Annotated in this window: 48 protein-coding genes (2 of these 48 only partly in view); 21 read left to right on the top strand and 27 right to left on the bottom strand. The window is 66.9% G+C overall.

Annotation, left to right across the window (positions count from 1 at the left end; genetic code table 11):
• The 9 genes from ACXAGF_RS12825 to ACXAGF_RS12785 form a co-directional block, all read right to left on the bottom strand.
• A protein-coding gene (locus tag ACXAGF_RS12825) for an ABC transporter ATP-binding protein (protein WP_475017591.1) crosses the window boundary here: on the bottom strand, positions 1-438 show its 5' portion. 396 nt of this gene lie to the left of the window's left edge; the window shows 438 of its 834 coding nt (coding positions 1-438); its start codon is at positions 436-438; its stop codon lies beyond the left edge, outside the window.
• A complete protein-coding gene (gene nikC / locus ACXAGF_RS12820; protein WP_475017589.1) occupies positions 435-1,364 on the bottom strand; it encodes a nickel transporter permease in 930 nt (309 codons plus the stop codon). The genes ACXAGF_RS12825 and nikC overlap by 4 nt, the downstream gene beginning before the upstream one ends.
• Entirely contained in the window at positions 1,361-2,374 is a 1,014-nt protein-coding gene (locus ACXAGF_RS12815; protein ID WP_475019281.1) for an ABC transporter permease, read from the bottom strand. The genes nikC and ACXAGF_RS12815 overlap by 4 nt, the downstream gene beginning before the upstream one ends.
• A 69-nt stretch (positions 2,375-2,443) precedes the next feature.
• On the bottom strand, positions 2,444-4,084 hold the full coding sequence (locus ACXAGF_RS12810) for an ABC transporter substrate-binding protein (protein ID WP_475017587.1): 1,641 nt from the start codon (positions 4,082-4,084) through the stop codon (positions 2,444-2,446).
• Positions 4,085-4,130: 46 nt separating this feature from the next.
• Positions 4,131-5,183, bottom strand: coding sequence for a dipeptidase (locus ACXAGF_RS12805; RefSeq protein ID WP_475017585.1), 1,053 nt, complete (start codon positions 5,181-5,183; stop codon positions 4,131-4,133).
• Between the two features lie 175 nt (positions 5,184-5,358).
• Positions 5,359-6,531, bottom strand: coding sequence for an N-acetylglucosamine-6-phosphate deacetylase (gene nagA / locus ACXAGF_RS12800; protein WP_475017584.1), 1,173 nt, complete (start codon positions 6,529-6,531; stop codon positions 5,359-5,361).
• Positions 6,528-7,550, bottom strand: a complete 1,023-nt coding sequence (locus ACXAGF_RS12795; RefSeq protein WP_475017582.1) for an SIS domain-containing protein — start codon at positions 7,548-7,550, stop codon at positions 6,528-6,530. Before ACXAGF_RS12795 ends, nagA begins: the two co-directional genes overlap by 4 nt.
• Positions 7,551-7,579: 29 nt before the next feature.
• The gene (locus ACXAGF_RS12790; RefSeq protein ID WP_475017580.1) at positions 7,580-8,344 is read right to left on the bottom strand and encodes a GntR family transcriptional regulator; all 765 of its coding nucleotides are present in this window, start codon (positions 8,342-8,344) and stop codon (positions 7,580-7,582) included.
• Positions 8,341-9,228 (bottom strand): glucosamine kinase nucleotide-binding domain-containing protein, encoded by an 888-nt coding sequence (locus ACXAGF_RS12785; protein WP_475017578.1) that lies wholly within the window; start codon positions 9,226-9,228, stop codon positions 8,341-8,343. Before ACXAGF_RS12785 ends, ACXAGF_RS12790 begins: the two co-directional genes overlap by 4 nt.
• Before the next feature lie 198 nt (positions 9,229-9,426).
• On the opposite strand from ACXAGF_RS12785, the gene ACXAGF_RS12780 reads away from it, so the two are divergent.
• From ACXAGF_RS12780 to ACXAGF_RS12740, 9 genes are all read left to right on the top strand, one after another.
• Positions 9,427-10,320 (top strand): N-acetylmuramic acid 6-phosphate etherase, encoded by an 894-nt coding sequence (locus ACXAGF_RS12780; protein ID WP_475017576.1) that lies wholly within the window; start codon positions 9,427-9,429, stop codon positions 10,318-10,320.
• 42 nt (positions 10,321-10,362) lie between these two features.
• Positions 10,363-11,622, top strand: coding sequence for an ABC transporter substrate-binding protein (locus tag ACXAGF_RS12775; RefSeq protein WP_475017574.1), 1,260 nt, complete (start codon positions 10,363-10,365; stop codon positions 11,620-11,622).
• A 341-nt stretch (positions 11,623-11,963) separates the two neighbouring features.
• On the top strand, positions 11,964-12,914 hold the full coding sequence (locus ACXAGF_RS12770; RefSeq protein ID WP_475017572.1) for a carbohydrate ABC transporter permease: 951 nt from the start codon (positions 11,964-11,966) through the stop codon (positions 12,912-12,914).
• Positions 12,915-12,926: 12 nt separating this feature from the next.
• Positions 12,927-13,766, top strand: a complete 840-nt coding sequence (locus ACXAGF_RS12765; protein ID WP_475017570.1) for a carbohydrate ABC transporter permease — start codon at positions 12,927-12,929, stop codon at positions 13,764-13,766.
• On the top strand, positions 13,763-14,827 hold the full coding sequence (locus ACXAGF_RS12760; protein ID WP_475017567.1) for a Gfo/Idh/MocA family protein: 1,065 nt from the start codon (positions 13,763-13,765) through the stop codon (positions 14,825-14,827). The genes ACXAGF_RS12765 and ACXAGF_RS12760 overlap by 4 nt, the downstream gene beginning before the upstream one ends.
• A 13-nt stretch (positions 14,828-14,840) precedes the next feature.
• A complete protein-coding gene (locus ACXAGF_RS12755) occupies positions 14,841-15,842 on the top strand; it encodes an ABC transporter ATP-binding protein (RefSeq protein ID WP_475017565.1) in 1,002 nt (333 codons plus the stop codon).
• A gap of 190 nt (positions 15,843-16,032) precedes the next feature.
• Positions 16,033-17,304, top strand: coding sequence for an efflux RND transporter periplasmic adaptor subunit (locus tag ACXAGF_RS12750; protein ID WP_475017563.1), 1,272 nt, complete (start codon positions 16,033-16,035; stop codon positions 17,302-17,304).
• Positions 17,305-17,315: 11 nt separating this feature from the next.
• Entirely contained in the window at positions 17,316-20,456 is a 3,141-nt protein-coding gene (locus tag ACXAGF_RS12745; protein ID WP_475017562.1) for a multidrug efflux RND transporter permease subunit, read from the top strand.
• A gap of 48 nt (positions 20,457-20,504) precedes the next feature.
• Positions 20,505-21,143 (top strand): TetR family transcriptional regulator, encoded by a 639-nt coding sequence (locus ACXAGF_RS12740; protein WP_475017560.1) that lies wholly within the window; start codon positions 20,505-20,507, stop codon positions 21,141-21,143.
• A 124-nt stretch (positions 21,144-21,267) separates the two neighbouring features.
• On the opposite strand, the gene ACXAGF_RS12735 is transcribed toward ACXAGF_RS12740, so the two are convergent.
• The 4 genes from ACXAGF_RS12735 to ACXAGF_RS12720 are packed head-to-tail and all read right to left on the bottom strand — an operon-like array spanning position 21,268 to position 25,990.
• Positions 21,268-21,528, bottom strand: a complete 261-nt coding sequence (locus tag ACXAGF_RS12735) for a hypothetical protein (RefSeq protein ID WP_475017558.1) — start codon at positions 21,526-21,528, stop codon at positions 21,268-21,270.
• A gap of 10 nt (positions 21,529-21,538) precedes the next feature.
• Positions 21,539-22,777 (bottom strand): aminomethyl transferase family protein, encoded by a 1,239-nt coding sequence (locus ACXAGF_RS12730; protein ID WP_475017556.1) that lies wholly within the window; start codon positions 22,775-22,777, stop codon positions 21,539-21,541.
• The gene (locus ACXAGF_RS12725) at positions 22,774-24,384 is read right to left on the bottom strand and encodes a phytoene desaturase family protein (protein ID WP_475017554.1); all 1,611 of its coding nucleotides are present in this window, start codon (positions 24,382-24,384) and stop codon (positions 22,774-22,776) included. The genes ACXAGF_RS12730 and ACXAGF_RS12725 overlap by 4 nt, the downstream gene beginning before the upstream one ends.
• Positions 24,371-25,990 carry a phytoene desaturase family protein gene (locus tag ACXAGF_RS12720; protein WP_475017553.1) on the bottom strand — a complete coding sequence of 540 codons (1,620 nt, stop codon included), beginning with the start codon at positions 25,988-25,990 and terminating at the stop codon, positions 24,371-24,373. The genes ACXAGF_RS12725 and ACXAGF_RS12720 overlap by 14 nt, the downstream gene beginning before the upstream one ends.
• 159 nt (positions 25,991-26,149) lie before the next feature.
• On the opposite strand from ACXAGF_RS12720, the gene ACXAGF_RS12715 reads away from it, so the two are divergent.
• From ACXAGF_RS12715 to ACXAGF_RS12700, 4 genes are read left to right on the top strand one after another with little or no spacing between them, the layout of a single operon-like run.
• The gene (locus ACXAGF_RS12715; protein ID WP_475017551.1) at positions 26,150-26,965 is read left to right on the top strand and encodes a class I SAM-dependent methyltransferase; all 816 of its coding nucleotides are present in this window, start codon (positions 26,150-26,152) and stop codon (positions 26,963-26,965) included.
• Between the two features lie 29 nt (positions 26,966-26,994).
• Positions 26,995-27,666: a TetR family transcriptional regulator C-terminal domain-containing protein gene (locus tag ACXAGF_RS12710; protein WP_475019280.1), complete on the top strand. Its 672-nt coding sequence runs from the start codon at positions 26,995-26,997 to the stop codon at positions 27,664-27,666.
• 22 nt (positions 27,667-27,688) lie between these two features.
• Positions 27,689-28,774 carry an extracellular solute-binding protein gene (locus tag ACXAGF_RS12705; protein ID WP_475017549.1) on the top strand — a complete coding sequence of 362 codons (1,086 nt, stop codon included), beginning with the start codon at positions 27,689-27,691 and terminating at the stop codon, positions 28,772-28,774.
• Complete coding sequence (locus tag ACXAGF_RS12700) at positions 28,774-30,036, top strand: flavin monoamine oxidase family protein (RefSeq protein ID WP_475017547.1); 1,263 nt, start codon at positions 28,774-28,776, stop codon at positions 30,034-30,036. The genes ACXAGF_RS12705 and ACXAGF_RS12700 overlap by 1 nt, the downstream gene beginning before the upstream one ends.
• Positions 30,037-30,269: 233 nt before the next feature.
• Here the strand turns inward: ACXAGF_RS12700 and ACXAGF_RS12695 are convergent, their stop codons facing one another.
• From ACXAGF_RS12695 to ACXAGF_RS12685, 3 genes are read right to left on the bottom strand one after another with little or no spacing between them, the layout of a single operon-like run.
• Complete coding sequence (locus ACXAGF_RS12695) at positions 30,270-31,364, bottom strand: ABC transporter ATP-binding protein (RefSeq protein WP_475019279.1); 1,095 nt, start codon at positions 31,362-31,364, stop codon at positions 30,270-30,272.
• Between the two features lie 26 nt (positions 31,365-31,390).
• On the bottom strand, positions 31,391-32,203 hold the full coding sequence (locus ACXAGF_RS12690) for an ABC transporter permease (protein ID WP_475017544.1): 813 nt from the start codon (positions 32,201-32,203) through the stop codon (positions 31,391-31,393).
• Entirely contained in the window at positions 32,203-33,120 is a 918-nt protein-coding gene (locus ACXAGF_RS12685) for an ABC transporter permease (RefSeq protein ID WP_475017542.1), read from the bottom strand. Before ACXAGF_RS12685 ends, ACXAGF_RS12690 begins: the two co-directional genes overlap by 1 nt.
• 228 nt (positions 33,121-33,348) lie before the next feature.
• Here ACXAGF_RS12685 and ACXAGF_RS12680 point away from each other — a divergent pair, with 228 nt between their 5' ends.
• Positions 33,349-34,773, top strand: a complete 1,425-nt coding sequence (locus ACXAGF_RS12680; protein ID WP_475017539.1) for an aminotransferase — start codon at positions 33,349-33,351, stop codon at positions 34,771-34,773.
• Positions 34,774-34,995: 222 nt separating this feature from the next.
• Here ACXAGF_RS12680 and ACXAGF_RS12675 read toward each other — a convergent pair whose 3' ends face one another.
• Positions 34,996-36,186, bottom strand: coding sequence for an aromatic ring-hydroxylating oxygenase subunit alpha (locus tag ACXAGF_RS12675; RefSeq protein WP_475017537.1), 1,191 nt, complete (start codon positions 36,184-36,186; stop codon positions 34,996-34,998).
• 191 nt (positions 36,187-36,377) lie between these two features.
• The gene (locus tag ACXAGF_RS12670; RefSeq protein ID WP_475017535.1) at positions 36,378-37,175 is read right to left on the bottom strand and encodes a DUF1194 domain-containing protein; all 798 of its coding nucleotides are present in this window, start codon (positions 37,173-37,175) and stop codon (positions 36,378-36,380) included.
• A 338-nt stretch (positions 37,176-37,513) separates the two neighbouring features.
• Here ACXAGF_RS12670 and ACXAGF_RS12665 point away from each other — a divergent pair, with 338 nt between their 5' ends.
• Positions 37,514-38,005: an anthrone oxygenase family protein gene (locus tag ACXAGF_RS12665; RefSeq protein WP_475017533.1), complete on the top strand. Its 492-nt coding sequence runs from the start codon at positions 37,514-37,516 to the stop codon at positions 38,003-38,005.
• 50 nt (positions 38,006-38,055) lie between these two features.
• Here ACXAGF_RS12665 and ACXAGF_RS12660 read toward each other — a convergent pair whose 3' ends face one another.
• From ACXAGF_RS12660 to ACXAGF_RS12650, 3 genes are all read right to left on the bottom strand, one after another.
• On the bottom strand, positions 38,056-38,736 hold the full coding sequence (locus ACXAGF_RS12660; protein WP_475017531.1) for a redoxin family protein: 681 nt from the start codon (positions 38,734-38,736) through the stop codon (positions 38,056-38,058).
• A 15-nt stretch (positions 38,737-38,751) separates the two neighbouring features.
• Positions 38,752-42,021, bottom strand: a complete 3,270-nt coding sequence (locus ACXAGF_RS12655) for an adenylate/guanylate cyclase domain-containing protein (protein WP_475017529.1) — start codon at positions 42,019-42,021, stop codon at positions 38,752-38,754.
• Between the two features lie 94 nt (positions 42,022-42,115).
• The gene (locus tag ACXAGF_RS12650; RefSeq protein WP_475019278.1) at positions 42,116-42,964 is read right to left on the bottom strand and encodes a LysR family transcriptional regulator; all 849 of its coding nucleotides are present in this window, start codon (positions 42,962-42,964) and stop codon (positions 42,116-42,118) included.
• 215 nt (positions 42,965-43,179) lie between these two features.
• Between ACXAGF_RS12650 and ACXAGF_RS12645 the strand changes: the two genes are divergently transcribed.
• The 4 genes from ACXAGF_RS12645 to ACXAGF_RS12630 are packed head-to-tail and all read left to right on the top strand — an operon-like array spanning position 43,180 to position 50,447.
• Positions 43,180-45,630: a GcvT family protein gene (locus ACXAGF_RS12645; protein WP_475017526.1), complete on the top strand. Its 2,451-nt coding sequence runs from the start codon at positions 43,180-43,182 to the stop codon at positions 45,628-45,630.
• On the top strand, positions 45,627-48,074 hold the full coding sequence (locus tag ACXAGF_RS12640; RefSeq protein WP_475017524.1) for a GcvT family protein: 2,448 nt from the start codon (positions 45,627-45,629) through the stop codon (positions 48,072-48,074). The genes ACXAGF_RS12645 and ACXAGF_RS12640 overlap by 4 nt, the downstream gene beginning before the upstream one ends.
• Positions 48,071-48,916, top strand: a complete 846-nt coding sequence (locus ACXAGF_RS12635) for an isocitrate lyase/PEP mutase family protein (RefSeq protein WP_475017522.1) — start codon at positions 48,071-48,073, stop codon at positions 48,914-48,916. The genes ACXAGF_RS12640 and ACXAGF_RS12635 overlap by 4 nt, the downstream gene beginning before the upstream one ends.
• A complete protein-coding gene (locus ACXAGF_RS12630) occupies positions 48,909-50,447 on the top strand; it encodes a trimethylamine methyltransferase family protein (RefSeq protein ID WP_475017520.1) in 1,539 nt (512 codons plus the stop codon). Before ACXAGF_RS12635 ends, ACXAGF_RS12630 begins: the two co-directional genes overlap by 8 nt.
• Positions 50,448-50,450: 3 nt before the next feature.
• Here ACXAGF_RS12630 and ACXAGF_RS12625 read toward each other — a convergent pair whose 3' ends face one another.
• Positions 50,451-50,897 (bottom strand): Lrp/AsnC family transcriptional regulator, encoded by a 447-nt coding sequence (locus tag ACXAGF_RS12625; RefSeq protein WP_475017519.1) that lies wholly within the window; start codon positions 50,895-50,897, stop codon positions 50,451-50,453.
• Between the two features lie 111 nt (positions 50,898-51,008).
• On the opposite strand from ACXAGF_RS12625, the gene ACXAGF_RS12620 reads away from it, so the two are divergent.
• Positions 51,009-51,587, top strand: coding sequence for a cysteine hydrolase family protein (locus ACXAGF_RS12620; protein ID WP_475019277.1), 579 nt, complete (start codon positions 51,009-51,011; stop codon positions 51,585-51,587).
• Positions 51,588-51,619: 32 nt separating this feature from the next.
• Here ACXAGF_RS12620 and ACXAGF_RS12615 read toward each other — a convergent pair whose 3' ends face one another.
• The 4 genes from ACXAGF_RS12615 to ACXAGF_RS12600 all read right to left on the bottom strand — a co-directional run bounded on the left by ACXAGF_RS12615 (position 51,620) and on the right by ACXAGF_RS12600 (position 56,276).
• Positions 51,620-52,126: a hypothetical protein gene (locus ACXAGF_RS12615; RefSeq protein WP_475017517.1), complete on the bottom strand. Its 507-nt coding sequence runs from the start codon at positions 52,124-52,126 to the stop codon at positions 51,620-51,622.
• Between the two features lie 104 nt (positions 52,127-52,230).
• Entirely contained in the window at positions 52,231-53,334 is a 1,104-nt protein-coding gene (locus ACXAGF_RS12610; RefSeq protein WP_475017516.1) for an ABC transporter substrate-binding protein, read from the bottom strand.
• A gap of 1 nt (position 53,335) precedes the next feature.
• A complete protein-coding gene (gene fhuF / locus ACXAGF_RS12605; protein ID WP_475019276.1) occupies positions 53,336-53,998 on the bottom strand; it encodes a siderophore-iron reductase FhuF in 663 nt (220 codons plus the stop codon).
• 100 nt (positions 53,999-54,098) lie between these two features.
• On the bottom strand, positions 54,099-56,276 hold the full coding sequence (locus ACXAGF_RS12600) for a TonB-dependent siderophore receptor (RefSeq protein ID WP_475017514.1): 2,178 nt from the start codon (positions 56,274-56,276) through the stop codon (positions 54,099-54,101).
• 38 nt (positions 56,277-56,314) lie between these two features.
• On the opposite strand from ACXAGF_RS12600, the gene ACXAGF_RS12595 reads away from it, so the two are divergent.
• Positions 56,315-56,455, top strand: a complete 141-nt coding sequence (locus ACXAGF_RS12595) for a hypothetical protein (RefSeq protein WP_475017512.1) — start codon at positions 56,315-56,317, stop codon at positions 56,453-56,455.
• A gap of 166 nt (positions 56,456-56,621) precedes the next feature.
• Here the strand turns inward: ACXAGF_RS12595 and ACXAGF_RS12590 are convergent, their stop codons facing one another.
• On the bottom strand, positions 56,622-56,789 hold the final stretch of the coding sequence (locus tag ACXAGF_RS12590) for a gamma-aminobutyraldehyde dehydrogenase (protein WP_475017511.1). 1,260 nt of this gene lie beyond the right edge of the window; 168 of the gene's 1,428 nt are visible here — the last part of the coding sequence; its start codon lies beyond the right edge, outside the window — the gene reads right to left on this strand; it ends in the stop codon at positions 56,622-56,624.

Below are 56,789 nucleotides of genomic sequence, written 5' to 3'. Positions count from 1 at the left end.
CACGCGCTCCGGGTCGCGGATCTGCACCGCCTCCAGCATTTCGAGCGCCCGCTCGCGGGCCTCGGCGCGCGAGACGTTGTCGTGCGCCTTCAGCGTCTCCATGATCTGGCGGCCGATCGTCATCACCGGGTTCAGCGAATATTTCGGATCCTGCAGGATCATCGCCATCTGCTTGCCGCGCAGCGATCGGCGCTGCCTCGGGCTGGCGGCGAGGAGGTCGATGTCCTTGAACCTCATCGTCCGGGCGGCGACGGTCGCCTGCGGCGGCGTCAGCCCCATGATCGCGCGGCCGGTCTGCGACTTGCCCGAGCCGGACTCGCCGACGATGCCGAGCCGTTCGCGGCCCAGCTTCATCGTGATGCCGCGCACGGCCTTGATCGGGCCGGTGCGGCCCGGGAAGGTGACGTGGAGGTCTTCGATGTCGAGAAGCGGGGTCACCGGCCTTCCTCCTTCGGATCGAGCGCGTCGCGCAGGCCGTCGCCGAGCAGGTTGAAGCCGAGGCTGACGATCAGGATGGCGGCGCCCGGGGCGGCGGCCACCCACCACTGGTCGAGGATGAAACGGCGGCCGGAGGCGATCATCGCGCCCCATTCGGGCAACGGCGGCTGCGCGCCAAGGCCGAGAAAGCCGAGGCCGGCCGCGGTCAGGATGATGCCGGCCATGTCGAGCGTGACGCGCACGATCAGCGAGGGCATGCACAGCGGCATGATGTGGCGCAGCACGATGCGCATCGGCGAGGCGCCCATCAATTTCACCGCCGCAATGTAGTCGGCGTTGCGGAAGGTCATGGTTTCCGCCCGGGCAATGCGGGCATAGGGCGGCCACGACGTGATCGCGATCGCGAGCACCGCATTTTCGATACCCGGCCCGAGCGCGGCGACGAAGGCGAGCGCCAGCACCAGCTTCGGGAAGGCCAGGAAGATGTCGGTGATGCGCATCAGCACCGCGTCGATCCAGCCGCCGGCGTAGCCGGACACGGTGCCGATCAACAGGCCGACGGGCGCGGCGATGACGGCGACGAGGACGACCACGAACAGGGTCAGCCGCGATCCGTAGATCACGCGCGAGAGGATGTCGCGGCCCTGGTCGTCGGTGCCGAACCAGTGTAGCGCGCTCGGCGCCAGCAGCCGCTCGTCCTTCAGGTTGCCGACATAGGGCGAATAGGGCGCCAGCAGGTCGGCAAAGGCCGCGGTCAGCAGCAGCAGGACCAGGATCAGGAGGCCGATGACGGCGAGCTTGTTCTCGCAGAAGCGGTGCCAGGTGGCATAGGCGCGGCCAAGGCGGGCCTGCAGGCGCGAAGCCGGCCGCTCGGTCATCAGCCATTCTCGCCAGGTCTGCGGCATAGGGGAGGAGATGTCGCTCATTGCGTGCGCGTCCTCGGGTCGAGTGTCCGGTAGAGCAGATCCGACAGCAGGTTGATGGCGATGAAGACGGAGCCGATGACGATGGTTCCGCCGAGCACCGCGTTCATGTCGGCGTTCTGGAGCGAATTGGTGATATAGAGGCCCAGGCCCGGCCAGGCGAAGACGGTCTCGGTCAGCACCGAGCCCTCGAGCAGGCCGGCATAGGACAACGCGATCACCGTGATCAGCGGCACGGCGGCGTTGCGCAGCGCGTGGCCCCAGATGATGCGCGTTTCCGAAAGGCCCTTGGCGCGGGCGGCGATGATGTATTCCTGGCCCAGCTCGTTCAGCATGAAGCTGCGCGTCATCCGGCTGATATAGGCGAGCGAGAAATAGCCGAGCAGGGAAGCCGGCAGGGCGATGTGGCGGATCAGGTCCCACAGCACGTCCCAAGCGCCCTGCATCGTCGCGTCGAGGAGGTAGAAGCCGGTCACCGGCGTGAACGAATACTCGTAGATGACGTCGATGCGGCCGGGAAATGCCGCCCATTTCAGCTTGGCGTAGAACAGCACGAGCGACAGCAGCGCCAGCCAGAAGATGGGTACCGAATAGCCGATCAGGCCGATGACGCGGACGACCTGGTCGGCGAGGCTGCCGCGCTTGACGGCGGCGAGCACGCCGAGCGGAATTCCGAACAGTGCGCCGATGACCGTGCCGAGGGTGGCAAGCTCAATCGTTGCCGGGAAGACGCGGCGGATATCCTCCATCACCGGGTTGGTGGTCAGCACCGAATTGCCGAAACTGCCCTGCATCGCGCCCTTCACATAGAGGAAGAACTGCTGGTAGAGCGGCAGGTTGAGGCCCATTTCCTCGCGCGTTCGGTCAACGACGTGCTGCGGCGCCCGGTCGCCGAGAACGGCGAGCACCGGGTCGACCGGAATGACGCGGCCGATGAAGAAGGTGACGGCGAGGAGGCCGAGATAGGTGGTCGCCACGATCACCAGGAAACGGAGCGCAGCGAGAAACAGCATGCGGGCGCGGGCGCTTGCGCGCCCGGCCCCAGCCTGTGTCGAAATGGGGGACAACGGTCTCTTTCCCGATCAGTCCTTGGAAACGCCGGAGACGAAGTTGGTGTCGAAGCTCGGTCCGAGCTTGAATCCCTTCACATTCGCGCGGATGCCGGCTACTTCGGTCTGCTGGAAGATGATGACGAAGGGGCTGGTCTCCAGCGCCGTCTTCTGCAGTTCCCGATACATCTGGGCGCGCTTGTCGCTGTCCTTCTCAAGCAGCGCGGCCTGCGTCTTTTCCGTCAGCTCCGGCACGTCCCAGGCATTGCGCCAGGCGAGCGTCTTGTTCTTGCCCTCGTCGGAATTGTCGGGGTTCGAGGTGAAGGTCTCGGCATTGGAGTTCGGGTCGAAGTAGTCCATGCCCCACTGGCCGATATACATGTCGTGGTTGCGGGCGCGGTACTTCGTCAGCGTCTGCTTGCCGTCGCCCGGGATGATCTCGAGCTTCACGCCGGCCTCGCCGAGCGTCTGCTGGAAGGATTCGGCAATGCCCGACACCGGCTGGGTGTTGCGCACGTCCATGGTGACGGTGAAGCCGTCCGCCAGCCCGGCCTTGGCCAGGAGGTCCTTCGCCTTGGCGACGTCCTTCTGGTAGGGGTTCTCGTCGAGTTCGCCGAGCACGCCCTTGGGCAGGAAGGTCTGGTGGATCTCGCCGATGCCCTTGATCAGGGTCGCGCCGATCGCGTCGTAGTCGACCAGGTACTTGAAGGCCTCGCGCACCTCGGGCTTGGCCAGGTTCTCGTTCTTCTGGTTGAGGCTGATGTAGTAGACCGTGCCCTTCGGCGCGCTGGTCGAGGCAAGGCCGGCGTTCTTGGCGATCGCGTCGAGGTCGCCCGGATCGAGGTTGCGGGCGACGTCGACGTCGCCGGCCTCGAGCGCCAGACGCTGGCCCGAGCTTTCCTTCATGTGGCGGTAGATGACGCGGGCAAGCTTGGCCGGCTCGCCGTGGTAGTTGTCGTTTCTCTCCATCACGACGAGTTCGTTGGCGCGCCAGTCGCGCAACTTGAAGGCGCCGGATCCGGCATAGCCGGTCTTCAGCCACTCGTTGCCGAAGTCTGTGTCGTACTTGTACTCGTCGGTCGGCGTGACCGGCTTGGCGTGCTCCATCACCAGCGTCTTGTCGACGACGGAGGCGACTGTCGCCGTCAGGCAGTTGAGCACGAAGGAGGGCGCGTAGGCCTTGTCGACGGTGAAGACGAAGGTGAGTTCGTCGGCGGCCTTCGCCTTCTCGGTGACGTTGTCGCCGGTCAGGCCGAACTGGGTGAGGATGAAGGCCGGGCTCTTGTCGAGCTTGACGGCGCGCTCGAACGAGTAGGCGACGTCCTCGGCGGTGATCGGATTGCCGGAGGCGAACTTCATGCCGGACTTGAGCTTGAAGGTGTAGGTCAGACCGTCGTCGGAGACGGTCCAGCTCTCCGCCAGGTCGCCCTTGACCTTGGAGGTGTCGTTCTGGTCGAGGCGGACCAGCAGGTCATAGGTGTTGCTGGTCACTTCTGCGGTCGACAGCTCGAACGCCTCGCCCGGGTCCATGGTGATGATGTCGTCGATGGCAAAGGCCTCGACCAGCGTGTCCTGCGGCGTGTCGGCGAATGCCGCCGGGGCCGTCATCATCAGGAGCGAAAGCGCGGCGCTCGTTGCGAGCATGCGGGCGCGGCCATTGAACATTTTCGTCATTTTGGTTTGTTCCCTCTGTTCTGGTTCGCATTGCAGGATTGGGCCGTCAGGCTTCATGCCATGCCTGCCCAAGCACTCTCAGCCAGTTCTCCCGGCATATCTTGGCGAGGTCGTCCGCGCCGTATCCCGCCGCCGCCAGCGCTGCGACGAGGTTCTGGTTGCCGGCGGCGTCGCCGACCCCGGCGGGAATCGTCGCGCCGTCGAAGTCGGATCCGAGCGCGACGCAGTCGATGCCCATGCGCCCGACCATGTGGTCGACGTGGCGGACCATGTCGGAGAGCGGCGTTGCCGCGTCCTCCTGACCGTCGGCGCGCAGCATGGTGGTCGCGTAGTTGAGCCCGACGAGGCCGCGCCGCTCGCGTATCGCGTCCATCTGCCGGCAGGTGAGGTTGCGCGCGACCGGCGTCAGCGCGTGCGCGTTCGAGTGGCTCGCGACCAGCGGCTGGTCCGAGGTCTCGGCCACGTCCCAGAAGCCCTTCTCGGTGATGTGCGACAGGTCGATCAGGATGCCGAGGCGGTTGCAGGCCCGCACCAGGTCGAAACCGGCCTCGGTCAGCCCGGGACCGGTGTCGGGCGACATCGGGTAGGCGAAGGGCACCCCGTGGCCGAAGATGTTGTGACGGCTCCAGACCGGGCCGAGCGAGCGCAGGCCCGCGGCATGGAACGTCTCGAGGGCGATCAGGTCGCGGTCGATCGCCTCGCAGCCCTCCATGTGCAGCACCGCGGCAAACGTGCCCCTGGCGAAGGCGGCGCGGATCTCGGCGGTCGTGCGGCACAGGCTCCAGGCCCCGGCCCGGTCGAGCCGGAAGGCTATCGCGGCCATGGCGAGCGCGATATCGAGCGAGGGCTGGCGTTGCAGCGGCGGCTCGAGCGGCGTTGAATAGTGGCCGTTGCCGTCGGGGCGGCGCAACTCGAAATGGCCGGAGGAGATGTAGATGGCGCAGAGGCCGCCGGCGAGGCCGCCGGCGCTGGCGCGCGGGCCGTCGATATGGCCCTGATCGGTGCCGTCCCTGAACTCGGCGACGGGATCGCTCCCGCTCTGCATGGTGGTGAGCAGCCGGAGCAGCACATCGTTGTGCCCGTCGAAAACCAGTTGCATGCCGGTCCCTGTACTTGACGGCAGCGACCCTTGCCCGGACACGCCACGGGGATGAATGCGGCCTCGTCGAGGCCGCCTTGCCGCCGCGGAGAAATCCTGGAAGTTTCCCTGCCGGGATGCGAAGGCCGGATCCTAGATCCGAAAAGCGGCCCGCGGCAAGAGGTGAAATCGATTTCTACCAGCTTGACTCGGCAAGGTAGGCCGGCCGGCCACCGATAAAGGTGGCGCGGACGCCAAGACCTGCGTCCAGCGCCACGAAATCGGCGTCGTGGCCATGCGTCAGCCGCCCCTTGCGCCCCGTCATGCCGATCGCCTCGGCCGGGTAGAGCGAGGCCATTCGCAGCGCCTCCTCGAGTTCCAGCCCGACCTGTTCGTGCATGAAGCGAACGCAGGCGATCATGTCGATGTCGGCGCCGGCGAGCGTGCCGTCGGCGAGCGTCAACCGACCGTCCTTGCGGAAGATCTGCCGGCCGTTGAGCGTGAAGCTCGTCATGTCGGTACCGATGGTGGACATTGCGTCGGTGACGAGGAAGATCCGTCCCGGTCCCTTCTTCGAGCGCAGTGCGATGCCGATCGATACCGGGTCGACGTGAAAGCCGTCGGCGATCAGGCCGGCATTGAGATGACCGAGATCGAGCGCACCGCCGACCATGCCGGGCTCGCGGTGACCGAGCGGGCTCATGGCGTTGAACAGGTGCGTCACCATGCTGGCACCGGCGACGACCGCGTCGCTGACGGCGGCATAGCTGCTGTCGGAGTGGCCGAGGCTGACGGTGACGCCGGCTTCCGAAAGCGCGGTGATCTGCGTGCTGGTCACGCTTTCGGGGGCGACGGTGGTCAACAGCGCCTCAAGCTTGCCGCGCGCCTCGATCGTGCGAGCGAGGTCGTCCGCCTCCATCGGGCGTATGAGCTTCGGGTCGTGGGCGCCCTTGCGGGCGATCGAAAGGTGCGGTCCTTCGAGATGGAGGCCGAGGAAGCCCGGTACCTCGGCCTGTCGCGCCGCGATGCCGGCGGCGATGGCGCGGCCGGTGATCTCGCGGGTGTCGGTGATCAGCGTCGGCAGCAGGGCGGTGGTGCCGAAGCGGGCGTGGGCGGCGCAGATGGTGCGGATGCCGTCGACATCGGTCCGCTCGTTCAGGAGGACCCCGCCGCCGCCGTTGACCTGCAGGTCGACGAAACCCGGCACGAGCCAGGCCGCGTCGAGGTCTCGGACCTTGGCCGAGGCGGGAACCTCGCCACGGGCGAGAATGCCCTCAATCTTGCCGCCGCCGACAAGCAGGGCGGCGTCGTCGTGCCACAGGTCGCCATCGAAGATCCGGGCGGCGAGGATTGCCGTCTGCGCGCTCATTTCGTCTCCGTCACTTTCTTGAGGCCGGCCGGCTGGTCGGGGTTGAGGCCGCGGGCGCGCGACCAGGCCTCGACGAAGCCGTAGAACGGCACGATCAGCGCCACCGCGTCGGTAATCGGGTGGCCCGTGGCGATGAAGGGCAACTGCTTGGCGAGGCGCGCTTCGGTCGAGGTGGCGCAGGCATAGGCGCCGCGCTCGGCCAGCCCGTCGGCCATGCCGGTCACCGACTGCTCCGCCGCGTCGCGGGCGGCGAGCGCGATCACCGGGAAGGCCGGGCCGACCAGCGCCACGGGGCCGTGCAGGACCTCGGCGGAGGAGTAGGCCTCCGCGTGCAGGCCGGAGGTCTCCTTGAACTTCAGCGCCGCCTCGCTGGCGATGGCAAGGCCGGGACCGCGGCCGAGGACGTAGAGCGACCTAGCTTCCTCAAGGTCGGCGATCAACCCGCTCCAGTCGAGCGTGACCGCCTTGCCGAGATGCTCGGGCAGTGCCCGCACGGCGGTGCCCAGCGCCACGTCCGCGGTCCACTCGGCGAGGATGGCGAGACCGGCGACGATGGAGTTCACGTAGGACTTCGTCGCCGCCACGCTCAGTTCCGGCCCGGCGCAAATGTCGAGAGGATGGCCGCAGGCCTCCGCAAGCGGCGAGGGCAGGGTATTGGTCAGCGCCATCGAGGTCGCGCCGGCTTCGGTCGCGGCCCTTGCCATGGCGACGATGTCGGGGCTCTTGCCGGACTGGGAAATGGCGATGGCCGCCGCGCCGTCGAGTTTCAGCTTCGCGCCATAGATGGAGGCGAGCGAGGGGCCGAGCGAGGCGACCGGCCGGCCGGCGGTCAGCTCGATCGCATATTTCAGGAACAGGGCAGCGTGGTCGGAGGAGCCGCGGGCGATCGTGACGAAGAAGCGTGGGTCGGCCGCCTTCAGCGCCGCGCCGGCCCTGGCGATCGCCTCGGCCTGGTGCTCCAGCACGCGGGCGGCGGCTTCCGGGATCTCGTTGATTTCGCGGCGCATGTTGGTCAGCATCGTCTTCTCTTTCCGTTGGGGCGGGCGGGTCAGGCTTCCGACAGCGTCAGTTCCGCCACGAAGTCATAGGCATCGCCGCGATAGAGCGAGCGGGTGAATTCGACCACCTTGCCGGAGGCAAGATAGGAGACGCGCTCGATCGAAAGGCCGGCCGCGCCGGCCGCGACGCCGAGCATGGCTGCGTCAGGATCCTTGATGTTGTAGGCGGAAATGCGCTGCACGGCGCGGACCGGCCGGCAACCGCGCTGTTCGAGCGCGGCATAGAGCGAGCCGGTGACCTGGCCCGGGTCGGGCAGGAACTCGGACGAGATGCAGGCGCGCTCGATCGCAAGCGGCATGTCGTCGGCGATGCGCAGGCGACCAAGCCGGGCGACCAGCGCGTCGGCGGGCAGGCCGAGGATCATCATTTCGTCCGGCGAGGGATGGAACAGGCCGCGATCGAGCCATTGGGCGCGGGTATTGAGCCCGCGGCGGGCCATGTCCTCGGTGAAAGAGGTCAGGCGCGACAGCGACTGCTGCACCTTCGACACCGGCTTGACGACGAAGGTGCCTGAACCGTGCCGGCGCACCAGCAGGCCGTCCTTGACGAGATCGTCCACCGCCTTGCGCACGGTGACGCGGCTGATGTTGGCGTAGTCGGCGAGGTCGCGTTCCGGCGGCAGCGCATCGCCGTGGTTCAGCTTGCCCGAGTTGATAGCGTCTTCCAGCGTCTGGCGCAGCTTCAGGTACAGCGGGCCGGAGCCGCCGGCCTGCAGGCGCTCGGGCGACAGGATGGTGGCGAGGAGGTCGGTCATGAAAGCGCTCCGCGGCCTTGCCCGAAGCGCTTGGCGGCCAGGGCGACGGCTCCCGTCAGCGCGTCGGCCTGTGGCTCCACGAGCATGGCGCGGTGACGGGGCTCGAGAAAGGGCGGGTACAGCGGCGCCAGGCCGCCAAGCAGGCACAGACGCTCGTCGCCGCCGATCCTGGTGATCGCGTCGAGCGCCTCGTTGACGGACTTCGCCGCGGCTGCCACCAACGCCAGCGCACCGGGATCCTTCCCTTCGGCGTGCTGGAAGACAAGGGGTGCATAGCGGCCGAAGTCACCCGGCTTGGACAGGCGGGCGAACTCGACCATCGCCGTCGGGTCGTTCTTGAATTCGGCAAGGATCGCGCCCGTCACCGCGGATGGCGGATGAATGCCGTCATGGGCGAGCAGGGCCTCCTGCAGCAATGCGTGTCCGAGTCGGGCGCCGCCGCCGAGATCGCCGATCGTGAAGCCCCAGCCGCCGATATAGTGTACCCTGCCAGCCTTGCGGGCCATGAAAACGGTGCCGGTGCCGAGGATCGCCACCGAGCCTTCGGCATCGCCGATCGCGCCCTGCAGGGCGATCAGGCCGTCCGAGTCGATGTCCGTGTGGCGGAAGGGCAGGCGCTCGCGCACGTAGAGCGTGAGGTTGCCGACGTTGGTGCCTGCCAGGCCGAGGAAGGCGGCGGCGTTTGCGATCTCCTCCACCGGAATGCCGGCCTCTCGGAATGCCGCCTGTGCGGCCTCGGTGATGCTGATGATGGCATTGTTCGGGTCGGTAAGGATGTTGGCGGCGCCGCTCTTGCCACGGCCGAGGATCGCGCCCCGCGGGTCCGCGACCGCCGCGCGGCAGCTGGTGCCGCCGCCGTCTATGCCGATGATGAGCTCTGCCATGGGGTACCTCCGATGAAAACAATACCAAAAAAATACCATTAACCAAGCGGAAATCCGAGGTATGCTGCGGGCATTCTCATAAACAATTGAAAGTAAATATATTTTTTGTTTGGTGGCATTTTTCTGCCATCAAAAGTTAATTTCCTATAGACAATTGGTATTTTTTTGGCATTAAATCCTCGGCGAGGAGACCGAACCATGGCAGCAGGCCGAACCGAAGCCAGACATGAGCACGCCGCAGGATTGGACGAGCGCGAACCGGTCGCGGTGCTGAGGGTCCTGGCATCCGCGCAGCAGGCGGCCGCGGCCGCCGTTGATGCGGCGATCGATGATATCGCCGCCGCGGCGAGGATCGCGGCGAATGCGCTGCGCTCGGGCGGCCGGCTCGTCTATGTCGGTGCCGGGAGTTCCGGGCTGATGGCGATGGCGGACGCACTCGAGCTGCCGGGCACCTATGGCATTTCCCGCGAGCGCATCGTCATCCTGCTTGCCGGCGGCGCCGCGAGCCTCGAGGATCTCGCCGGCGGCTACGAGGACGACCGGGCGCTCGCCGTTGCCGATGCGGGGCGCGCCGTGATCGGCAAGGGCGACTGCGTGATCTGCGTGACGGCGAGCGGCTCGACGCCCTATGCGATCGCCATCGCCGAACACGCCCGCGAGCGGGGGGCGCAGGTGATCGCGTTCGCCAACAATGCGGGCGCGCCGCTGTTTGCCAGTGCTGACGTTTCGGTGCTGTTGCCGACGCCGCCCGAAGTCATCGCCGGGTCCACGCGCATGGGGGCCGGGACGGCGCAGAAGATCGCCTTCAACATGCTGTCGACCCTGGTCGGCATCGAACTCGGCCATGTCCATGACGGCTATATGGTCAATCTCAAGGCCGACAACATCAAGCTGAAGGGGCGCGCCAGCCGCATCGTCGCCGACATCGCCGGTGTCGGGATCGCCGAGGCGGAAGTGCTGCTCGAGCGATCGGCGGGCTCGGTCAAGGCGGCGGTGCTGATCGCCGCCGGTGCCCCGGATCTCACCGCGGCGCAGGCCGCACTCGACAATTCCGGGCAGAGCCTGCGGCGTGCCCTGAAGACCATCCGATAACGGGAACGCGCCAGCGTGCGCACAAATGGGGAGACCACTGTTATGACTCGCAACGCAATCAAGGGCTTGCTCCTTGCCACGAGCATCCTCGGCACCGCCGGGCTGGCGCAGGCGCAGGACACCACGCTGACGATCGATAGCTGGCGCAACGACGACCTTCCGATTTGGCAAGAGAAGATCATCCCGGCCTTCGAAGCGAAGAACCCCGGCATCAAGGTAAAGTTTGCACCGACTGCGCCGACCGAGTACGATGCCGCGACAGATGCAAAGCTTGCCGCAGGCTCTGCCGGCGACCTGATCACCTGCCGTCCATTCGATAAGTCGCTCGCCCTGTTCCAGCGTGGCGACCTCGCCAACCTCAACGACTTGCCGGGCATGGAGAACTTCTCCGACGTCGCCAGGTCCGCCTGGACCACGGACGACGGCTCGGCCACCTTCTGCGTGCCGATGGCCTCGGTCATCCACGGCTTCATCTACAACAAGGATGCCTTCGACCAGCTCGGCATTGCCGTACCGGCGACGGAAGAGGAGTTCTTCGCCGCCCTCGAGAAGATCAAGGCCGACGGCAACTACATCCCGATGGCGATGGGCACCAAGGACCTCTGGGAGGCCGCCACCATGGGCTACCAGAACATCGGTCCCAACTACTGGAAGGGCGAGGAAGGCCGCCTGGCGCTGATCAAGGGCGAGCAGAAGCTGACCGACCCGCAGTGGCTCGAGCCCTATGCGGCGCTTGCCAAGTGGAAGGACTATCTCGGCGACGGCTTCGAGGCGCAGACCTACCCGGACAGCCAGAACCTGTTCACGCTCGGCCGGGCTGCGGTCTACCCGGCCGGCTCCTGGGAAATCGGCCTGTTCAACAGCCAGGCGCAGTTCCAGATGGGCGCGTTCCCGCCGCCGGTCAAGAACGCCGGCGACACCTGCTACATCTCCGACCACAACGACATCGGCATCGGCCTGAACGCCAAGAGCGGCAATGCGGAGGCAGCAAAGAAGTTCCTCTCCTTCGTCGCCTCGCCGGAGTTCGCCGAGATCTACGCCAACTCGCTGCCGGGCTTCTTCAGCCTGAACTCGACGGCCGTGAAGATGGCCGATCCGCTGGCGCAGGAATTCGTGTCCTGGCGCGAGAAGTGCAAGCCGACGATCCGCTCGACCTACCAGATCCTGTCGCGCGGCACGCCGAACCTGGAGAACGAGACCTGGACGGCCTCGGCCAACGTCATCAACGGCACGCAGACGCCGGAAGACGCCGCCAAGAAGCTGCAGGACGGCCTCGACAGCTGGTACAAGCCGGCCAACTAAGGCGACGGGGCGGGCGCCGAGGCGCCCGCGGCGCCAGCCATCTCCCCGCAGCGGGGGGATGGCCCTTGCACAGAGGTCGCCGCTCCCGCGGGAACGGCGGCCGGGGCGGTATTGTCCTATCCCGCCGATGGCGGGAACAGGATACCGGCTGGGGATGAAGGGGCATTCGTGCGCCCCGCCGATCGCGGTCCGAGGTCCGCGCCATCCCCGCGAAAACGTGTAAGCTGATCTGCAACCGCCGGCCCAGCCGGCGCGGCCTCACGCGGCAAGACCGGTCGCGTGACGGCTCCCGCATTGGGCGGGCAACATCGAACGAACGGTCGGGACAGCGGGCAGGAGCCATGACGGACGCCACACTCTCTCAGGTTGAAATCGAAGCCGTGCGACGGCCGCGACGCTGGCACATCGGCGTCTTCCTGCTGCCGGGTCTCGTCGTCTACACGGCGGTGATGATCCTGCCGCTGTTCGAGACGCTGCGGCTGTCGTTCTACAACACCGTCGACGGCCAGTATGTCTTCGTCGGCTTCGACAATTTCCGGACCCTCTTCGGCGACGCACGCTGGGCGGCCGACTTCTGGAACGCGCTGAAGAACAACTTCATTTTCTTCGTCATCCACATGTTGGTGCAGAACCCGATCGGGATCGCGCTGGCGGCACTGCTGTCGCTGCCCAAGCTGCGCTTCACCGCCTTCTACCGCACCGCCATCTTCCTGCCGACGCTGCTTTCCTTCGTCATCGTCGGCTTCATCTGGAAGCTGATCCTGTCGCCGATCTGGGGCGTGTCGCCCTATCTGATGGACCTCGTCGGGCTGAAGTCGCTGTTCGCGCCCTGGCTCGGCCGTCCCGGCTCGGCTTTGATCGCCGTCTCGCTGATCTCGGTCTGGCAGTATGTCGGCATCCCGATGATGCTGATCTATGCGGCGCTGCTCAACATCCCCGAAGAGGTGGTCGAGGCGGCCGAATGCGACGGCATCACCGGCTGGGCGCAGTTCTTCAAGATCAAGCTGCCGCTGGTGCTGCCGGCGATCGGCATCATCTCGATCCTGACCTTCGTCGGCAACTTCAACGCCTTCGACCTGGTCTACACCGTGCAGGGCGCGCTGGCCGGGCCGGACGGATCGACGGACATCCTCGGCACGCTGCTTTACCGCACCTTCTTCGGCTTCCAGCTGCAGCTGGGCGACCCCTCGATGGGCGCGACGATCGCGACCGTGATGTTCCTGATCATCCTCGCCGGCGTCTCGCTCTACCTTTTCGTCATCCAGCGGCGCATCCGCCGCTACCAGTTCTGACAGGAGCCGACCATGTCGAAGGCACGCACGTCCCATGGCCGCATGGCGCTGGTTCACATCGCCCTGATCGCCTATACGCTGATCGCGCTCTTTCCGGTGTTCCTGACCATCATCAACTCGGTCAAGAGCCGCAACGCGATCTTCCGCAACCCGATGCAACTGCCCACCCCGGAAACGTTCGACCTTGTCGGCTATGCCACGGTGCTCGGGCAGGGGGACTTCGCCACCTACTTCCAGAACAGCCTGATCGTCACCGTCGTCTCGATTTTCTTCGTGCTGCTGTTCGGGGCGATGGCGGCGTTCGCGCTGTCGGAGTACCGTTTCCGCGGCAACACGCTGATGGGGCTGTACCTGGCGCTCGGCATCATGATCCCGATCCGGCTCGGCACTGTGGCGATCTTGCAGGGCATGGTGGCGACCGGCCTCGTCAACACGCTGACGGCGCTGGTGCTGGTCTACACCGCGCAGGGCCTGCCGCTTGCCGTCTTCATCCTGTCGGAGTTCATGCGCACGGTTTCGGACGACCTGAAGAACGCCGGGCGCATCGACGGGCTGTCGGAATACTCGATCTTCTTCCGGCTGGTGCTGCCGCTCGTGCGGCCGGCGATGGCGACCGTCGCCGTCTTCACCATGATCCCGATCTGGAACGACCTGTGGTTCCCGCTGATCCTGGCGCCCAGCGAGGCCACGAAGACGGTCACCCTCGGCTCGCAGATCTTCATCGGCCAGTTCGTCACCAACTGGAATGCGGTGCTCGCGGCGCTGTCGCTGGCGATCCTGCCGGTGCTCGTGCTCTACCTCGCCTTCTCGCGGCAGCTCATCCGCGGCATCACGTCAGGAGCAGTGAAATGACCCCTTCGTCCGCCCCGATCCGCGTGCTTGCCACCGGTCTCGGCAACATGGGCCGCAGCCATGCGCTCGCCTATCACGAAAACGCCGGCTTCGAGATCGCCGGACTCGTCAACCGCTCGACGGTCGAACTGCCGGCACCGCTGCAGCGCTACCGGGTGCTTCCGTCCTTTCCGGAGGCGCTGAAGGAACTTAAGCCGGCGCTCTGTTCGATCAACACCTACTCCGACAGCCACGCCGACTTTGCCGTCATGGCGATGGAGGCGGGGGCGCATGTCTTCGTCGAAAAGCCGCTGGCGACGACCGTCGCCGACGCGGAGCGGGTAGTCGCCTGCGCCCGGGCCAACGGCCGCAAGCTCGTGGTCGGCTACATCCTGCGCCACCATCCTTCGTGGGTGCGGCTGATCGCCGAGGCACGCAAGCTCGGCGGACCTTACGTGTTCCGCATGAACCTGAACCAGCAGTCGAGCGGCGCCACCTGGGCGACGCACCGGCAGTTGATGCGGACGACGCCGCCGATCGTCGACTGCGGCGTCCACTATGTCGACGTGATGTGCCAGATCACCGATGCCCGGCCGGTCGAGGTCCGCGGCATGGGGCTGCGCCTCTCCGACGAGATCGCGCCGGACATGTACAACTACGGGCACCTGCAGGTGCTGTTCGAGGACGGCTCGCTCGGCTGGTACGAGGCCGGCTGGGGGCCGATGATCTCGGAAACGGCCTTCTTCGTGAAGGACGTGATGTCGCCGAAGGGATCGGTGTCGATCGTCATGGATCCGCACGCCAAGTCCGACGACATCGACACGCATACCAAGACCGCGGTCATCCGCCTGCACAATGCGGACACGGGGCCGGACGGTCGCTTTCTCAACGCCGACGAGGACCTGGCGATGGCGGGCGAGCCCGGCCACCAGGAACTCTGCGACCGCGAGCAGGCCTTCGTGCTGAAGGCGATCCGCGAGGATCTCGACCTGACGCGCCACATGGATGACGCGGTGCAGTCACTGCGCATCTGCCTCGCGGCGGACGAAAGCGTGCGCAGCGGCAAGCCGGTCAAGCTCTAAGAAGGGAACATCGATGGGATCTCTGCAACTCAAATCCGTCCGCAAGTCGTTCGGCGCGGTCGACGTTCTCAAGGGCATCGACCTCGACGTGAAGGACGGTGAATTCGTCATCTTCGTCGGCCCCTCGGGCTGCGGCAAGTCGACGCTGCTGCGCATCATCGCGGGGCTCGAGGACGCGACCTCCGGCAACATCCTGATCGACGGCGCCGAAGTCAGTGCGGTGCCGCCGGCCAGGCGCGGCATCGCCATGGTGTTCCAGTCCTATGCGCTCTATCCGCATCTGACGGTCCGCGACAACATGGGCCTCGGCCTGAAGCAGGCCGGCGCACCGAAGGCGCAGGTCGAGGAGCGAACCCGGAAGGCATCGGCCATGCTGTCGCTGGAAAAGTTTCTCGACCGCCGCCCGGCCGAGCTGTCCGGTGGTCAGCGCCAGCGCGTGGCCATCGGCCGTGCCATCGTGCGCGAGCCGAAGCTGTTCCTGTTCGACGAGCCGCTGTCGAACCTCGATGCGGCGCTGCGCGTCAACACCCGGCTCGAGATCGCCAGGCTCCATCGCGAGCTGAAGGCGACGATGATCTACGTCACCCACGACCAGGTCGAGGCGATGACGCTGGCGGACAAGATCGTCGTGCTCGACGGCGGCGTGATCCAGCAGGTCGGCTCGCCGATGGAGCTCTACAATCGCCCGGCCAACCTGTTCGTCGCCGGCTTCATCGGCTCGCCCGCGATGAACTTCATCGATGCGGCGCGGCTCGGCGAGAGCGGCGCCAAGACGGTCGGCGTCCGGCCGGAGCACATGACGCTGTCGCGCGAGGGCGGCGACTGGATGGGCCGGATCGTCCATGTCGAGCACCTCGGCGCGGACACGATCGTCTATCTGGAAAGCGAGAAGGCCGGCCTTCTGACGGTGCGCCTGTTCGGAGAACACCACTACGCGCCCGATGACATCGTCTATGCCACCCCGAACGCCGGCCAGACGCATCGCTTCGACGCCAATGGCGAGGCCATACGATGAGGTCCCTCATCACAAACCCGTGATCGGGCCGGACGGCGCGCGATACGGGCGTTGCACTCTAACATTTTTTAACATACAAGCGCGTCTGTATAACGGCGGTGCGGGGAGCTTTCTGCTTCCCGCACCAAATCTTTTCAAGGCCTTCCGGCTGCATGTGCACGGCACATCCCTTTCGCGCCGGACCCCGTTTATGGACGAACCCATGCGTTTGACGAGACCTTTCGCGATTGCGACGATGTGCAGCCTGCTCGTTCTGGCCGGATGCCAGAAGGAGGAGCAAAGCCAGCAGGGGGGCGGCGGGTTTCCGCCGCCGCAGGTGGCGGTGATCACGACCGTCGCCGAAACCGTGCCGATCATCAACGAGCTGCCGGGGCGCATCGCGGCGACGCGCGTGGCGGAGGTCCGCCCCCGCGTCAGCGGTATCCTGGTCGAGCGCGTGTTCCAGCAGGGCTCGATGGTGAAGGCGGGCGACGTTCTCTACCGGATCGATCCGAAGCCTTTCCAGGTGCAGGTGGACAGCGCCGAGGGCACGCTGCGGCGCGCGAGGGCGGTTCAACTGCAGGCGCGCCAGTCGGCCGAACGCCAGGAACAGCTGAAGCGGTCGAACGTCGCCTCGGCGCAGCAGTATGACGATGCCGTGGCGCAGCTCGCCCAGGCCGATGCCGACGTGGCGATCGCCGAGGCGGGGCTCGCCACCGCACGGCTCAATCTCGAATATGCCGAGGTGAAGGCGCCGATCAGCGGCCGCATCGGCCGGGCGCTGATCACCGAGGGGGCGCTCGTCAGCTCGACCGGGACCGAGGCGCTCGCCACGATCCAGCAACTCGACCCGGTCTATGCCGACTTCACCCAGTCGGCGACAGACCTGATCCGGTTGCGCAAGGCGCTGGAGGAAGGCGACCTGATCGAGAACAACTCGGCCGACGTCCGGCTGCTGCTCGACGATGGCTCGTCCTATCCGCAGCCGGGCCGGCTGCTGTTCTCCGAGGCCGCCGTCGATGCCTCGACCGGGCAGGTCACGCTGCGCGGCGAGTTCCCGAATCCCGACAACGACCTGCTGCCCGGCATGTATGTTCGCGTTCAGATCGAGCAGGGCGCCGAGAAGGGCGTCGTGCTCGTGCCGCAGCAGGCGGTCCAGCGCGACAGCGCCGGCAACGCGCTCGTCTATGTCGTCAGCGACGACAACAAGGCCGGGATGCGGCCGGTCCGGACCGGCCGGGCCGAGGGGGCGCGGTGGATAATCACCGACGGGCTGAAGGACGGAGAGCGCGTGATCGTCGAGGGCTTCCAGAAGGTGCAGCCGGGCGGCGAGGTCGTTCCGGCCGCCTGGGAACCGGAAGCTGCGGCCCCGGCAGCAGGGGCGCCCGCCGATGAAGACGGGCAACCGAAGGCCGAAAAGGTCGACCAGACCGGCTCGATCGACGGCGACGCCAAGGCCGCCGCGGGCGAGCAGGCGAACTGAGGGTCTGAGCCATGCCAAGTTTCTTCATCGACCGGCCGATCTTTGCCTGGGTGGTGGCGATCTTCATCATGATCGCCGGCGCCATCGCCATTCCGATGCTGCCGATCTCGCAATATCCGGACGTGGCGCCGCCGCAGATCTCGATCAGCACCACCTACCAGGGCGCGTCCTCGCAGGACACCTACCAGAGCGTCACCAAGCTCATCGAGGATGAGCTGAACGGCGTCGACGGCATGCTCTACTTCGAGTCCACCTCCAGCGCGGCCGGTGCCGTCGAGATCAACGTCACCTTCGAGCCGGGCACCGATCCGAGCCAGGCCTCGGTCGACGTGCAGAACCGCATCAGCCGTGTCGAGCCGCGCCTGCCCGATTCCGTGCGCCGGCAGGGCGTGCAGGTCGAGGAGGCCGGCTCGGGCTTCCTGCTGATCATCTCGCTGACCTCGACCGACGGCGCGATGGACGCCATCGGCCTCGGCGACTACCTCAACCGCAACATCCTCAGCGAGGTCCAGCGGGTGCCGGGGGTCGGCCGCGCGCAACTGTTCGCCACGCAGCGGTCGATGCGCATCTGGCTCGATCCCGACAAGATGCTCGGGCTGAACCTCACCGCGGCCGATGTCACGGCCGCCGTGCAGGTGCAGAACGCGCAGATCCCCGCGGGCAGCATCGGCGCGCAGCCGAACCCGATCACCCAGCAGATCGCCGCCCCGGTCAACATCAAGGGCCAGCTGACGACGCCGGAGGAATTCGGCGCGATCGTGCTGCGCGCCAATGCCGACGGGTCGGCGGTGCGGCTGCGCGACGTGGCCCGCATCGAGGTCGGCGGCGAGAGCTATTCCTTCACCACCCGTCTCAACGGACAGCCGTCGGCGGCGATCGGCGTGCAGCTGGCGCCGACCGGCAACGCCATGGCGACGTCGGAGGCGATCCAGGCGCGCATGGAGGAACTGTCGAAGTTCTTCCCGCCCGGTCTCGAATACTCGATCCCCTACGACACCTCGCCGTTCGTCAAGGTGTCGATCGAGAAGGTTCTGCATACGCTCGTCGAGGCGGTGGGACTGGTGTTCATCGTGATGTTCCTGTTCCTGCAGAACATCCGCTATACGATCATCCCGACACTCGTGGTGCCGGTGGCGCTGCTCGGCACCTGTGCCGTGCTGTTCGCCATGGGCTTTTCGATCAACGTGCTGACCATGTTCGCCATGGTGCTCGCGATCGGCATCCTCGTCGACGATGCCATCATCGTGGTGGAGAACGTCGAGCGCATCATGTCGGAGGAGGGGCTGCCGCCCAAGGAGGCGACCCGCAAGGCGATGCGGCAGATCACCGGCGCCGTCATCGGCATCACGCTCGTGCTCGCCTCGGTGTTCATTCCGATGGGCTTCTTCCCCGGCGCGGTGGGCGTGATCTACCAGCAGTTCTCGCTGACGATGGTCGTGTCGATCCTGTTCTCGGCCTTCCTCGCGCTGTCCTTGACGCCGGCGCTGTGCGGCAGCTTCCTGAAGCAGGTCGAGAAGGGCCACCATCACAGCAAGGGCGGCTTCTTCGGCTGGTTCAACCGCGGGTTCGACACGACCTCGCGCAAGTACGGCGGCAGCGTCGGCTGGCTGGCGCGCCGCACCGGCCGGCTGATGGTGATCTATCTCGCCGTGCTCGCCGGCCTCGGCTACATGTTCATGAAGCTGCCGTCCTCGTTCCTTCCCGACGAGGACCAGGGCTTCGTCATTGTCATGATGCAACTGCCGTCCGAGGCCACCGGACACCGCACCGACGAGGTGATTGCCCAGACCGAGCAGATCTTCGGCCAGGAGCCGGCAGTCGACACGATCGTCGCCATCAACGGCTTCTCGTTCTTCGGTGCCGGCCAGAACGCCGGCCTTGCCTTCGTGACGCTGGACGACTGGGCCGAGCGCGGGCCGGAGAACGCCGCCCAGGCAATCGCCGGGCGCGCGACCATGGCAATGAGCCAGATCAAGGATGCGATCAGCTTCGCGCTGTCGCCGCCGCCGATCCAGGGCCTCGGCACGACGGGCGGGTTTTCGTTCCGCCTGCAGGATCGCGCCGGGCTCGGGCAGGGGGCGCTGTCGCAGGCGCGCGACCAGCTGCTCGGCCTTGCGGCGCAGAGCCCGGTCCTGGCGGGGGTCCGCTTCGAGGGCATGCCGGATGCGGCCCAGCTCGACGTCGTCATCGACCGCGAGAAGGCGAACACCTTCGGGGTCACCTTCGCCGACATCAACTCGACGATCGCCACCAACCTCGGATCGACCTATGTCAACGACTTCCCGAATGCCGGGCGCATGCAGCGCGTGACCGTCCAGGCGGACGAGAACAAGCGCATGCAGGTCGCGGACCTTCTCAATCTCAACGTCCGCAACTCGAACGGCGGCATGGTGCCGATCTCGGCCTTCGCCACGGTGGAATGGGTCAAGGCGCCGACGCAGACGGTCGGCTACAACGGCTATCCGTCGGTGCGCATCAGCGGCGACACCAAGCCGGGCTACTCCTCGGGCGACGCGATCGCCGAGATGGAGCGGCTGGCCGCGCAACTCCCGCCGGGCTTCGGCTACGAGTGGACCGGGCAGTCGCTGCAGGAGATCCAGTCGGGCTCGCAGGCGCCGATTCTGATCGCGCTGTCGTGCCTCCTGGTGTTCCTGTGCCTTGCAGCCCTCTACGAGAGCTGGTCGATCCCGATCGCGGTCATCCTCGTCGTGCCGCTCGGCGTCATCGGCGCCGTGCTCGCGGTCACCCTGCGCGACATGTCGAACGACGTCTACTTCAAGGTCGGCCTGATCGCGATCATCGGCCTGTCGGCCAAGAACGCGATCCTGATCATCGAGTTCGCCAAGGACCTGATGGCGGAGGGCAAGTCTCTGGTGGAGGCGGCGGTCGAGGCCTGCCACCTGCGCTTCCGGCCGATCCTGATGACCTCGCTCGCCTTCACCCTCGGCGTGCTGCCGCTGGCGATCGCCACCGGGGCAAGCTCGGGGAGCCAGCGGGCGATCGGCACCGGCGTGATGGGCGGCATGATCACCGCGACCGTGCTCGCCATCTTCTTCGTTCCCGTCTTCTTCGTCTTCGTGATGAAGCTGTTCGGCTATGGCAGGAAGAAACCGGAGCCGGTGGCGGAAGCGGCCCCGGCAGCCGGCGAGTAAGGCTGGATGCCCGCCGGCATGCGGCGGGTATCCCCTCTGGGGGACGAAATGCGCAGGACCAAAGCCGAAGCCGAAGCCACGCGCCAGCAGATCCTTTGCGCGGCCGAGCGGATCTTCTTCACCAAGGGTGTCTCCAACGCGACCATGGAGGACGTGGCCAGGGCCGCCGGCGTCACCCGCGGCGCGATCTACTGGCACTTCGCCAACAAGACTGACCTGTTCATGGAGCTCTACAACTCGGTGCCGCTGCCGCAGGAGGACATGGTGGCGCGCGAGCTGGAGGCCGAGAACGCCGACGCGCTGGCAGTGATTGAGCGCGTCGCCGGTGAGTGGCTCGACGCGCTGGCCGTCGACGAGCATCGCCAACGGATCCTGTCGATCCTGCTGCGCTGCGACTATTGCGGCGAGCTTGCTCCGGTGCTGCAGCGCCAGCAGCAGGTCGACGAAGGGCACATGCGCCTGCTCGAAAACGCACTCGCCCGTGCCGCCGAAGTGGGGCAGCTCTGCCCGCGCTGGACGCCGCGTTCCGGCGCCTCGGCGCTGCGCTGGCTGATCAAGGGGATGTGCAGCGAATGGCTGCTGTTCGGCCGGCGGTTCGACCTGGCTGGTGACGGGCGGGACGCCCTGCGGCGGTTCATCGACAGCCTGCGCCCTGCGGGCACGGCCGTCCAGGCGAGCGCCGGATAGGCGCGGAGCGAGGCTTTCCCTCGTTCGCCTCGCTCCGCTACGGCGCTCCGCTGGAGCGCCGGCGCAGGCGCCGAACATCCGCAAAAGGTCAGTCCCCCAGCAGACGTATATCCGGCGCCTGCGGCTAACGCGGCTCGCCGTCCAGTCTGGCGATCCAATCCTTGCCGATATTCCAACGCTTTAGCACGGTGCGTGGATCTTCTGAATCAAGCCGCGAACAGATGCGGTAGACCTCCAGCACCTCGGCGCTCAGTTCGCCCTTCTGGTAGAGCGCCATGGCCGCCGCATAGCGGGTGCGCCCTGACCAGTCGATGCCGGTCGGAGTCTTGATCAGGTTCCAGTGGTGGCGGGTTTCCTTGTCCATGTCGATATCTGCCGTTGCCATTGCCTTCCTGTCAGCGCAGCCCCGGCGGTGTCACCGTGCGGCGCGCGAGCTTGACGAAGGGGCGGGGGACGATCCTCGCGCGCTTCATCATCTTCTGGTAGCGCAGTTCGCGCAAGGCGTAGATCTCCACCCAGAGTTCGGTGGTGAACTTTGTGCCATAGGGACGGTCGAGGCTCGCGATGGCGATGTTGCGCTTGGCCGTCGGCGACCAGATCGCGGCGGTGACGAGGCCGGCCTCGTGCTTCTTGCGATGGTAGACGATTGCCTGCTCGGCGGGGATATTGTCTTCGATTTCAAGGCCTACCAGCACATGCTTGAGAGTCTGATTCCGCCGCGCCGCCAGGATCGCCCGGCGCCCGTTGAAGTTCGGCTTGTCGGGGTCGACGAGCCAGTCGAGGCCGATCTCGTCGGGCATGCGCACGCGGTCGGTGCGCAGCGCGCCCTCGGCCGTGACGAAGTCGGCATTGGCGACGATGAAACCGGCCTCGATGCGGGTGCGGTTCAGGGCCGAGTAGCCGATCGCACGCAGGCCGTGTTCGGCGCCCGCCCGCCACAGCCGGTCCCAGAGCGACAAGGCGGCCGCGCGCGGCACGAACAGTTCGTAGCCGAGGTCGCCGGTGAAGCCGGTCCGGGAGATGGTGACGGTCGCCCCGTCATGGGCGAACGTCGCGATGTCGAACGGCTTCAGCCGCGCCACGCCGGAAAAGCCCGCCTCGGCCAGCACCGCGTAGCTGGTCGGGCCCTGCAGGGCGAGGCCGGCAATCTCCTCGGTCTCCTCGCGGATCTCGACCGAAAAGCCGATCGCACTGTCGAGCAGCCAGGGCAGGTGGCGCTCCTGACAGCATAGACGGAACTCCTGCTCGCCGAGCCGGAACAGCGTGCCGTCGTCCAGCACATGGCCGTGGTCGTCGCACCAGGCGGTGTAGTGGACGCGGTTGACGCCGAGCTTGCGGACGTCGCGCAGGGTCAGGCGGTTGAGGTAGCGTTCGGCCTCGGGCCCGCTGATGCGGTATTTCACCATCGGCGAGATGTCGAACAGGGCCGCGGTGGAGCGGATCGCGAAATATTCCAGCTCCTCGTCATGCAGCGCATGCGGCGCCTTGTAGCCGGCCCAGGTGTACCAGTCGTTGACCGCGTCGAGCGCGGTCAGGCGCGGATGGAACGGTGTCTCCAGCCGGGGCGTGAGGATATGGTCGCGTGCGGCGCGGCGGCCGTCGGCGGCGTTCAGGGGCTGGGTAAGGGCGTTCATCGCTTCGCTCCTGCGTGAGAAGGGGCTCCCGAAAGAATGTGGCGCGCGGCGTTCCATCCGGCGAGACCGGAGATGCCGCCGCCGGGGTGCGCCCCGGCGCTGGCGAGGTAGAGGCCGTCGATCGGCGTCGTGTACCCCGAAGCGGCGCTTGTGGGCCGGTTGATCAGCAGCTGGTCGGCCTGCAGTTCGCCATGGTGCCAGTGGCCGCCCGGCAGGTTGTACTCCGCCTCGATGTCGCTCGGGGTGCTCAGATCGGCGGCGAGGATCGTCTTGCCGATGCCCGGCGCGTGACGCTCGAGGATGTCGAGCACGATCTTGAGAAAGGCCGGCTTGCCCGCCTCCCAACCCATCCTCAGCTTGTAGGGCGCATACTGGACCAGGGCGGAGAGGGTGCAGGCCCCGTCGGGGGCGAGCGAGGCGTCGGCGAGGCTCGGCAGCACGATCTCCATCACCGGATCCGGCGAGAACTCGCCGTACTTGGCCGGATTGAAGGCCTCGTCGACATGCGTCATCGAACGGGCGATGACGATGCGGCCGGCGTGGTCCCGGTCAGCCAGCCCGGTGAAGCGCGGCATCTGCTCCAGCGCCAGGTCGAGCTTGGCGACGTTGCCGCCGGTGCGCACGTTGCGGATCGAGCGGACGAAGCCGGTGCCGCTTTCGGCCGGATCGACGAGGCCGAGGAACGTTGCCTGCGGATGGATCGCCGAGACGATGATCGGAGCGGTGATCTCCGCGCCGTCGCCGAGGACGACGCCGCTGGCCCGACCGCGGTCGGCAAGGATGCGGCCGACGCGCGTGCCGCAACGGATGGTGACGCCGGCCTTTTCCGCCGCGCCGAGAAAGGCCGGGGCCACCGCCGCCATGCCGCCTTCCGGGATGAACTGGCCGCCGGACTTGCCGTCCACCTCGCCGGTCAACCGGTAGTACAGGCCGAGCAGCGATGTCGGCGAGCGCGGGCCGAGGTGGATGCCGAGCGTGGCGTCGAAGGAAAGCAGCGCCTGCAGGCGGTCGTCGTCCAGATATTCATCGGCGACGTCGGCGACGTTCATCAGCAGCATGCGCAGGAAGTCGCGCCCCTCGGCCCGTCCTCTTCGGATCAGCCCGAAGCCGGCCGAGGCGAGCGTCGAGATGTCGCCGATGCCGATGGCGCCGAGCTGCGGCGGCGGGCGACGCAGGAAGCGCTTCAGGATGCCGGCCTGGTAGACGAGCTTGTCGCGCAGCCGGCCGAAGGCCGCTGCCTCTTCGGCGGAGACGCCGTCGATCGTCTCGCCATAGGCGCCGCGCAAGACGGCCGGCTCGTTCGTGCCGTCGAGCACTGAGGTCGGCATGGCCGGGCCGGACCGGGGCGCCAGCGCCAGCCCGAGGTCGCGGGCGACTTCGGGATCGAGCCTGTTGACCAGGTGGGCGAGGCCGGCGGAGCGGAAGCCGGGCGCGAATTCCCTTCCGCGGGCGGCGCCGCCCGGCGCGTTGGCGGCCTCGAGCACGAGCACCTTGCGGCCGCTCTTGCCGAGCTTGGCGGCGGCCGCCAGGCCGTTGTGGCCGGCGCCGATGACGATCGCGTCGTAGGTGGTGGGGGCAGTTTTTGCGGGCGCATCAAATGACGTCATGGGCCTTGCTCATCTGTTCGGGGCTGCGCTTCAGGTCGCGGAGGATTTCCATGGCGGCGTTGCGTCCGGGCGCACCCATGACACCACCGCCGGGATGGGTCGAGGAGCCGCACATGTACAGGCCGGCGATCGGGCTGCGGTACTGGGCGTAGCCCGGCACCGGACGGTTGAACAGCAACTGGTCGAAGGTCAGTTCGCCCTGGAAGATGTTGCCTTCGGTGAGGCCGACCTCGTTCTCGAGCTCGCGCGGCGTGCGCACCTCCATGTGGACGATGCGCTCGCGGAAACCGGGCGAGTAGTCGGCGATCTGGCTGATGACCGTCTCGGCGAAGGCGTCGCGGTCGGCATCCGTCCACTCCCGGCCCTCGACCTTCACCGGGCAGTACTGCACGAAGCAGCTCATGAAGTGCTTGCCGGGCGAGGTCATCGTCGGGTCGAGCGTTGTCGGGATCATCGTGTCGAGCATGGGATCGGCCGACCAGCGTCCGGCCTTCCAATCGTCATAGGCCCGCTCCATCCGCTCGATCGAATCGGTGAAATGCAGGTCGCCGCGGATGCAGGTCGAGCCGGCCGGCAGGGCCGGGAACTCGGGCAGGCTGTCGAGCGCTATGTTCACCTTGCCGGACGAGCCGCGCATCTTGAAGTGCTTGACCCGGTGGACGAAGTCCTGCGGCAGGGTGTTCTCGTCGACGAGCTTGAGGAAGGTCCGCTTCACGTCGGCATTCGAGACGACGAGGTTGGCGCGCACCTCCTCGCCGCTGGCGAGGACGACGCCGGTGGTCCGGCCGCCGCGGCTGAGGATCTTCGTGACCTCGGCGTCGGTTCGAATCGTTCCGCCGACGGATTCGAACGAGCGCATCAGTGCCTGGGTCACGGCCCCCATGCCGCCGCGGGCGTATCCCCAGGCGCCGACAGAGCCGTCGACCTCGCCCATGTAGTGGTGGAGCAGGACATAGGCCGTGCCGGGCGACATCGGGCCGAGAGCGGTGCCGATGATGCCGGAGATCGCCAGATAGGCCTTGATGACGTCGGTCTCGAAATACTCGTCGAGGAAATCGGAAATCGACATCGTCCAGAAGCGCAATGTCTCGGCCATCTCATTCGGGCTGAACTCGCCGAACTTCCTTGCCAGGTAGAGCAGTTCGGAAAGGTCGCGCGGGCGGAAACCGAACGGATCCGGCGCCGTGCGCATCAATAGCGGCTGGATGAAGCGACACTGGCGGGTGACGTCGCGGGCATAGCGCTCATAGGCTTCGGCGTCGCGCCTCGAGTAGCGGGCGAACTCGCGGCGATGGCTGTCGTGATCGCGGTAGGAGGCGAGATAGTCGCCGTCGCGGGTCAGGACCGCGCCGCCCTCGTAGGCGACGACCTGCAGGCCGTGCCGGGGCAACTCGAGGTCACGCATGATCTCCGGCCGGAACAGCGAACAGACATAGGAGCAGTTGGAGTACAGGAAGCCCGGGGTCAGTTCGCGGCTCGTCGCCGCGCCGCCGACCCAGCCGTTCTTTTCGAGCACCGCGACGTTCAGTCCGGCCCTCTGCAGGTAGCAGGCGGTGACCAGGCCGTTATGGCCGCCGCCCACGATCAGCACATCGTATTTCTGCATCTAACGTTCTCCCTCAGTAACCAAAAGGCTGCATCAAAGACAATGTCTTGTCCAGATATTTTGAATGAGCATTCAGCAAGTGTGTTGCAATCCTCTGATAATTCGCTAGAATTTCGTGCATCTGGTGAACGGGAATGCGCAGCCGGGCAGGGAGGCCTCATGACGGCAGCAGATCAGTCGCAGCCGGAGCACGCGCCGGAATATGACGAGCCGGCGATCCGCTTCCTCGAGGTGATGTGGGGCGAGGGCTACCTTTCGCCCGGCGGCTCGGCCGAGGTCGACCGCGTGCTGGCGGGCCTCGACCTGGCGGACAAGCGCGTGCTCGATTTCGGCTGCGGCGCGGGCGGCGTCTCGCTTCATATCGCCAGGACCTACGGCACTGCCGAGGTCGTCGGCTACGATGTCGAGCAGCCGGTGGTCGAGCATGCGCGCGCGGCGGCGGAGCGCGAGGGGCTGGCCGCGCGCACCCGCTTCATCGCCAATCCGCCGGGGCGCCTGCCATTCGATGACGGAACGTTCGATCTTGTCTTTTCCAAGGACGCGATGGTGCATGTGCCGGACAAGGAGTGGCTGTTCGGCGAACTGTTCCGCGTGTTGAAGCCCGGCGGCAGGCTGGCCGCTTCGGACTGGCTGATCTCGCATGACGGCGAGCCGTCGGCGGAAATGAGTCAATACATCGCCGCCGAGGGGCTGAGCTTCGGCATGGCCTCGCCGCAGCGATACCTCGCCGCGATGACGGCTGCCGGCTTCGTTGAGGCCACGGCGACAAGCCGCAACGCATGGTATCGCGAGACCGCGCGCGGGGAACTGGAAAGGCTGAAGGGATCGCTCCGCGCCGCGGCCGTTGCCGCCGTCGGCGAGGAATACGTCGCCAAGAACATCCGCACCTGGGAAGCCATGCAGAAGGTGCTTGACAGCGGCGAGCATTGTCCCACTCATCTTCGCGGCAGCAAGCCGGCCGGAGGCCGTCCGTGAGCGAACCGCTGCAGAACGTTAGGACGAGAATGACGGTGAAGATGCGAGCGAGTGCGGCGCAAAAGGAAACGGCGGAGATCGAGAAGAAGGGCCGCAAGGCCTCCAAGGAGACGAGGCGGCTGCAACTGATCGAGGCGACGATCGATTCGCTGGCACGGCGCGGCTATGCCGAGACGACACTCGCCGACGTGGCCGACGGTGCGGGACTGTCCCGCGGCATCGTCAACTTCCACTTCGAGAGCAAGGAAAAGCTGCTCGTCGCCACCCTGCAGTACATGGCGGACGAATATGCCAATCACTGGTACTCGTCGCTGGACAGGGCCGGAGATCGCGCCGCCGACAAGCTTTGGGCGCTCGTTGCCGCGGACTTCGACCGCAAGATCTGCACCAAGCGAAAGCTTGCGGCCTGGTGCGCCTTCTGGGGCGAGGCGAAGTCCCGCCCCACCTATCAGGCGCTGTGCGGCGCCCGCGACGTGAAGTACCAGGAGACGGTGATCTCGCTGTGCGCCAGCCTCAAGCAGGAGGGCGGCTACGACTTTGCCGCGGAGGCGATCGCCCTGGCCGTCTCGTCGATGCTGGAAGGTCTGTGGTTGCGACTGATGATGGGAGACGGACTGACCCGGGAAAAGGCGCACGAGGCTGCCATCGAGGCGATCGTCGCAATGTTTCCGAAGCACATCGCGCGGGAAGGGCCCAAATAATCAACCAAGAAGGGGAATGAGCATGAGCATCAGCAATTCGAACAGGGCGCGCAGCCTGATCACAGCCGGCCTTGCGGCCGCACTTTCGATCTCGACCGCCATGCCGGCGATGGCCGGCGACGGGCTCACCCTCTTCGAGTGGTCTGGCTACGAGGACCCCGAGATCCGCCCCGCCTATACCGAAAAGCACGGCGAGCCGGACTTTGCCTATTTCGGCGACGAGGAAGAGGCGTTCCAGAAGCTTCGATCCGGTTTCAAGGCCGACCTCAGCCATCCCTGCTCGCAAAGCGTCGTCAAATGGCGGGAGGCGGGCCTGATCGAGCCGCTCGACACCTCCAAGCTGAAGTACTGGGACGACATCCTGCCCGGCTTCAAGTCCATGAAGGACCTGATGACAACGCCGGACGGAACCGCCTGGATGCTTCCGTTCGACTGGGGCAACACGGTGCTGACCTATCGCAGCGATAATGTGAAGCCGGAGGAGATCGAGTCGCTGCACGCCTTCGCCGATCCGAAGTTCAAGGATCGCGTGTCGATCGGTGACAGCGTCGACGATGCCTATGCGCTCGCCAGCCTCGCGATCGGCGTCAAGGACTGGACGACGATGACCGACGAGCAGTTCAAGGAGGCGTCGGCCTTCCTGCGCGACGTACACAAGAACGTCCGGCTCTACTGGACCGACAACACCGAGCTCAGCCAGGCGATGGCGAGCGGCGAGGTCGATCTCGCCTGGGCCTGGAACGACACGTCGACGCAACTGCAGGCCGACAACGTGCCGGTCGCGATCAAGAAGGACACGAAGGAGGGGCTGTCGACCTGGGTTTGCGGCTTCGTCCGCCTCAAGGGCGGCGAAGGCAGCGAGGAGAAGGCCTACGACTACCTCAATGCCGTCACCGACCCGGCGGTGTCGAACTACATGGTCGAGGCCTGGGGCTACGGCCACTCCAACGCCAAGGGCATGGCGGGCGTCGATTCGGCCATGCTCGAGCAGAAGGGGTATGGCGACATCGACGCGTTCATGGCCGATACGCTGTTCCAGGCGCCGATGCCCAACGAATTGCGGCAGAAGATGATCGCCGAGTTCGAGAAGATCAAGTCGGGCTACTGATGTCGGTCGACGTCATTGTGGTGGGGGCCGGCTTTGCCGGCCTCTCGGCCGCGCATGCGCTGATCGCGCAGGGACGAAGCGTCCAGGTGCTCGAGGCCCGCACCCGCGTCGGCGGTCGGGTCGAGCCGGCCGTTCTCGCCGATGGCATCCGCGTGGACGCCGGCGGCCAGTTCCTCTGCGATGACATGCCGGCCGTGGTGGCGCTGGTCCGCCGCTACGGAAAGACGCTGGTGCGGGCGCCGGTGGAGGGCGAGTTCCGCGTCCAGCCGCCGACCGACGAGGCGCAACGGTGGCAGATCTACGAGGAGGCGCAGGCGCTCCGGCGGCGGGTGCGGCTCATCGATCCTGCCGATCCTGCCGTCGCCGGACTTTCCGTCGCGGACTGGCTGACAGGGCAGGGCACGAGCGCCGCCGGGGCCGGCGGATTCCGCTCGATGATCGAGGGGCTCTGGTGCCGGCCGCTGGAGAAAGTGCCGCTGTGGTACCTCGCCTCCAGCGAGCGGCGCATCATCAATACCCGGTCGGAACTGGAATATTATCTCGACGAGACCATTCATTCCCTGGCCGACGACATGGGCCGCGATCTCGGCGACAGGCTTCGGCTTGGCGCACCGGTCCGCAGTATCGCAACGACGCGTGCCGGCGTTCAGGTGCAGGCGGGTGACGACAAGATTTCGGCCGGGCGGGCGATCGTTGCGGTGCCGCCGGTGATGGCCTCGCGCATCGGCTTCGAACCGGGCCTGCCGCCGCCGCTGCGCGCGGCGCTCTCCGTCTGGGCGAGCGGAACCGTCATCAAGGCGCTGGTGCGCTACGCGCGGCCGTTCTGGCGCGCCAGCGGGGCGAACGGCATGGTGATGTGGCGCGAGCCGGCCGGCCTGTTCTGCTGCGATGTCAGTCGCGAAGGGCTGGGGCCGGCGCTGGTCGTGTTCATCGGCGGCCCGCTCGCGGTCTCCTGGCGGGCAATGTCGCGGCAGGCGCTGGAGGCGACCATCCTGGACAGGCTCACGGTCGCGCTCGGCGCCGACGCCGGCAACGCCATCGAGATCAGCCTGCGCGACTGGACCGACGACGCCTGGAGCGGCGGCGGCTACAGCGACACGATTTCGACGATGGCCACATCGGAAGCCGAGGACATCATCCGGGCCGGTGCCGGGCCGATCCAGTTCGCCTGCTCGGAGATCTCGCCGTCGTTTCCCGGTTACATCGAGGGCGCGATCATCGCAGGGCGTGCGGCGGCGCAACGGGTGTCCGACAGCACCTGAGCGGGACCGGCGAGGATCCGCTGGCATGACATGCCAACGCGTTCCCGTCGCCCCACGGTTTCGCCGCAAGCGCGGAATTCGGCGGTGCTGGTGGCAAGGTGCCGCGGGAGGAAGGTGACCGGCCCGTCGCGGCGAGGCACCGACGTTCATCTGTCTGGCCGAGTGCCTGCCGCATCGACCGGGAGGTCCAGAAGGCGCGCCAACGCGCCTTCCGCCGGGCCCGGGCGCTTGCCTCACAGCCGCGATACGGCCTCGTCATCGGCCAGCAGCACGAAGGCGTCCGGGTCGAAGGCCATGCGGATCTCGGCACCGACCGGCAGGTCGTCCGCACCGTAGTCGTTCGTTTCGACCATGGACAGCGGCTCCTCCAGCCCGTCGACGCCGATGGTGAGATGGGTCACCTCGCCGAAATAGGCGCGGTTCTGCACCCGTCCGGTCAGTTCATGCGGGGCGCGCGCGTCGTCCCACAACAGGCGCAGCCGTTCCGGGCGGATGCCGACCGTGACGCGGCCGTCCGTCGCCGAGAATCCCTTCGGCTTGTCGAGGCTGACCGTCCCGAACCGCTCCGTCTCGACCGAGACGCTGCCGGCCTGGTCGGACAGCAGCTTCGCATGCATGAAATTCATGCCGCCGAGGAAATCGGCGACCTTGCGCGTGCGCGGGCGCTGGTAGATCTCCTTCGGGGTGGCGACCTGGGCGATCCTGCCGCCGAACATGACCGCGATGCGATCGGACAGGGCCAGTGCCTCGTACTGGTCGTGAGTGACGAGGATGAAGGTAATGCCGACCGCCTTTTGCAGGCTGCGCAGCTCGACCTGCATCTGCTCGCGCAGCTTCTTGTCGAGTGCCGACAGCGGCTCGTCGAGCAGCAGCACCTTCGGACGCATGACGAGGGCCCGGGCAAGCGCGACGCGCTGGCGCTGGCCGCCGGACAACTCGTTGGCCTTGCGCTTGTCGAGGCCGGAGAGGCGCACCTGGTCGAGCGCGTCGGAAACGCGCCTGCGCTCCTCTGCCGCCCCGAGCTTCAGTCGCTTGAGGCCATAGGCGACGTTCTCGCCGACATCGAGGTGGGGGAAGATCGCGTAGTTCTGGAAGACCATGTTGGTCGGACGCTTGTTGGCGGGAACCAGGGTGCACGGCACGCCATCGATGCGGATCTCGCCTTTCGAGGGCACGTCGAAGCCGGCGATCGAGCGCAGCAGCGTGGTCTTGCCACAACCAGAGGGGCCCAGCAGGGAGAAAAACTCGCCCTCGGCGATGTCGAGCGAGACACCGTCCAGTGCCTTGTAGATCCCGTAGTACTTGGAGACGTTATCGATGGAGATCATCGGTCGGTCGGGCATGACGGCTCCTGTCAAAGCGCAAGTTCTGTTTGGGTACGACGCTCCGAGCGCCGCCGCAAGACCTCGGCGACGGTCAGGAGCAGCACGGAGGCAACAATCATGAGGCTGCCGAGCGCGAGCACGGCTGGCAGCCTGGCGGCGAAGCGCAGCTGGCCCCAGATGTAGACGGGCAGGGTCGGCTCGGTGCCCGAAAGGAAGAAGGCAAGGATGAACTCGTCGAGCGAGATCGTGAAGGTGACGAGCAGGCTGGAGATGATCGCCGGGGCGACCACCGGCAGGGTGACGCGGCGGAAGGTACCGAAGGCCGTCTCGCCGAGGTCGTACGACGCCTCCTCGAGGCTGCGATCGAAACCCTCGAAGCCCGAGACCAGAACCGACATCGAATAGGGGATGCAGAACACCACCTGGCCGAGGATGACGGTGACCAGCGACAATTCCAGTCCGAGCTGCAGGGCGATCATCAGCAGCGAGACGGCGACGATGATCTCCGGCAGGAACAGCGGCGCCATGATCAGGCCCGCGGCCGGGCGCTGGCCGCGAAAGCGGTAGCGCGTGATCGCGCGCGCCGCGCAGATGCCGAGCAGCGTGCTGACGAGCGAGACGCAGACGCCGACCACGAGGCTGTTGCGGGCGGCCTCCAGCAGCACGCTGTTGCCCCAGAGCGAGGCGTACCACTTGGTGGTGAAGCCGGCGAGCGGCAACGTCGTCGTGGCTGCGTTGTTGAAGGAGAAGATCGGCAGCAGCAGGATCGGCAGGTACAGGAAAGAGAAGTACAGGGCGACATAGGCCGGCAGGAAGGGCAGGAGGCGCAGTCTCTGCAGCATCAGCGGATCCTCCGCACGACATATCGCAGCGACAGCACGATCGCGGCCGCCACCAGCGACACCAGTACCATCGTCGTGACCGACAGGGCCGCGCCGAGCGGCCAGTTGGCGCCCTTGCCGAACTGCGCCTGGATCGCCGTTGCGATCATCACGCCGTCCTTGCCGCCGACGAGCTTCGGCGTGACGTAGTCGCCGACGGTCGGGATCATAACGATCAGGAAGGCGGAAATCACGCCCGGCATCGACAGCGGCAGGGTGACGCGCATGAAGGCGCGCAGCGGACCGTCGCCGAGGTCGCGACCGGCCTCGATCAGCGAGCGATCGATCTTCTGCAGCGAGACATAGATCGGCAGGATCGCGAACGCCGCCCAGCTGTGGACCAGCGTGATGACCACGGCGTTGGCGTTGTAGAGCAGCGAGGTGATCGGCTGGTCGATGATGCCGGCCGAAATCAGCCCGGTGTTCAGCACGCCGCCGTAACCAAGAATCACCTTCCACGACATCACGCGCAGGAGATAGCTCGTCCAGCACGGAATGGTGACCAGGAACAGCCACAGGTTCTTGTGCACCCCTCCATGAAAGGAAATGTACCACGCGATCGGGTAGGAGAAGATGACGGTGACCGCGCTCGTCAGCAGCGAGATCCACAGCGAGCGGACGAAGAGGTCGCGATAGATCGGTTCCGTCAGGGCGCGCCGGTAATTTTCCAGCGTGAAGGTGTGATCGATTTCGAGATAGTCCTGCGTCCAGAAGCTGTAGGCGACGATCAGGAGGACCGGGACCAGCAGCAGCGCCAGTGCATAGAGCAGGGTGGGTGAGATCATCGCGAGGCCCCGGGCCTCTTCGCTTCGCAGCCATCGGCTGCCGGCGGTGGAGGACGGCGCTTCCGCCGTCGTGATGATCGCCGCCGCGCTCATCGCTTGGACCATGCCTCGGGACAGAGCCCGTCTTTCGTTGCGTGTTTCATGTGCACCGCCTTTTCGGCTGTTTGCTGTTCCCAAATCGAAGATGAGCGCAAACCGGCATTGAAATCAAGCACTATTTCTGCAATATTGATTGAACGAACATTCAATATGCGGTGAAAAATAGATGTTTTTCAGCGTCTTGAATGCAAAAATTGGCCTTTGAATATGATGAGGTTGGGAATGGCTGCGATACCGAAGACGACCAACGCCGACGAGAGGGCGCCTGAAGGGGCCGCGGACGAACTGACGCTGCTTGCCGAGCGCCACCTGGTGCAGCCGTCGCCCGTGGCAGGTTCGATCGGCGCGGAAGCGCGCGGGCGGATCGAGGGCGGGGAGGGGATCTACGTCACCGACTCGGCCGGCCGCAAGCTGATCGACGGTCCCGCCGGCATGTGGTGCGTCAATGCCGGGCACCGGTGCCAGGAACTGACCGACGCCATGGCGTCGCAGGCAATGGCGCTGTCCTACAACTCGCCCTGGTACACGACCAATGCGCCCTCCGCCGTTCTGTCGCGGCGGCTGGCGGGCCACGCCCCCGCGGGCCTGGACCACGTCTTCTACACGACCGGCGGCTCCTCGGCGGTGGAGACGGCGCTGCGCTTCATGCAGTTCGCCAACAACGTCAAGGGGTTGCCGGAGAAGAAGCTGATCGTCTCGCGCCAGGGCGGCTATCATGGCTCGACCTATCTGTCGGCCTCGCTGAACGGGCGTCCGCGCGACCATGACTGGATGGACTCCGCCACGGACCAGGTCGTCAAGCTGACCTGCCCGAACCCGTTCCGCCGGCCCGACGGTGTCGGCGCGGCCGAGTTCTGCGACTATCTCGTCGCCGAGTTCCGCAATGTCATCGAGACCGTCGGCGCCGAGCGCATCGGCGCCTTCATCGCCGAACCGATCATGGCGTCGGGCGGGGTGATCGTGCCGCCCGAGGGCTATCTCGCCCGCATGCGCGAGCTTTGCCGCCAGAACGACATCCTGTTCATCGCCGACGAGGTGGTAACGGCGTTCGGTCGGCTCGGCCAGGTGTTCGCCTCAAGGGACGTGTTCGGCATCGAGCCGGACATGATCACCTTCGCCAAGGGCGTGACCTCCGGCTACTTTCCGCTCGGCGGCGTCATGATCGCCGGCCGGCTGCTCGAGGAACTGCGGCGTTCCAACCATTCCGACGCGATGTTCACCCATGGGCTGACCTATTCCAGCCACCCGATCGGCTGCGCGGTGGCGCTGAAGAACCTCGACCTGCTCGAGGACGGGTTGCTGGAGCACGCGCGCACCGTTTCCGCCCACTTCCAGTCGAGCCTGAAGACCCTCGAGGACCTGCCGCTGGTCGGCGAGGTGCGCGGCATGGGACTGATGGGCTGCGTCGAATGCGTCGCCGACCGGGCCAGCAACAATCCGCTGACGCTGGATCTCGAGGTCGGCAAGCGGATCGACGAGCACTGTCAGGAACTGGGTCTGCTGGTGCGTCCGCTGATCAACATGTGCGTGATGTCGCCGCCGCTGACGATCAGCACGGGGCAGATCGACGAGATGACCGCGATCCTGCGCCGCGGCATCGAGCTGACCATGGATGACCTCGTGCGCGAAGGATTGTGGCACGGGTAACGGGAGGATTTCCTGAACGTCGGGACCGTTCATTCCCGGAACCGGCAGACTGGGCCCGCGCAAGCGGGCCTCTTTTTTGTTTTCAAACGGCGGTGCCGGGCGGCAAGGCAGGGGTGGTGTCGGGCGCGACGGGCCGGCCTGTCGCCGCAGTTGGAGCCGGTCAGGAATAGCGACGCGGCCGGCAGGGTGCCGGCCGCGTCGTGTCATTGCTGGCGAAACTTGCTATTTCATGCCGGCATTGGCCGTCGCCACGTGGTCCTCGCCCGGCGTCTCCGGCAGATTCATCACCGGCAACACCTTGCGCAGGTGGTCGTGGTGGGTGCGCACGCCATATTCCAGGTCCGACAGGTAGAAGCCGGCAAAGGCGGCCGAGGTCATCGCTTCGTTCGACCAGATGGTCAGCTGCACATCCTCGGCGAGCGTGTCGCGGTCGATGCGCATGGAGAGATAGCGGGCGGCGGATTGCTCCCGGCTCTCGTCGCGATAGCGGTAGACCCCGCTGCGCAGCACCGTCCGGTCCACCGACAGCGGAAACTCCTGGTAGAACTGCACCGTTTCCGGGGTGGCCATCAGCACGTTGTTGGGAAATATGCCGTAGTAGATCCAGGCCTTGCGCAGATGGTCCGGCAGGCGCTCGTTCTCCGGCGAGATCTTGACGTACTTGCTGACGCTCCAGCGCCGCCCTGCATGCGGGTTGTAGGTGGCGAAGGACCGGCTGACGCCGTTGACGAACGGCTCGTCGAAATAGGTCGAGCCGTACAGGTCCTGAAGCGCGGGATGCGCCATCGGAACATGGTACCCCTCGTTGTCGACGTCGCGCACGGACTTCCAGTTGACCGGCGTCTCCTGTGTGTGCACGCCGTCGGACGGCACCATTTCGGCGGAGCGGTACCAGGCGAACTCGGCCTCGAACGGCTTCATCAACTCCGCGACGCTCGGCTGCGGTCCGGGGGCGAGGCGGATGAAGACGAAGCCCTGCCAGACTTCGCATTCGATCGTTTTCAGCGCGAACTCGTGCTTGTCCATCGAAGGGAACGAGCGGGGGCGGGCGGCGCCGCGTAGCGTGCCGTCGAGATTGTAGACCCAGCCGTGGAACGGGCAGACGAGCGCGTTGCGGCACGTGCCGCGTTCGTCGGCGACCAGGCGCGAGCCGCGGTGGCGACAGATATTGTGGAACGCATTGATCCCGCCGTCCTGGTCCCGCATGACCAGCGCGCGATCGCCGACAAAGTCGAGCGTAATGTAGTTGCCCGGTTCCGGAATGTCGGAGACATGGCAGGCGATCTGCCAGTGCTCTCGGAAAACGTGCTGCTTCTCCAGCTCCAGCAGGGCGGCGCTGTGATAGCACCAGCCCGGCAGTCCGCTGCGGTCCCAGTCGTTCGGAATCGTTATGTCGCGAACCACTTCATTCATGATTGCCCTCATGTTTTGCTGAACGTTCATTCAATTTAAGCACATTTGCGTATGAAATGGAATAGCTTGTAAGAATGACAGCGCAGACCGAGACAAAGAGATGGGCACCGGTGCGGCTGCCCGCGCCGCCTTGTCGCGTCGGAGTTGCGGCTTGCACTGGCTGCGGGTGCTCGGACGGTCCCTGCCGAAAACTACCGGTCCAGTTCGGGAAAATAGCGGTCCATGCCGGGCCGCAGCTTCTCGCCTATGAGGCAGTCCGAATTGCTCGCCACGGGCACGGCCCGGGCAGGGGGCTGGCGGCCGCTGACCTCGAGGATCAGCTTGCGACGGATGGCGAAGGCGAAGTCTTCCGGTTCCTGCACGGACATGACAAAGGCACCGGGCCCGCCGATGACGCAGTCGGCGTAGTATTGGTCGAGCGGACCGTAGGCAATCGATGGCCGCACCATGATCGCCAGTCCGTTGACGACGATGCCGAGCGCTGTTGCCGCGTCGCGCGCCGGCGTGACGGGGGCGCCGTAGTTGTTCGGCCCGTCGCCGGAAACGTCGATCACCCGGCGCGCGCCGGCATAGCCGTTGTCGTCGAACAGGGTCGAGCCGTGGGCGATCGCGGCCGACAGTGACGTTCCGCGCAGCGAGGCGAAGGGGCGCTCCTTGATCAACTGGGAGAAACGCAGCGCATCGTCGGGAGTCTCGATCAGCGACCAGGGCATCTGCGAGTTCTTGCCGATGGTGCCGCCCCACTCGAAATAGCTGATGGCGATCCGGCCGTGGTAGCCTTCGCGGATCGCGGCGAGGAAGTCGGGGTGGGTCAGTGCCTCGACATAGCCCGCTCGCTGGATCTGTGCCTCCTCAAGGTCCATGGAGCCGGACACGTCGACCGCCAGGACAAGCTCGAGATCGACGACCACGCCCGCCTCGGCGGCGGCAAGCCTGGTTTCGCCAATGGCCGTTAGGCTCAGAATCGTGGTGAGCGCGGCTACCAGCATCCTGCGTCTCCTTGTCTCCTGACTGGCGGCCGCTGCCGGACGAGCAGGCGCAACGCCCGGCGATAAAGGCGGAGCCAGACGATCAAAGGGCCGGCAGGTCGCTGCCTTGGCCATGGGGCGGCGCCCGAAGACGGGCGTCGGCGTCGTGTCGAAACCGCCCGTCGGGCTAGCGACTTCCACCACCGAAAACTGTAGCACAGGCGCATGATTTGGCCGAACCGGACACGACTTCAATTCTCGGTGATGTTAGGCTCCGGCGCACGCACGGTGCCGGACGCTGCGGCGCTCAAGCGACAGGCTGCCGGGCGGCGGCCGGCCTTGTCGCACCTGGAGGAGACATGATGGCTCTTGCGAACTCGCTCGTTCTGTTCCTGGCCGCGATCGGCGCGGGCCTGAATGCGGGGCTCTTCTTCATCTTCTCCGTCTGCATCATGACGGCGCTGGGTCGGCAGCCGGGGCCGGCCGGGATGGCGACCATGAACGCGATCAACGTGGTGATCCAGGCTCCGCTGTTTTTTCTCGTCTTTCTGGGGACGGCGCTGCTGGCGCTGGCCGTGCTGGTGCTCGCCGCTGTCCACGGCGGACCGGGCAGCGCCCTTGCGGCTCTGGGCGCACTGGTCTTCCTGATCGGTACCATCGGCGTGACGGTCGCCGTCAACGTGCCGATGAACAACCTGCTGGCGGCGGCCGATCCTGCAGGTCCGGAGGCGGCCGCGCTGTGGAAGCGATACCTGATCGGCTGGACGAACTGGAACCACGTCCGCTCGATCACGTCGCTGGCGGCGCTGGCGCTGTTCGTGCAAGCCTACGCAAAGGCGTCCGCCGGCTGATCCGCCGCGCCGGCTCTTCCGGCAGTGCCGTCAACGGAACGGATAGGACGTCAGTGGACGAGCCGGGACGCGGCCGACATCACGTCCTGCGCCTTGGGGGTGGCGAACATGTTGCTGCCGCCCCCCTCCGCCTCGGTGAAGGACCAGCGCACGACGCCGTCGCGGTCGAGCAGGAACTCGCCGACCAGTTGGCCGCGATATTTGGCGTCGATCTCCTCGTCGGTCGGGCTCATCTCGTAGCCGTCGCGGTCGTTGAGGAAGCTCGACGCGTCCACGGGGTTCATCGGCACCGGCAGTTCGCCGGGCAGGTCCATGCGCATCGCCATGACGGTCGGCACGGAGACCTTGTATGGCCAGTTGTCCTCGTTCTCGGTGAACTGGAGATTGGGCAGTCCAAAGGCTTTGTGGGCAATGTTCTCCGGATCGGAGGCGGTGATGACGTCCGGCATCGGATGATAGCGGAAGTAGAGCCGCGCCCGCTCGACCGGCGTGTTGACGACCGTCAGCGTGTCGATGCCCTTCTCGCGCAGCGCCGATGCAAGCATCGTCGATGCCGCGATCTGGCGACGGCAGAAGGGGCATTGCAGCCCGCGATAGAGCCCGACCAGCACCGGTGTCTGGCCGCGGAAGTCGTCGATGGCTACCTTGCCGCCGCGACTGATCGCGTCCAGAATCACGTTCGGGGCGCGGTCCCCGAGTTTCAGCGGCCTTTCCAAACCATGCTCTGCCATTGGTAAGCTCCTCAGCTAGTCGAGAAACGGCAGGACCATCAGCGCATCGGGGTCGAGGCCGTGTTTCGAGCAGATTTCCTGCGCCAGTTCGAAGTAGCGCTCCGCTTCGGCCAATTCGCCGAGGTCGAGACTGAGCGTCGCCAGCCCATCGTAGCACGGAAACAGCAACTGCGCCTCGCCGCTGTCACGGACCAGATCGAGTGCCTCGCGATAGCTCTCTCGCGCCGCCTCCGCCTCGCTGTGGCATTGCCGGATCTGGCCGAGCACGAGCAGCGCCACCGCGAGATGGTCGCGCTGGCCGAGTGCCCGGTCGATCGCGATCGCCTCCTCGACCGCCGGCAGCCCGTCCTGCAGGCACCGGTCGGTGAAGGTGCATTGGGCAACGGCCAGATTGGTGAGCAGCCGGGCCTGGTGGCCGAGGTCGCCGATCCGCTTCGCCATCGCGTAACCGCGGTTGCAGGCGTCGATCGCAAGGGTCGGATCGACCGTGGTGTAGAGGACGCCGAGGTTGGTGTAGCCGCGGCAGGCGGTGTTGAGGTGGTTTGCGGCGAGCGCCACCTCGACGCTCCGCTCGACCATGTGGACGGCCTCGACCGGTTGGCGCAGCCGGGCCAGCGCGACGCCCTTCGTGTTGAAGGCGCGGGCGATCACAAGGGCAATTTCGACCCTGCTTTCGGTGTCCGTACCCGACGGCAGATGGTTGGCGCATTCGAGCGCGCGGTCGGCTGAGAGGATCGCGGCCTTGTAGTCACCGGTACGGAAGGCCAGGTGTCCCTGGCGCTCCATGAGGTGGGCGAGTTCGATCGGTGTGTCCGCGCCTTCGAGCAACTTCGCCGCCTGCCTGAAACAGTCAGTCGCCCGGTCCCGGTCGCCGGTGTCGAACGACAACTGGCCCAGCTTGCGCAGGATGCGCGCCGCGCCCGGCGTGTCGCCGGAGTCCCGGTATGTCTCGAGCAGGCGGTCATAGTGCTTGCGCGCCTCCTCGCTGCGCTCGGTCGGCGAGCAGAGATCCGCGTAGCGCTCGCCCGGCGCCTTCCAGGCGTCGCCACCCGCGGCCTCGGCGGCCGCCATCGCGCGCCCATAAAGACGCATGGCATCCTTATTGGCGAACGCCTTGCGCGCCATGTCGCCGGCCGTCATCAGATACCGGGCGCCGCTCGCCTTGTCGGCCGAAGCCGCAAAGTGGTGGCCAAGCTCGATCAGCTGCTCGAGATGCTCCGGCGCCCCCCCGTACCGCCGCTCCAGCGCCTGGCCGACGGCACCGTGAAGCTCGGTGCGGCGGCGCAGCAGCATGTTGTCGTACATGACCTCGTGCAGCAGGCGCTGGCGGAAGGCATAGCGCGGCGCGGCCTGTGCGCGCAGGTCGGCCAGTTCCTCGATGATGTCCGCCTCGCAAAGGCGCGTGAGGCTGCCATCGATGTCGGCGATGCCGACGGGCAGGTTCTTCAGGAGCGCGCCGTCGAAACGATGGCCGACGACGGCCGCGACCTGTGCGAGCCGCCTCGCGTCGCGAGGCAGGCGGTCGATGCGCGCCAGCATCATCGCCTGGATGCCGAGCGGCGTTTCGGCCTCCTGCGCGCTCGACACCGCCTGCCAGCGGTCCCCGGCGCGCCGGAGCGCGCCGGTTTCGATCAGCGTGCGCAGGATCTCCTCCATGAAGAACGGGTTGCCCTCGGCGCGCTCGACGATCCGTTCGCGCAGCCATGGCGGAACCGTCGTCGGGCCGAAGGCGTCGGACAGGAGTGTCCCGACCTCGTGATCGGTCAGTGGGGCGAGACGCAGCGTCGTCTGGCTGGCGCGTGCGGAACTCAGCAGTTCCGTCTCAAAGCCGGGCCGGTGGGTGACGAGCAGCATAAGCCGCCGGCGCTCGAGCCGGTCCATGATGACGCGCAGGGCGTCAAGGGAGACGCCGTCGGCCCAGTGCAGATCCTCGATCACCAGCAATAGCGGGGCCTGTTCCATCCTCCGCTCGAACAGGGTGCGCATGGCGTGGAAGATCTGCCGGCGCAACTGGTCCGGTTCCAGGTATTTCAAGCTTGCCTCGGGGTCGCCGAAGCCGAGCACGAAGAGGAGGAAGGGGGAAAGCCGCTCGATCTCCTCGGCCGGCAGGCCAAGGTCGGCGAGACCGGCGGTCAGCAGCGTGCGGGATCGCTCGAGATCGTCCATCGAATCGATCTGGTAGGCGCAGCGCAACATCGCGGCGAGCGTGCCGTAGGAGGGCTCGCCGAGGGACGAGCACGCCGTCTGCCGGATGGTGATGCCGCCAAGGTCCGGATCGGCCCGCACCCGATCGAGAAAGGCCTCGACCAGCCGGGTCTTGCCGATGCCGGCATCGCCCACGACGCGCACCAGTTGGGTGGCGCCGCCGCGGACGGCCTCAAGGCACCGGTCGAGGCTCACGAGTTCACCATCGCGGCCGATCATCGCCGTTTCGATGCCGAACGAGCCGAGCCCGCGCGCGCTCGGCGGCGTCGCGACCGACGCCTCCAGCCGGTAGACGGGCGTGTCCTCGCTCTTGCCGCGCAGCGGCATGGTTCCGAGCGAGGCAAACGAGAAGGCGTGCTGGGTCAGTCTGCGGGTAACGGCGCCGACCAGTATCTCGCCCGGGCCGGCCATGGTCTGAAGGCGCTGGGCCGTGTTCACCGTGTCGCCGGTAACCGAGTAGGACTTGCTGCCGCCCGCGCCGACGGCGCCGGCGACTACCGGGCCGGTGTTCACGCCGATATGGATCGACAGCGGCTGGCCGAGGACCGCCCGCCAGCGTTCCTCGATGCGCGCCATGCACTTCAGCATGTCGAACGCCGCGCACAGCGCGCGTTCGGGGTCCTTCTCATGGGCAACCGGTGCGCCGAAAAGCGCCAGCAGGGCGTCGCCTATGAACTTGTCGACGTAGCCGCCGTGGGCGGCGACCGCGGTGCCGAGCTCCTCGAAGATCTCGTTCTGCAGGGTCTGCAGCACCTCCGGATCGATCTGCTCGCTGAGGGTGGTATAGCCGCAGAGATCGGCGAACAGCGCGGTGACGATGCGCCGGTCGGCCTCGGCTTCCGAGGCGGGCGGCTGCCGGTCGACCGGGGCGTCGGGCGACTTCGGGCCGCGCGCTTCTGCCGGCGGTTGCGTCGTGGCCGCTGCCACGGCCTTGAGGCCGGTGCCGCATTTCGGGCAGAAGGCAAAGTCGGGCGGGCAGACAAATCCGCAGGATGGACAGGACATCTTCTGCGGCGTCCCGCACTTCGGGCAGAAGGCGAAGCCGCGCTCCACTTCGAAACCGCAGGAGGTGCAGTTCATCGCAGAAATGCCTCACAAAGCGGCGCAACCCCGCCGGCCGGGGCTGGCCCCCGGATAATGCGCTCGAAGGACGGCGCTGGCAAATGACGGCGGTTCAGCCGTTCAGCAGGGCCTGCATCAGGCCGATGATGCGGCGGTGCTGGTGAGCGTGTCGGGTGCGGACATTGACGGCGGCATAGGCGGTCTGGGAGATCGGATCGGCGCCGGCGACGCGCGTCACGGCGCCCGTGCGCAGCAGGCGCTTGACGTCGGGCTCCATCACGAAGGCGGAGCCGCCCAGCCTCGTCAGGAGCGCGATGATCGCGGTGGTTTCGCCGCTCGCGATCGGGGCGGTGGCAAGGTGTGGGTAGGCCTGGCGGTGAAGCCGCTCGAACGCCGGCGAATAATTCGCCTGGATGTATTCCTCGGCCCGGACATCGGCGATGTCGGAGACCTTGGTGCTGACCATCTCGTAGAGGACGTCGCCGATCCGCTCATAGTGCAGGTCCGGCAGGTAGTGCGGGCTGTAGAGGATGGCGAGGTCGAGGTCGCCGGCGGCGAGGTCGCGGTTCATCTGGTTGGAGTAATCGATCTCGACGTAGATCGATGTACCCGGCAGTTCGCGCCGCACCGCCGCCAGCCAGTCGCCGGCGTAATGCGCGGCGAGGTCGTGCTGCAGGCCGATGCGCATCGAGCGCTCGTAGGCGCCGGCCATCTCCACCGCGCGCGCCGCCTCGTGCCACTGGTGCTGCAGCGCCTTGGCGTGGTCGTGGAAGCGCAGGCCCGCCGCCGTCGGCTGGGTGCCGCCCTTGTTGCGGGAGAACAGCGGCCGGCCCAGCACCGCCTCCAGCGCCTTGACCCGGTGCGAGACGGTCGATTGCGTCAGGTTCAGTCGTTCCGCCGTGCGGTTGAAGCTGCGGGTTTCCATGAGGTCGAGGAAAGTCTCGATCAGTTCGATCTGCACGCCGATGCGCTCCGGAAATGTTGGTTGTCGCACGCGCCCGCCCGCGAATTTTCCGGCCACAAGCCGGACATCCGGACCGGCCGATAGACGAAGCGTGTCCGCGCTTTGCGCGCGATCGCCACCCTAATCGAATTCCTCGATCAATAAAGCGGATTCTGCCCGCTTGTTGCGTGCCGGTTTGATTGCCACAAATCGCCAACAATCAGGGGAATGACATGTCAAACTTGCCATCGCATGCCAGGGTCGTGATCATCGGAGGCGGCGCCGTCGGCGCGTCCGCGCTCTACCATCTGGCCAAGGCCGGGTGGACGGATTGCGTGCTCCTCGAAAAGAACGAGCTGACCGCCGGCTCCACCTGGCACGCCGCCGGCAACGTGCCGACCTTCTCGTCCTCCTGGTCGATCATGAACATGCAGCGCTATTCCGCCTCGCTCTATCGCGAGCTCGGGGCGCTCGTCGACTATCCGATGAACTACCACGTCACCGGCTCGATCCGCCTCGGCCATTCCAGGGAGCGGCTGCAGGAGTTCAAGCGTGTCGTCGGCATGGGCCGCTACCAGGGCATGGACCTCGACATCCTTTCGCCCGACGAGATGCGCAGCCGCTATCCCTTCCTCGAGACCCACGACCTGACCGGCGCGCTCTTCGACCCCTATGACGGCGACATCGACCCGGCGCAGCTGACGCAGGCGCTGGCGAAGGGCGCGCGCGATCTGGGCGCCAAGGTGATCCGCTTCTGTCCGGTGACCGGGGTTCGCCGCGAAAACGAGGAGTGGGTGATCGCGACGCCGCAGGGCGAGATCCGCTGCGAATACGTCGTCAACGCCGCAGGCTACTACGCCCGCGAGGTCGGCAAGATGTTCGGCCGCGACGTGCCGATGATGGTGATGAGCCACCAGTACATCCTGTTCGAGGAAATCCCCGAGCTCGCGGCCTGGTCGAAGGAGGCGGGGCACAAGCTGCCGCTGCTGCGCGACGTCGACAGCTCCTACTACCTGCGCCAGGAAAAGAACGGCATGAACCTCGGGCCGTACGAGAAGAACTGCAAGGCGCACTGGGTGGCGCCGGACGATCCGATGCCGGATGACTTCTCCTTCCAGTTGTTCCCCGACGACCTCGAGCGGCTGGAATGGTACCTGAACGACGCCTGCGAGCGCGTGCCGATCCTCGGCACGGCCGGCCTGTCGCGGATGATCAACGGGCCGATCCCCTATGCGCCGGACGGCAATCCGCTGATCGGGCCGATGCCGGGCGTGCCGAACGCGTTCGAGGCCTGCGTCTTCACCTTCGGCATCTGCCAGGCCGGCGGCGCCGGCAAGGTGCTGGCCGAATGGGTGACGGAGGGCGAGACCGAGTGGGACATGTGGTCCTGCGATCCGCGCCGCTATACCAGCTTTGCTTCGGACCGCGACTACTGCATCGCCAAGGGCATGGAAGTGTACGGCCACGAATATGCCATGCACTTCCCGAAGCACGCCTGGCCGGCCGGACGCGACCGCAAGCTTTCGCCGATTCACGACCGCATCAAGGCGCTCGGCGCCCAGTTCAAGCCGTTCAACGGCTGGGAGCGCGCCAACTGGTATGCCCGGCCCGGCGACGACCTCTCCGAAGAGGCGACCCAGACCTGGAACCGTGAAGGGCCGTGGCGGCCGCGGATCGAGGCGGAATGCCGCGCCGTCAACGAGGCCGCCGGCATCCTCGACCTGCCGGGCTTCTCGCGCTATCGCGTCAAGGGCGAGGGGGCGACCGCCTGGCTGTCCTCTCTGGTGACCGGCCGTGTACCGAAGCCCGGCCGCATCGGCCTTGCCTATTTCTCCGACGACAAGGGCCGCATCGTCACCGAGATGTCGGTGATGATGCTGGACGAGGACTTCTTCTTCCTGATCACGGCGGCGACGGCGCAATGGCACGATCTCGAGTGGCTGAAGAAGCACCTGCCGAAGGATGCCGCTTTCACGATTGACGACGTCACGGAGAATTTTTCCTGCCAGATCCTGTCCGGACCGAAGTCGCGGGCGATCCTCGCCGAGGTATCCGATGCCGACCTGCAGAAGGGATGGCTGACGCACCAGAGCTGCCAGATCGCCGGCCGCTGGTGCCAGCTGGTGCGCGTCTCCTTCGCCGGCGAGCTCGGCTGGGAGATCCACACCAAGGTCGAGGACACGCCGGCGATCTTCGACGCCGTCTGGGCGGCGGGGCAGAAGCACGGGCTGAAGCCATTCGGTATGGAAGCCCTGGATTCGCTGCGGATCGAGAAGGGCTACCGCGCCTGGAAGGGCGACCTTTCGACCGACTACACCGTGCTGCAGGGCGGCCTGGAGCGGTTCGTCGACTGGTCCAAGCCCGCCTTCAAGGGCAAGGCGGCGCTGGAGCGCGAGAAGCAGCAGGGCGTTTCCAAGCGCTTCGTGCTGCTGACGGTCGAGGCGGGCGACTGCGATGCGCCGTACATGTCGACGCTGTGGCACGGCGGGCAGGTGGTCGGGGAGACCACCTCCGGCAACTGGGGCTATCGCGTCGGCAAGTCGATCGCACTCGGCATGCTGCGCGCCGACCTTGCCGAGCCGGGCACCGAGATCGAGGTGGAAATCTACGGCGACCGCTTCAAGGCCACCGTCCAGCCGGACGGGCCGCTTTATGATCCCAACAACGAAAGACTGCGCGCATGAGCAAGACGATTCCCCAGAAGGCGCGCGCGGTCATCATCGGCGGCGGCGTCTCTGGCTGCTCGGTCGCCTATCACCTCGCCAAGCTCGGCTGGACCGATGTCGTGTTGCTCGAGCGCAGGCAGCTCACTTGCGGTACGACCTGGCATGCCGCCGGACTGATCGGCCAGTTGCGCGCCTCGCAGAACATGACGCGGCTGGCAAAATACTCCGCCGACCTCTACGTCAAGCTCGAGGCCGAGACCGGCATCGGCACCGGCATGAAGCAGAACGGCTCGATGACGGTGGCGCTGACGGACGAGCGCAAGGAGGAGATTTACCGCCAGGCCTCGCTGGCGCGCGCCTTCGACGTCGACGTGCGCGAGATCGCCATCGACGAGGTCAAGGCGATGTATCCGCACCTCAACACGGCGGGCGTGAAGGCCGCCGTGCACCTGCCGCTCGACGGCCAGTGCGACCCGGCCAACATCGCGATGGCCTTGGCGAAGGGGGCGCGCCAGAACGGGGCGACGGTGATCGAGGGCGTCAAGGTCACCGCGGTGCTGACGAAGGACGGCCGCGTCACCGGCGTCACCTGCGAGCAGAATGGCGAGAGCTTCACGATCGAGACGGAGAACGTCGTCAATGCCGCCGGCATGTGGGGCCGGACGCTCGCCGACATGTCGGGCGTGACGCTGCCGCTGCATGCCTGCGAGCATTTCTACATCGTCACCGAGCCGATCGGCGGGCTGAAGCAGTTGCCCGTTCTGCGCGTGCCGGACGAATGCACCTACTACAAGGAGGACGCCGGCAAGATGCTGATCGGCGCCTTCGAGCTGAAGGCCAAGCCCTGGGGCATGGACGGCATCCGCGAGGACTTCTGCTTCGACCAGCTGCCGGAGGACTTCGACCACTTCCAGCCGATCCTGGAAATGGCGATCAATCGCATGCCGATGCTGGAAACGGCCGGCATCCACACCTTCTTCAACGGCCCGGAAAGCTTCACCCCGGACGACCGCTACTATCTCGGCGAGGCGCCGGAACTGAAGGGCTACTGGGTCGCGGCCGGCTACAACTCGATCGGCATTGTCTCCTCCGGCGGCGCCGGCATGGCGCTGGCGCAGTGGATGAACGACGGCGAACCGCCGTTCGACCTCTGGGAGGTGGACATCCGCCGCGCCCAGCCGTTCCAGAAGAACCGCGCCTATCTGAAGGATCGCGTTTCGGAGACGCTGGGGCTGCTCTACGCCGACCATTTCCCCTACCGCCAGATGGCTACCGCGCGCGGCGTGCGGCGCTCACCGCTGCACGAGCACCTGAAGGCCCGCGGCGCGGTGTTCGGCGAGGTCGCCGGCTGGGAGCGCGCCAACTGGTTCGCACGGGACGGGCAGGAGCGGGAGTACCGCTACAGCTGGAAGCGGCAGAACTGGTTCGAGAACCAGAAGGAGGAGCACCTTGCCGTGCGCACCGGCGTCGGCCTGTTCGACATGACCTCCTTCGGCAAGATCCGCGTCGAGGGGCGCGACGCGCTCGCCTTCCTGCAGAAGCTGTGTGCCAACCAGATGGACGTGCCGGCCGGCCGCATCGTCTATACCCAGATGCTCAACGCCCGCGGCGGCATAGAGAGCGACCTGACGGTGACGCGCCTGTCCGAGACGGCGTTCCTGCTGGTGGTACCCGGCGCGACGCTGCAGCGCGACCTGGCCTGGCTGCGCAAGCACCTTCAGGACGAGTTCGTCGTCATCACCGACGTCACGGCGGCCGAGAGCGTGCTCTGCGTCATGGGGCCGAAGGCGCGCGAGCTGATGCAGAAGGTCAGCCCCAACGACTTTTCCAACGCGCACCACCCCTTTGCGACCGCGCGCGAGATCGAGATCGGCATGGGCCTCGCCCGCGCCCATCGCGTCACCTATGTCGGTGAACTCGGCTGGGAGCTCTATGTGCCGACCGATCAGGCGGCGCATGTGTTCGAGGCGCTGGACCAGGCGGGGGCCGATGTTGGGCTGAAGCTCTGCGGCCTGCACACGCTCGACAGCTGCCGCATCGAAAAGGCCTTCCGCCACTTCGGCCACGACATCACCGACGAGGACCACGTGCTCGAGGCCGGCCTCGGCTTTGCCGTCCGCGCCGGCAAGGGCGAGTTCATCGGCCGCGAGGCGGTGCTGCGACGCCAGGACAAGGGGCTCAGGCGGCGGATGGTGCAGTTCCGGCTGACCGACCCCGAGCCGCTGCTGTTCCACAACGAGGCGCTGGTGCGGGACGGGACGATCGTCTCGACCGTCACCTCGGGCAACTACGGCCACTTCCTCGGCGGCGCGATCGGCATGGGCTACGTGCCCTGCGAGGGCGAGAGCGAGGAACAGGTGCTGGCGTCCAACTACGAGATCGAGGTCGCCGGGGTGCGGGTGAGGGCGGAAGCGTCGCTGGCGCCGATGTACGACCCGAAGGCGGCGCGGGTGCGGGCATGACGACGCTTGCCGAGCGGCACCGGCGCTTTCACGAGCTGCACCGGTCGGGCTGCTTCGTCATCCCCAACCCGTGGGACATCGGCTCCGCCCGCATGATGGCGGCCGCCGGTGCGGTCGCCCTTGCCACCACCTCTGCCGGCTTCGCCTTCACCCTCGGCCGCCCCGACATGGGACGGGTGACGCGCGAAGAGGCGCTAAAGCATGCGCAAGACATCGTCCGCGCCACGCCGCTTCCGGTCTCGGGCGATCTCGAGAACGGTTTTGCCGATGCGCCGGACGAGGTCGCCGAGACGATCCGGCTTGCCGCCGAGGTCGGACTTTCCGGCTGCTCGATCGAAGACACGCAGATGGTCGAGGGCAACCCGGCCTATGCGTTTGAGCACGCCGTCGACCGCATCGGCGCCGCTGCCGACGCGGCGCGCTCGCTCGGGCGTCCCTTCGTCCTGTGCGCACGCGCCGACGGGGTGATGAACGGCGCCTACGATCTCGACGAGGCCATCCGACGCATCCAGGCCTTCGAAAGGGCGGGCGCGGACCTCCTCTATGTCCCGGTGCCTCCGGGCGCTGCAGAACTGCGCCGGGTCGTGCAGTCCGTTTCCCGTCCGGTCAACGCGCTGGCCGTCGGGCCGTTGCGCCAACTCAGCCTGCCGGAGTTCGCCGACATCGGCGTGCGCCGCATTTCCCTCGGCTCGGCACTCGCCCGCGTCACCCATGCCGCGATCGCCGAGCAGATGCAGGCCATCCTGACGGATGGCGACTTCAAAAAATTGTCCGCCGCAGCGTCGGGGGACCGGATCAATCAGATGCTTGCCGCCGGTGCGGGGGAGACCGATCATGAGTGAACAGGCAGTAATGTCCCGGCGTTCCGGCGGACGGGCGGCGCGCGTCGCGCTGCGTGCAGCCCCGCTGGCAGAGAACATCCGGCCGGTGCGCCCCGGCCTGCCCGGCGGGCAGTACAGGCCGCTGACCGAGGCGGGCGTGCGCCGCATCCACGAGGCCGCGCTCGACGCGCTCGAGAACATCGGCCTTGCCAATGCGCCGCAGTCCGGCGTCGAGATCCTGACCGGCGCCGGCGCCATCCTCGGCGAGGACGGCCGCATCCGCTTTCCGCGCGCGCTGGTGGAGGACATGCTGGCGGTCGCCGCGCGCGACATCACGCTTCATGGCCGGGATCCGAAATACGACCTGGAGCTCACCGGCACCCGCGTCCACTACGGCACGGCCGGCGCGGCGGTGCATATCGTCGACGTCGAGAAGCGCGAATACCGCGAGTCGACGGCGAAGGACCTCTTCAACGCCGCCCAGCTCGTCCATCACCTCGACAACATCCACTTCTTCCAGCGGGCGATGGTCTGCCGCGACGTGGCCGACAACTTCCTGATGGACATCAACACGCTCTACGGCTGCTGCGCCGGCACCTCCAAGCACGTCGGCACCAGCTTCTCAGATCCGTCGCACGTGGCGGGCTGCTTCGACCTGATCCACATGATGGCCGGCGGCGAGGACAAGTGGCGGGCGCGGCCGTTCGTCTCCAACTCGAACTGCTTCGTCGTCCCGCCGATGAAGTTCGCCGAGGAAAGCTGCATCACCATGGAGGCCTGCATCCGCGCGGGCATGCCGATCCTGCTGCTGTCGGCGGGCCAGGCGGGGGCGACCGCGCCGGCGCCGCTGGCAACGGCGATCGTGCAGGCGGTGGCCGAGTGCCTGGCCGGCGTCGTCTATGTCAACGCCCTGTCTCCCGGCCATCCGGCGATCTTCGGCACCTGGCCGTTCGTCTCCGACCTGCGCACCGGCGCGATGTCGGGCGGGTCGGGCGAACAGGCGCTGCTGACGGCCGGCTGCGCGCAGATGCACCAGTTCTACCGCCTGCCCGGCGGCGCCGCCGCCGGAATCGCCGATGCCAAGCTGCCCGACATGCAGGCCGGCTGGGAGCAGGCGATCTCCAACGTCATGGCCGGCCTGTCGGGGCTGAACATGGTCTACGAGGCGGTCGGCATGCACGCCTCGCTGCTTGGCTTCTGCCTGGAAAGCCTCGTGCTCGGCGACGACCTGCTCGGCCAGGTGCAGCGCTGCGTGCGCGGCATCGACGTCACCGAGGACTCGGTTTCGCTAGAGACCATGCGTTCGGTCTGCATGGGCGGGCCGGGCCACTATCTGGGCGATCCGCAGACGCTGTCCCTGATGCAGACGGAGTATATCTATCCGGCCGTCGCCGACCGCACGAGCCCGAAGGAATGGGCCGAGATCGGCAAGCCGGACCTCGTGGCCAAGGCGATCGAGCGCAAGAACCGCATCCTGGCCGAAGCCGGCGGGCCGCTGTTCGACCGCGAGATCGACCAGGCGGTGCGGGAGAAGTTCAAGATCTACTTCTGAGGCTCAGCCCCCGCGGCGGTCGAAGTGCGTGCGCAACGACACGTGCGTCTGGACCGTCGCGATGCCCGGCGTCGTCGCGATCTGCCGGCGCACGGTGTCGAGGTCAGCGTTGGAGGCGCACTCGACCAGCAGCATCAGATCGGTCGGGCCGGCGAGCGACCAGCAGGTGACGACGCTGGGGATCCCGGTCAGGTGCGGCACGACGTGGTCGCAGTTGCGGCCCGACTGGAAGCCGACCGCTATCAGCGCCTCGACGCCGGCGCGTTGCCGGTCGACGCCGAGGCGCACGGTGTAGCCGGCGATCACGCCGCGCTGCTCCAGCCGCCGGATCCGTTCGTGCACGGCGCTGCGCGACAGGCCGCTGTCGCGCGCCAGTTCGACCAGGCTCTTGCGGGCGTCGGCCCGCAGCGCGGCGATCAGCAGCCTGTCCTTGTCGTCAAGTTCGCTCATCCGGAAAATTCTCCCTTTCTCCGGACGAATGTCCGGATGTCCGTCGTCTTGTTGCGCGCTTCCGGACGAGAAGGCAACTATCTGTCGGTCATCCACCTCAAGGAGACGCCGATGCCGACCATCCCCGAGAATGCTGCCCTCATTCCGATCGACATGCAGAGAGCCTTCGATGCCGCACCCTGGCCGCGGCGCTGGAACGACAGGTTGGATGCGAACGGGCTGGCGCTGCTGGCAGCGTGGCGTGCGGCCGGCCGGCCGGTGATCCACGTCCGCCACGACAGCGCCGAGCCCAATTCCACGCTTCGCCCCGGAACGCCCGGCAATATCTTCCGGCCGGGGTTCGCGCCACTTGCGGACGAGCCGCTGGTGACCAAGAGCGTCAATGCCGCCTTCATCGGCACGGACCTCGACCTGCGGCTGCGCCGGCTCGGCATCGACACGGTCGTGCTGTTCGGCATCTCGACCGACATGTGCGTGTCGACCAGCGTGCGGGTCGGCGCCAATCTCGGCCTGCGCGTCATTCTCGTCGAGGACGCCTGCGACTGCTTCGATCTGCCCGATGGCGCGGGCGGCACGATCCCGGCGGCGGAGATCCACCGCGCCCATGTCGCGACGCTGCGCCACGAGTTCGCGACCGTCATGCGGACGGCCGCGGTGCTCGATGAACTGGCTGTCGCGGAGCCGGCCTAGCCGCACCTGCGCTGGCGGCCGCGGCCCGGGTGCTAGCGGCCGAGCGCCCGCAGGTCGCTGACCGACCACGTCCACTGCGGCGCGGTGATCTGCAGGAGATCGCTGCGGGTGAAGACGAGGTAGGTCGTGAACGACTGGCTCTGGCCGGGCGGCACGCGGGCGATGATCAGCGCCCGGTCGCTGCCGACGGGCGTGCAGGCGCCGCCGGGGCAGTTTTCCAGCTCGACCGTGAGGCGAAAGGACTGGAGCGTGGTCGCGCCGTTGTTGGTGACGGTCCCGGTGACGCGGTAGCTCGTCACCGGCTGGCCGACCGCAAACTGCATGTCGGACAGTGCGATTTCGTCCGCCGTGATCACGTTTGCCGGCTGCACGGGTTCGGGGGCAACGCTGCGATTCTCGGTGAACCAGAGCAGGATCGCGACGGTGAGCCCGATCGCGACGACGATGGTCAGGACGGGCTCGACCCAGGTCTGGAAGCGCCTGTAGCGCAAGGCAAGATAGAGCGTGGCTACCGCGACAACAGCAAAGGCCCAGACCATCAACGTCCTCCTCGCCAACCATATAGCGTGGACCGCGTGCGGCCAAAAGCCCTCCGCAACCATCCATCTGGGGATGGGCGTCGGTGACGCGTGGCGAACGCTGCCTACTTCAGGCTGATCCAGTAGGCGCCCTCGAAGGGAACCGCGGCGAAGCGGGCGTTGATTTCGGCAAGGGTCTGGTCGGGATCGACGTCGGGGAACAGCTCGGGCCGCAGCCAGTGGGCGAAAGCCTCGGCGGCGAGAATGTTGAGCGGGACGGCATTGAAGAAGTTCCACAGGCCGTGGACGCGGCCGCTGCGGATGGCCTTGAGGTCGGAAAGGATCGGCCGGGCGACCGCCTCCCGCAGCGTCGCTCGCGCCTCTTCCGGCGGCACGCCGGGGCCGACCGAGAAGCTGCTGTAGGTGCCGCCCGGCGAGGCGGTGGCGATATAGACCTCCGGGTCGGCGGCCACGAGGTACTCGATGCTGACGAAGGCGCCCTGGCGGGGCAGGTCGGCAGCGATGTTCCGGCTGCCGTTGATGCCGATGAACTCGCCGAGCCCGCCGACGCCATAGGCATAGCAGCAACCCTGGGCGTTGGGGAAGGCGTCCATCAGCACGGTCGGCCCCGGCTCGGGATGCTCCGCCGCCCGGCCGCGGATGCGCTTGAGCCGCTCCTCGTAGAAGCGGGCAAAGGCCTCCGCCTGCGCGTCGCGGTCGAGCACCTTGCCGAGCAGGCGCATGCTGACGACGGTGTTCTTCAGCGGGTCCTCGTTGAAGTCGACGACGACCACCGGGACGCCGATCTCGTCGAGATAGGCGAGCGCGCGCTTGCCGAGTTCGGTGCCCACCTGCCAGTTGGCGAGAATGGCGAGGTCCGCCTGCAGCGACAGGATGGTCTCGAAGGAGAAGCCGTTGCCGGTGCCGTCACCGATGACCGGGACGTCGGCGATCGCAGGAAACCTGCTGGCAAAGCTGTCGTAGATCGCCGGGTTGTCCGACTTCATGTCGCCGGCCCAGCCGGCCAGCAGGCTGACCGGATCGGGATGCACGAGCGACAGTGCCACCAGGTTGAAACCCGTACCGAGCAGGATTGCCTTCGGCTTTGACGGGATGGTCACCGTGCGGCCGAGCGCATCGGTGACCGTCAGCGGGTAGCGACCCTCGGCGCGCGCCATCTGGACCGGCAGCAGCACGCAGCAGAGGATGAGGACGAGCATACGGAGCATGTCATTGCTTTCTTTGATCGGGCAGGGCGCAGAGCTCGCCGCAGCTCGTGATGCCGGGCAGCATGTAGCGCAGGCAGCACACCTTCCGCCGACACTGGATCTGGCCGTCGTCGCGTTCGTGGCGCAGACAGCCGCAGAAGGGGTTGGGCGAGCCGTCCGGCAGCGCCTTCTCCTCGAACAGCGGGCGGGCGTGCCAGTGGTCGCCGTCCGCCGGAGGGGACGGCTGGGTAGCGTTCAGGGCATAGTCGATATAGACGGCGGCGTTGTTCCAGCCGAGCTTGGGCGCGATGCCGCCGAGCCGCTTCAACTGGGCGACCGCTTCGGCGAGATGGTCGGCGACCAGCGGCCCCACCATGGCGAGCGTGTCGCCGCTTTCGCACCAGTCGCCGGCATGGGCGAGGCCGAAGGCCCGCGGCAGTCCGTCGTCACCGATCGCGATCGTCATGGTGTCGATCGCGATCGGCAGCCGAAGTGCGGCGCGGCGCGCTACCACATAGGGAATCGCGAGCGCGGAGAAGTAGTACAGCGACCAGAACGAGGCGGCCGCACGCCGGTCGGCGCCGCCATGGGCGGCGGCGAGCCGGTCGAGCGCGGCAGCGAAAGCGCCGTCCTCGAAGAAGGCGCGCAGCGGCACGGCATCCGCAAGCTCGGCCGACAGCACCATCTTCTCGCCGCACCAGGCGTGCTCGCCCGAAAAGACCGCCCTCAGGCCCTGCGGCCCGAAGACGGTCTCGTCAGCCCTGGGAGGGATCGCGCTCAAGCCGTCACCATGTGTATTTGAGCGAGCCGATGACCGCTCGGCCCTGGTCCTTGTAGCAGAAGCCGGCCGAGCAGACGGGGTCGCGCCGGTCGAAGATGTTGGTGGCGTTGACCTGCAGGGTCAGGCCGGCCATCTTCTTGTCGAGGGCGGCGAAGTCGTAGCGCGCGGCCGCGTCGAACAGCACGCGCGAGCCGTTCTCCAGGACGTTCTCGTCGTCGCCGTAGCTGGGGCCGATGAAGCGGGCGCCGGCGCCGATCCCAAGGCCATTTGCGGCCGTGTCTTCCGGCAGGGTGTAGAACGCCCACAGCGCGGCCTGGTTTCGCGGCACCGAGGAGACGTCATTGCCGACCGTGCCTGCCGGCCCCTCGATGATCTTGGCCTGGAGGTAGGTGTAGGAGGCCGTGAGCGACAGACCGTTGTCGAGGCTGGTGTTGGCCTCGAGCTCGACGCCGCGCGAGCGCAGCTTGCCGCGCTGGACCTGGATGTTCGCCGGCCCGGTCGGCAGGTCGACCACCTCGTAGTAGAGGCCATTGTCCTGGTCGATGTTGAAGACGGCGGCCGACAGCATGGTGTTGCTGCCGGGCAGGAGATATTTCACGCCGATCTCTTCCTGCTCGCTCGTGGTCGGCTTGAACGGCGTGTTGGTCTCCTGGTTGAAGCCGGCGTTCGGCGAGAACGCGGTCGAGTAGGAGGCGTAGGGCGCGAGCCCGAAGTCGAACTCGTAGGTCAGGCCGATGCGCTTGGAGAAGGCGCGGTCGTCCTGGTCGAGCGGCGTCACCGTGCCGCTGGCAAGGTCGGTTGCGTCGGTGTCGGTCGTCACCCAGTCGTAGCGGCCGCCGAGCGTGAGCGTCCAGGCGTTGTAGCGAACCTGGTCCTGGATGTAGGTCCCGACCTGCCACTGGTCCTGGTCGACACGCTCGGTGAAGGGAATCGCGTCGACCGGATCGCCGCGGTCCGGATCGTTGGTGTCGAGCGGCGGGGAGACGCCGTAGCCGTTGAGCGAACGGTAGCGCAGCTTCATCAGGTCGACACCTGTCAGCAGGGTATGGTCGAGCGCTCCGGTCTCGAATTCGGAGACCAGCTGATTGTCGAGAACGACGGCCGAAAGGCGTTCGTCGAACGTGCCGGCGCTGCGGTCGATCAGGGTCGGATCGGTCGCATTGGGGGCGTAGGCGAAGGCCCAGTCGGCGTCGATGTTGAGCGTCGAGGCGCGCATGTTCTGGCGGAAGGTGAAGGTCTCGTTGAATCGATGCTCGAACTCGTAGCCGATGCGACCCTGGTTCTGGACCGAATCGTTGAAGGCCGGATTGCCGGCAAAGAAGTCCGTCACCTCGCCGGCCGCGCTGTCGTAGTAGTAGGCGGCCGCGCCGCCCGTCTTCGTGTAGGAATACTCGCCGAGCAGCGTCAGGCGCGTGTCCTCGTCCGGCTGCCAGGTGAAGGCCGGGGCGATGTAGATGCGGTCGTCGGGGACGCCGACCTGCTCGGTGTCGGAGGAGCGGGCCAGCCCGGTAAGGCGGTAGTAGAAGGGATCGGTGTCGTTGACGGCGCCGGAGAAGTCGAACTGGCCCTGGTAGCGGTCATGGCTGCCGGCCGACAGCTGGACCTCGCGCAGCGTCTCTTCCGTCGGGCGCTTGGTGACCAGGTTGAAAAGGCCGCCGGCGCCGGACGCGCCGTAGAGGGCGGAGGAGGGGCCGCGCAGGATGGAGACGCCCTCCAGCCCGTAGGGCTCGGTCTTGAAGAGCGAGGACCCGGCGCCGGGCTGGCGCAGGTTGTCGCGGAACACGCCGTTGTAGGTGACGTCGAAGCCACGGACGGTGAAGGAGTCGAAACGCGGGTCGAAGCCGTAGGCGTTCACGCGCACGCCGGGCGTGTAGGCGATCGTGTCGAGCAGGGTCTGAGGGTTGCGGTCCTGCAGTTGCGCCGCGGTGACGGAGGACACCGACTGCGGCGTCTGCAGGAACGGCGTGTCGACCTTGGCGCCGGTGGCGCTGCTGAGGCCGACATAGCCGTCCGCGGTGATCACCCCGCCGCTGCCGCCGTCGACAACGATCTCCTCCAGTGTCGTCGTGCCGTCGCTGGCGGCCGGCGGCGCCTCCTGTGCCGCCGCGGCGTGCGTGAGGGCAAGGAGCGACGTTCCGGCAAGGGCAAGTCGAAGGGCATGGCGCAAGGGGGAGGCTGTCATGGGCGTGCGGGAACTCTCTGGATGGGATTGACTATAAGATGACTAATTTCATCAAGTTTTTTCGCCTGCAAGTTTTACCTGATCAAAATAATCATGTTTTCGTGTCTGTTGCCGCGAGGCAACAGATGGCTTGCGGCGCGATGCTGCCGGCGAAGGCGGGAACCGGAATCGAAAAATGAGGCGGGGCCATGCGCAGGATGGCGCCGGGCGCGGGCCGCGCTGGGCCGGTTGCGAGGGCAACCAGGACGCGGCAAGTCATGCGGGGCGGCGGCGGGCCCGCTGGCGCCGCATCGTCAGGCGCAGCCGGCCCGGCACGGTCAGGTGCCGGGCCGGCGCGGCGGTGTGTCAGCCGTGGTTGATCATGACGTGGCGGACGGCGGTGTAGTCCTCGAGCGCGTAGGCCGACATGTCCTTGCCGTAACCGGACTGCTTGACACCACCGTGCGGCATCTCGTTGCAGAGCATGAAATGCGTGTTCACCCAGGTGCAGCCGTATTGCAGCCGGGCGGCGGC

The organism is Mycoplana sp. ABR4_002 (assembly GCF_056159645.1).
This window is presented reverse-complemented; position numbering and strand designations above follow the sequence as displayed.

Bases quoted from the DNA above. Each gene is read 5' to 3' on its own strand.
- ACXAGF_RS12725 (WP_475017554.1), bottom strand. From the start codon at position 24,384: ATGACGTCATTTGATGCGCCCGCAAAAACTGCCCCCACCACCTACGAC.
- ACXAGF_RS12600 (WP_475017514.1), bottom strand. From the start codon at position 56,276: ATGACAGCCTCCCCCTTGCGCCATGCCCTTCGACTTGCCCTTGCCGGA.
- ACXAGF_RS12815 (WP_475019281.1), bottom strand. From the start codon at position 2,374: ATGCTGTTTCTCGCTGCGCTCCGTTTCCTGGTGATCGTGGCGACCACC.
- ACXAGF_RS12670 (WP_475017535.1), bottom strand. From the start codon at position 37,175: ATGCTGGTAGCCGCGCTCACCACGATTCTGAGCCTAACGGCCATTGGC.
- ACXAGF_RS12745 (WP_475017562.1), top strand. From the start codon at position 17,316: ATGCCAAGTTTCTTCATCGACCGGCCGATCTTTGCCTGGGTGGTGGCG.
- ACXAGF_RS12740 (WP_475017560.1), top strand. From the start codon at position 20,505: ATGCGCAGGACCAAAGCCGAAGCCGAAGCCACGCGCCAGCAGATCCTT.
- ACXAGF_RS12665 (WP_475017533.1), top strand. From the start codon at position 37,514: ATGATGGCTCTTGCGAACTCGCTCGTTCTGTTCCTGGCCGCGATCGGC.
- ACXAGF_RS12640 (WP_475017524.1), top strand. From the start codon at position 45,627: ATGAGCAAGACGATTCCCCAGAAGGCGCGCGCGGTCATCATCGGCGGC.
- ACXAGF_RS12790 (WP_475017580.1), bottom strand. From the start codon at position 8,344: ATGACCGACCTCCTCGCCACCATCCTGTCGCCCGAGCGCCTGCAGGCC.
- ACXAGF_RS12795 (WP_475017582.1), bottom strand. From the start codon at position 7,550: ATGCTGACCAACATGCGCCGCGAAATCAACGAGATCCCGGAAGCCGCC.
- ACXAGF_RS12680 (WP_475017539.1), top strand. From the start codon at position 33,349: ATGGCTGCGATACCGAAGACGACCAACGCCGACGAGAGGGCGCCTGAA.
- ACXAGF_RS12775 (WP_475017574.1), top strand. From the start codon at position 10,363: ATGACTCGCAACGCAATCAAGGGCTTGCTCCTTGCCACGAGCATCCTC.
- ACXAGF_RS12645 (WP_475017526.1), top strand. From the start codon at position 43,180: ATGTCAAACTTGCCATCGCATGCCAGGGTCGTGATCATCGGAGGCGGC.
- ACXAGF_RS12700 (WP_475017547.1), top strand. From the start codon at position 28,774: ATGTCGGTCGACGTCATTGTGGTGGGGGCCGGCTTTGCCGGCCTCTCG.
- ACXAGF_RS12750 (WP_475017563.1), top strand. From the start codon at position 16,033: ATGGACGAACCCATGCGTTTGACGAGACCTTTCGCGATTGCGACGATG.
- ACXAGF_RS12785 (WP_475017578.1), bottom strand. From the start codon at position 9,228: ATGGCAGAGCTCATCATCGGCATAGACGGCGGCGGCACCAGCTGCCGC.
- ACXAGF_RS12615 (WP_475017517.1), bottom strand. From the start codon at position 52,126: ATGGTCTGGGCCTTTGCTGTTGTCGCGGTAGCCACGCTCTATCTTGCC.
- nagA (WP_475017584.1), bottom strand. From the start codon at position 6,531: ATGAGCGCGCAGACGGCAATCCTCGCCGCCCGGATCTTCGATGGCGAC.
- ACXAGF_RS12805 (WP_475017585.1), bottom strand. From the start codon at position 5,183: ATGCAACTGGTTTTCGACGGGCACAACGATGTGCTGCTCCGGCTGCTC.
- nikC (WP_475017589.1), bottom strand. From the start codon at position 1,364: ATGAGCGACATCTCCTCCCCTATGCCGCAGACCTGGCGAGAATGGCTG.
- ACXAGF_RS12720 (WP_475017553.1), bottom strand. From the start codon at position 25,990: ATGCAGAAATACGATGTGCTGATCGTGGGCGGCGGCCATAACGGCCTG.
- ACXAGF_RS12635 (WP_475017522.1), top strand. From the start codon at position 48,071: ATGACGACGCTTGCCGAGCGGCACCGGCGCTTTCACGAGCTGCACCGG.
- ACXAGF_RS12695 (WP_475019279.1), bottom strand. From the start codon at position 31,364: ATGATCTCCATCGATAACGTCTCCAAGTACTACGGGATCTACAAGGCA.
- ACXAGF_RS12690 (WP_475017544.1), bottom strand. From the start codon at position 32,203: ATGCTGCAGAGACTGCGCCTCCTGCCCTTCCTGCCGGCCTATGTCGCC.
- ACXAGF_RS12710 (WP_475019280.1), top strand. From the start codon at position 26,995: ATGACGGTGAAGATGCGAGCGAGTGCGGCGCAAAAGGAAACGGCGGAG.
- ACXAGF_RS12715 (WP_475017551.1), top strand. From the start codon at position 26,150: ATGACGGCAGCAGATCAGTCGCAGCCGGAGCACGCGCCGGAATATGAC.
- ACXAGF_RS12705 (WP_475017549.1), top strand. From the start codon at position 27,689: ATGAGCATCAGCAATTCGAACAGGGCGCGCAGCCTGATCACAGCCGGC.
- ACXAGF_RS12765 (WP_475017570.1), top strand. From the start codon at position 12,927: ATGTCGAAGGCACGCACGTCCCATGGCCGCATGGCGCTGGTTCACATC.
- ACXAGF_RS12780 (WP_475017576.1), top strand. From the start codon at position 9,427: ATGGCAGCAGGCCGAACCGAAGCCAGACATGAGCACGCCGCAGGATTG.
- ACXAGF_RS12760 (WP_475017567.1), top strand. From the start codon at position 13,763: ATGACCCCTTCGTCCGCCCCGATCCGCGTGCTTGCCACCGGTCTCGGC.
- ACXAGF_RS12595 (WP_475017512.1), top strand. From the start codon at position 56,315: ATGACTAATTTCATCAAGTTTTTTCGCCTGCAAGTTTTACCTGATCAA.
- ACXAGF_RS12685 (WP_475017542.1), bottom strand. From the start codon at position 33,120: ATGAGCGCGGCGGCGATCATCACGACGGCGGAAGCGCCGTCCTCCACC.
- ACXAGF_RS12810 (WP_475017587.1), bottom strand. From the start codon at position 4,084: ATGACGAAAATGTTCAATGGCCGCGCCCGCATGCTCGCAACGAGCGCC.
- ACXAGF_RS12625 (WP_475017519.1), bottom strand. From the start codon at position 50,897: ATGAGCGAACTTGACGACAAGGACAGGCTGCTGATCGCCGCGCTGCGG.
- ACXAGF_RS12660 (WP_475017531.1), bottom strand. From the start codon at position 38,736: ATGGCAGAGCATGGTTTGGAAAGGCCGCTGAAACTCGGGGACCGCGCC.
- ACXAGF_RS12735 (WP_475017558.1), bottom strand. From the start codon at position 21,528: ATGGCAACGGCAGATATCGACATGGACAAGGAAACCCGCCACCACTGG.
- fhuF (WP_475019276.1), bottom strand. From the start codon at position 53,998: ATGGTGCTGTCGGCCGAGCTTGCGGATGCCGTGCCGCTGCGCGCCTTC.
- ACXAGF_RS12655 (WP_475017529.1), bottom strand. From the start codon at position 42,021: ATGAACTGCACCTCCTGCGGTTTCGAAGTGGAGCGCGGCTTCGCCTTC.
- ACXAGF_RS12630 (WP_475017520.1), top strand. From the start codon at position 48,909: ATGAGTGAACAGGCAGTAATGTCCCGGCGTTCCGGCGGACGGGCGGCG.
- ACXAGF_RS12675 (WP_475017537.1), bottom strand. From the start codon at position 36,186: ATGAATGAAGTGGTTCGCGACATAACGATTCCGAACGACTGGGACCGC.
- ACXAGF_RS12730 (WP_475017556.1), bottom strand. From the start codon at position 22,777: ATGAACGCCCTTACCCAGCCCCTGAACGCCGCCGACGGCCGCCGCGCC.
- ACXAGF_RS12770 (WP_475017572.1), top strand. From the start codon at position 11,964: ATGACGGACGCCACACTCTCTCAGGTTGAAATCGAAGCCGTGCGACGG.
- ACXAGF_RS12755 (WP_475017565.1), top strand. From the start codon at position 14,841: ATGGGATCTCTGCAACTCAAATCCGTCCGCAAGTCGTTCGGCGCGGTC.
- ACXAGF_RS12620 (WP_475019277.1), top strand. From the start codon at position 51,009: ATGCCGACCATCCCCGAGAATGCTGCCCTCATTCCGATCGACATGCAG.
- ACXAGF_RS12610 (WP_475017516.1), bottom strand. From the start codon at position 53,334: ATGCTCCGTATGCTCGTCCTCATCCTCTGCTGCGTGCTGCTGCCGGTC.